The organism is Knoellia sinensis KCTC 19936, assembly GCF_000768705.1.
Classification (GTDB): Bacteria; Actinomycetota; Actinomycetes; order Actinomycetales; family Dermatophilaceae; genus Knoellia; species Knoellia sinensis.
The window spans coordinates 1-47,276 of sequence record NZ_AVPJ01000021.1 but is presented as its reverse complement, the minus strand read 5'-3'; the positions used below and the strand labels follow the sequence as shown (position 1 = coordinate 47,276).

The 47,276-nt window shown below is 68.6% G+C and carries 42 protein-coding genes and 2 tRNA genes; 26 read left to right on the top strand and 18 right to left on the bottom strand.

All coding sequences use genetic code 11. The features are described 5' to 3' along the window. Window positions 1-463: 463 nt before the first annotated feature. Window positions 464-844 carry a MarR family transcriptional regulator gene (locus N802_RS17795; RefSeq protein ID WP_035919020.1) on the bottom strand — a complete coding sequence of 127 codons (381 nt, stop codon included), beginning with the start codon at window positions 842-844 and terminating at the stop codon, window positions 464-466. 502 nt (window positions 845-1,346) lie between these two features. Between N802_RS17795 and N802_RS17790 the strand changes: the two genes are divergently transcribed. The 3 genes from N802_RS17790 to N802_RS17785 are packed head-to-tail and all read left to right on the top strand — an operon-like array spanning window position 1,347 to window position 4,065. Further along, window positions 1,347-2,768, top strand: coding sequence for a replication initiator (locus N802_RS17790; protein ID WP_342666774.1), 1,422 nt, complete (start codon window positions 1,347-1,349; stop codon window positions 2,766-2,768). A gap of 38 nt (window positions 2,769-2,806) precedes the next feature. Then, the gene (locus N802_RS20065) at window positions 2,807-2,983 is read left to right on the top strand and encodes a helix-turn-helix transcriptional regulator (protein ID WP_084072330.1); all 177 of its coding nucleotides are present in this window, start codon (window positions 2,807-2,809) and stop codon (window positions 2,981-2,983) included. Then, a complete protein-coding gene (locus N802_RS17785) occupies window positions 2,941-4,065 on the top strand; it encodes a tyrosine-type recombinase/integrase (protein WP_156971497.1) in 1,125 nt (374 codons plus the stop codon). The genes N802_RS20065 and N802_RS17785 overlap by 43 nt, the downstream gene beginning before the upstream one ends. 83 nt (window positions 4,066-4,148) lie before the next feature. On the opposite strand, the gene N802_RS17780 is transcribed toward N802_RS17785, so the two are convergent. Beyond that, a tRNA-Arg gene (locus N802_RS17780) sits at window positions 4,149-4,220 on the bottom strand. An 89-nt stretch (window positions 4,221-4,309) separates the two neighbouring features. Between N802_RS17780 and N802_RS17775 the strand changes: the two genes are divergently transcribed. From N802_RS17775 to N802_RS20365, 3 genes are all read left to right on the top strand, one after another. Continuing rightward, window positions 4,310-5,584, top strand: coding sequence for an MFS transporter (locus N802_RS17775; protein WP_052110137.1), 1,275 nt, complete (start codon window positions 4,310-4,312; stop codon window positions 5,582-5,584). 134 nt (window positions 5,585-5,718) lie between these two features. Continuing rightward, window positions 5,719-9,561, top strand: a complete 3,843-nt coding sequence (locus N802_RS17770) for an AAA domain-containing protein (protein ID WP_035919018.1) — start codon at window positions 5,719-5,721, stop codon at window positions 9,559-9,561. Further along, window positions 9,558-9,887, top strand: coding sequence for a hypothetical protein (locus N802_RS20365; RefSeq protein WP_156971496.1), 330 nt, complete (start codon window positions 9,558-9,560; stop codon window positions 9,885-9,887). The genes N802_RS17770 and N802_RS20365 overlap by 4 nt, the downstream gene beginning before the upstream one ends. 158 nt (window positions 9,888-10,045) lie before the next feature. Here the strand turns inward: N802_RS20365 and mscL are convergent, their stop codons facing one another. Together mscL and N802_RS19755 are read right to left on the bottom strand one after the other, a co-directional pair. Then, a complete protein-coding gene (gene mscL, locus N802_RS17765; protein WP_035919017.1) occupies window positions 10,046-10,414 on the bottom strand; it encodes a large conductance mechanosensitive channel protein MscL in 369 nt (122 codons plus the stop codon). Window positions 10,415-10,545: 131 nt separating this feature from the next. Beyond that, window positions 10,546-11,223, bottom strand: coding sequence for an SAF domain-containing protein (locus tag N802_RS19755; RefSeq protein WP_169743461.1), 678 nt, complete (start codon window positions 11,221-11,223; stop codon window positions 10,546-10,548). Window positions 11,224-11,369: 146 nt separating this feature from the next. Between N802_RS19755 and N802_RS17755 the strand changes: the two genes are divergently transcribed. After that, entirely contained in the window at window positions 11,370-13,160 is a 1,791-nt protein-coding gene (locus tag N802_RS17755) for a DEAD/DEAH box helicase (protein ID WP_035919014.1), read from the top strand. A gap of 110 nt (window positions 13,161-13,270) precedes the next feature. Here the strand turns inward: N802_RS17755 and N802_RS17750 are convergent, their stop codons facing one another. Together N802_RS17750 and N802_RS17745 are read right to left on the bottom strand one after the other, a co-directional pair. Then, entirely contained in the window at window positions 13,271-13,549 is a 279-nt protein-coding gene (locus tag N802_RS17750; protein WP_035919010.1) for an FmdB family zinc ribbon protein, read from the bottom strand. Window positions 13,550-13,826: 277 nt separating this feature from the next. Continuing rightward, window positions 13,827-15,386 (bottom strand): potassium/proton antiporter, encoded by a 1,560-nt coding sequence (locus N802_RS17745; RefSeq protein WP_084072328.1) that lies wholly within the window; start codon window positions 15,384-15,386, stop codon window positions 13,827-13,829. A gap of 47 nt (window positions 15,387-15,433) precedes the next feature. On the opposite strand from N802_RS17745, the gene N802_RS17740 reads away from it, so the two are divergent. Continuing rightward, window positions 15,434-18,112 (top strand): penicillin acylase family protein, encoded by a 2,679-nt coding sequence (locus N802_RS17740; RefSeq protein ID WP_035919008.1) that lies wholly within the window; start codon window positions 15,434-15,436, stop codon window positions 18,110-18,112. Between the two features lie 3 nt (window positions 18,113-18,115). Here N802_RS17740 and N802_RS17735 read toward each other — a convergent pair whose 3' ends face one another. After that, entirely contained in the window at window positions 18,116-18,676 is a 561-nt protein-coding gene (locus N802_RS17735) for a 5-formyltetrahydrofolate cyclo-ligase (protein ID WP_035919006.1), read from the bottom strand. Window positions 18,677-18,741: 65 nt separating this feature from the next. Here N802_RS17735 and N802_RS17730 point away from each other — a divergent pair, with 65 nt between their 5' ends. The 6 genes from N802_RS17730 (at window position 18,742) to N802_RS17705 (ending at window position 24,241) form a co-directional block, all read left to right on the top strand. Continuing rightward, on the top strand, window positions 18,742-20,127 hold the full coding sequence (locus tag N802_RS17730) for a UTP--glucose-1-phosphate uridylyltransferase (RefSeq protein ID WP_035919004.1): 1,386 nt from the start codon (window positions 18,742-18,744) through the stop codon (window positions 20,125-20,127). After that, window positions 20,124-21,329 carry a molybdopterin molybdotransferase MoeA gene (locus N802_RS17725; RefSeq protein WP_035919003.1) on the top strand — a complete coding sequence of 402 codons (1,206 nt, stop codon included), beginning with the start codon at window positions 20,124-20,126 and terminating at the stop codon, window positions 21,327-21,329. The genes N802_RS17730 and N802_RS17725 overlap by 4 nt, the downstream gene beginning before the upstream one ends. Before the next feature lie 287 nt (window positions 21,330-21,616). Next, window positions 21,617-22,045, top strand: coding sequence for a cyclic pyranopterin monophosphate synthase MoaC (gene moaC, locus N802_RS20360; RefSeq protein WP_156971498.1), 429 nt, complete (start codon window positions 21,617-21,619; stop codon window positions 22,043-22,045). Continuing rightward, window positions 22,042-22,536 carry a MogA/MoaB family molybdenum cofactor biosynthesis protein gene (locus N802_RS20355; protein ID WP_035919001.1) on the top strand — a complete coding sequence of 165 codons (495 nt, stop codon included), beginning with the start codon at window positions 22,042-22,044 and terminating at the stop codon, window positions 22,534-22,536. Before moaC ends, N802_RS20355 begins: the two co-directional genes overlap by 4 nt. Then, window positions 22,536-23,201 (top strand): GNAT family N-acetyltransferase, encoded by a 666-nt coding sequence (locus N802_RS17710; RefSeq protein ID WP_052110131.1) that lies wholly within the window; start codon window positions 22,536-22,538, stop codon window positions 23,199-23,201. The genes N802_RS20355 and N802_RS17710 overlap by 1 nt, the downstream gene beginning before the upstream one ends. A 26-nt stretch (window positions 23,202-23,227) precedes the next feature. Continuing rightward, on the top strand, window positions 23,228-24,241 hold the full coding sequence (locus tag N802_RS17705) for a hypothetical protein (RefSeq protein WP_156971495.1): 1,014 nt from the start codon (window positions 23,228-23,230) through the stop codon (window positions 24,239-24,241). Between the two features lie 75 nt (window positions 24,242-24,316). On the opposite strand, the gene N802_RS17700 is transcribed toward N802_RS17705, so the two are convergent. Next, window positions 24,317-25,546, bottom strand: coding sequence for an AI-2E family transporter (locus N802_RS17700; protein ID WP_245613991.1), 1,230 nt, complete (start codon window positions 25,544-25,546; stop codon window positions 24,317-24,319). Between the two features lie 72 nt (window positions 25,547-25,618). On the opposite strand from N802_RS17700, the gene N802_RS17695 reads away from it, so the two are divergent. From N802_RS17695 to N802_RS17675, 5 genes are all read left to right on the top strand, one after another. Next, a tRNA-Ala gene (locus N802_RS17695) sits at window positions 25,619-25,691 on the top strand. A 250-nt stretch (window positions 25,692-25,941) separates the two neighbouring features. Beyond that, complete coding sequence (locus tag N802_RS17690; protein ID WP_052110130.1) at window positions 25,942-26,742, top strand: hypothetical protein; 801 nt, start codon at window positions 25,942-25,944, stop codon at window positions 26,740-26,742. Between the two features lie 155 nt (window positions 26,743-26,897). Next, on the top strand, window positions 26,898-28,055 hold the full coding sequence (locus N802_RS17685; RefSeq protein WP_052110129.1) for a M20 family metallopeptidase: 1,158 nt from the start codon (window positions 26,898-26,900) through the stop codon (window positions 28,053-28,055). Continuing rightward, window positions 28,052-29,236: a trans-sulfuration enzyme family protein gene (locus tag N802_RS17680; protein WP_035918987.1), complete on the top strand. Its 1,185-nt coding sequence runs from the start codon at window positions 28,052-28,054 to the stop codon at window positions 29,234-29,236. Before N802_RS17685 ends, N802_RS17680 begins: the two co-directional genes overlap by 4 nt. 49 nt (window positions 29,237-29,285) lie before the next feature. Continuing rightward, window positions 29,286-30,302, top strand: coding sequence for a YihY/virulence factor BrkB family protein (locus N802_RS17675; RefSeq protein WP_035918985.1), 1,017 nt, complete (start codon window positions 29,286-29,288; stop codon window positions 30,300-30,302). Here the strand turns inward: N802_RS17675 and N802_RS17670 are convergent. Then, window positions 30,288-33,827 carry a TM0106 family RecB-like putative nuclease gene (locus tag N802_RS17670; RefSeq protein WP_035918981.1) on the bottom strand — a complete coding sequence of 1,180 codons (3,540 nt, stop codon included), beginning with the start codon at window positions 33,825-33,827 and terminating at the stop codon, window positions 30,288-30,290. The genes N802_RS17675 and N802_RS17670 overlap by 15 nt on opposite strands. A gap of 135 nt (window positions 33,828-33,962) precedes the next feature. Further along, window positions 33,963-35,516: a dolichyl-phosphate-mannose--protein mannosyltransferase gene (locus N802_RS17665; protein ID WP_035918978.1), complete on the bottom strand. Its 1,554-nt coding sequence runs from the start codon at window positions 35,514-35,516 to the stop codon at window positions 33,963-33,965. Window positions 35,517-35,577: 61 nt separating this feature from the next. Between N802_RS17665 and rsmI the strand changes: the two genes are divergently transcribed. Continuing rightward, the gene (rsmI, locus tag N802_RS17660) at window positions 35,578-36,438 is read left to right on the top strand and encodes a 16S rRNA (cytidine(1402)-2'-O)-methyltransferase (RefSeq protein WP_035918974.1); all 861 of its coding nucleotides are present in this window, start codon (window positions 35,578-35,580) and stop codon (window positions 36,436-36,438) included. 121 nt (window positions 36,439-36,559) lie between these two features. Here the strand turns inward: rsmI and N802_RS17655 are convergent, their stop codons facing one another. Then, window positions 36,560-36,742 carry a hypothetical protein gene (locus tag N802_RS17655; RefSeq protein ID WP_156971494.1) on the bottom strand — a complete coding sequence of 61 codons (183 nt, stop codon included), beginning with the start codon at window positions 36,740-36,742 and terminating at the stop codon, window positions 36,560-36,562. Between the two features lie 219 nt (window positions 36,743-36,961). Here N802_RS17655 and N802_RS17650 point away from each other — a divergent pair, with 219 nt between their 5' ends. Then, on the top strand, window positions 36,962-37,201 hold the full coding sequence (locus tag N802_RS17650) for a hypothetical protein (protein ID WP_156971493.1): 240 nt from the start codon (window positions 36,962-36,964) through the stop codon (window positions 37,199-37,201). A gap of 120 nt (window positions 37,202-37,321) precedes the next feature. Here N802_RS17650 and N802_RS17645 read toward each other — a convergent pair whose 3' ends face one another. Further along, a complete protein-coding gene (locus N802_RS17645) occupies window positions 37,322-37,642 on the bottom strand; it encodes a TraR/DksA family transcriptional regulator (protein WP_035919026.1) in 321 nt (106 codons plus the stop codon). Between the two features lie 216 nt (window positions 37,643-37,858). Here N802_RS17645 and N802_RS17640 point away from each other — a divergent pair, with 216 nt between their 5' ends. From N802_RS17640 to N802_RS17625, 4 genes are all read left to right on the top strand, one after another. Next, window positions 37,859-38,566 carry a succinate dehydrogenase cytochrome b subunit gene (locus tag N802_RS17640; RefSeq protein WP_035919024.1) on the top strand — a complete coding sequence of 236 codons (708 nt, stop codon included), beginning with the start codon at window positions 37,859-37,861 and terminating at the stop codon, window positions 38,564-38,566. Between the two features lie 75 nt (window positions 38,567-38,641). Beyond that, window positions 38,642-40,630 carry a fumarate reductase/succinate dehydrogenase flavoprotein subunit gene (locus N802_RS17635; RefSeq protein WP_425402494.1) on the top strand — a complete coding sequence of 663 codons (1,989 nt, stop codon included), beginning with the start codon at window positions 38,642-38,644 and terminating at the stop codon, window positions 40,628-40,630. Window positions 40,631-40,635: 5 nt separating this feature from the next. Then, window positions 40,636-41,379 (top strand): succinate dehydrogenase/fumarate reductase iron-sulfur subunit, encoded by a 744-nt coding sequence (locus N802_RS17630; RefSeq protein WP_035919022.1) that lies wholly within the window; start codon window positions 40,636-40,638, stop codon window positions 41,377-41,379. Window positions 41,380-41,591: 212 nt separating this feature from the next. Continuing rightward, a complete protein-coding gene (locus N802_RS17625; RefSeq protein ID WP_156971492.1) occupies window positions 41,592-42,551 on the top strand; it encodes a hypothetical protein in 960 nt (319 codons plus the stop codon). A 63-nt stretch (window positions 42,552-42,614) separates the two neighbouring features. Here the strand turns inward: N802_RS17625 and N802_RS17620 are convergent, their stop codons facing one another. The 6 genes from N802_RS17620 to N802_RS17595 all read right to left on the bottom strand — a co-directional run bounded on the left by N802_RS17620 (window position 42,615) and on the right by N802_RS17595 (window position 46,278). Further along, on the bottom strand, window positions 42,615-43,388 hold the full coding sequence (locus N802_RS17620) for a CPBP family intramembrane glutamic endopeptidase (protein ID WP_035918968.1): 774 nt from the start codon (window positions 43,386-43,388) through the stop codon (window positions 42,615-42,617). A 48-nt stretch (window positions 43,389-43,436) separates the two neighbouring features. Continuing rightward, the gene (locus N802_RS17615) at window positions 43,437-44,054 is read right to left on the bottom strand and encodes a DUF4126 domain-containing protein (RefSeq protein WP_035918965.1); all 618 of its coding nucleotides are present in this window, start codon (window positions 44,052-44,054) and stop codon (window positions 43,437-43,439) included. Window positions 44,055-44,617: 563 nt separating this feature from the next. Next, window positions 44,618-44,971: a YciI family protein gene (locus N802_RS17610; RefSeq protein ID WP_035918963.1), complete on the bottom strand. Its 354-nt coding sequence runs from the start codon at window positions 44,969-44,971 to the stop codon at window positions 44,618-44,620. 205 nt (window positions 44,972-45,176) lie between these two features. Continuing rightward, window positions 45,177-45,398, bottom strand: coding sequence for a hypothetical protein (locus N802_RS17605; RefSeq protein WP_035918961.1), 222 nt, complete (start codon window positions 45,396-45,398; stop codon window positions 45,177-45,179). 72 nt (window positions 45,399-45,470) lie between these two features. Next, on the bottom strand, window positions 45,471-45,896 hold the full coding sequence (locus N802_RS17600) for an SRPBCC family protein (protein WP_035918958.1): 426 nt from the start codon (window positions 45,894-45,896) through the stop codon (window positions 45,471-45,473). 1 nt (window position 45,897) lies between these two features. Further along, window positions 45,898-46,278 (bottom strand): ArsR/SmtB family transcription factor, encoded by a 381-nt coding sequence (locus N802_RS17595; RefSeq protein ID WP_035918956.1) that lies wholly within the window; start codon window positions 46,276-46,278, stop codon window positions 45,898-45,900. A gap of 144 nt (window positions 46,279-46,422) precedes the next feature. On the opposite strand from N802_RS17595, the gene N802_RS17590 reads away from it, so the two are divergent. Next, window positions 46,423-47,223: a siderophore-interacting protein gene (locus N802_RS17590; RefSeq protein ID WP_035918952.1), complete on the top strand. Its 801-nt coding sequence runs from the start codon at window positions 46,423-46,425 to the stop codon at window positions 47,221-47,223. Window positions 47,224-47,276 lie beyond the last annotated feature (53 nt).

Genomic DNA, 47,276 nt, shown 5'->3' with positions numbered 1-47,276 from the left:
CAAAGCCCACCACTCCACGGGACTCATACCAAGGATGCGACGTCGACGGCGAATTCGCTTCTGGTCATGCGAGTGGGCTCGATTTGGGCGAAGCGCGAGAAGATGGGGTAGCTCACCCAGAACACCGGCAGGACGGCGGCAAGCCCGGCGAGCGCGATAGTCGCGTCCCCGGGTTCCGCTCCGGGACGTGTCAGCACGGCCAAGACCGAGGTTGGCAATGCGAGAACCAGACATCGTCGCCAGAACTCGTCCCTTCGCACCGGAGCATGGTGCCACGGACCCGGACACGACTGAGCTCTATCACTGGGGCCACACGGAGTCCACCAAGCACTTGCCCGTCTGCAGTTCAGATTTTTGGCTCGCCGCTCAGCGGTTACCGGAATTCAGTAGGATCGCTCAGTCCTATCTGCGGCAAAGTCGGACGAGCGTAGCCGTCCTCCACGCGGCTACATGAGCGTGCTGGCTATCGCGGCCGGCGCTCAGGCGGGTAGTACTCGTCATAAGCACGCTGCCACTCTTCGCCACTAAGCGGGTAAGCCCGACCGCTCCGAGGCATGCGCTGCAGATGCGGCAACATCTCGCCCCACTCGAAGGCGCCACCGCGCCAAGTCCTTTGAATCTGCTGGCCCTCGCGGGTCAAGCGAAGACGCCCATTGACTGAGTCCACGAGCCCCGCATCAATGAGTGCGCCGATGCTGGAAGCCAGTTGGTCACGGCTCGGGATGTCGTGGTTGAACGCGTCTGCAGTGCCGATCACGTGGCTCAGCGTGGAGCCTCGCCGCGAGTCGGCAATCGAAGCCAGGATCCACGCGTCGGGGCTGGTCCAACCTCTCGTGTCATCCATGACGAGAGGCTATCCGAAGGTCGATTGGGTGAGGTTGGCTCTGTGGAGCCGAATCGTCACGCGCCCGCTCATCGGCAGTTCCGGACGTTTGCGACCACCGTTTTGACCAGCAAGGCTCATGGGTGGGGACGCCCCAAGGAGACGTGCCGGAACCGAGCTCAGGCACCGCCTGTAGAAGTTTTTCCCCGCTCCACCTTGATCGGGCGCCGTTGGCGCGGTTCGGTGGACCGTGCGGGATCAGCACCACATAACTCAGACGGGATATTCCCAGGGGGTCGGCTCCCCACCCTTGGCCGTAACGGTCGCACTCATGGACAGCCGCTACACACGCAGACTCGTTGACCCGCGCGGCGCCTCGATGGGGCGCGACCCGGCGTGCGAGCGGTCCTGAGCGTCGGCGACCCTCAGCATCCACCGACCCACAGACCGGGTGTGTCACGCGGATCCAGGACCGCAGCGATCCGCGTGGCACACCCTCTGTTGGGAGCGCGTGGTGTCGAAGATGCTCGACGTCGGACCTTCGGATGCCGTCCTCGGCGCGGCCGGAGTGGGCGACGCCGAAAGCCGTGCCCGCGGCTGCTCCCGTCCGATCAGGCTCGTCGGCTCGCGCCAGTCGGTGAACACCGCCACCGGTGAGATCACCACGGTCTACTCGTCCGACCAAGAGCTGGACGGCCGCACCTACGTGCGATGCGGCAACCGTCGGGCGAGCGTCTGCCCGTCGTGCAGCCATGAGTACAAGGGCGATGCGTGGCACCTGCTCATGTGCGGGTTGGCCGGCGGCAAGGGCGTGCCTGCGAACGTCGCGGACCACCCGTGCACCTTCGTCACCCTCACCGCACCATCCTTCGGCGCGGTCCACGGCAAACGCCGAACAGGGCTGTGTCGCCCACGGCGCGACCATCCCCTCTGTCCGCACGGGCGCCCGCTGTGGTGCTCGAAGCGTCACGAGGAGAGCGACCCGCAAGTCGGGCAGCCGCTGTGCGGGCAGTGCTACGACTACGTCGGCCATGTCCTGTGGCAGTGGCACGCTCCCGAGCTCTGGCGTCGGTTCACCATCGCGCTGCAGCGCGCACTCGCCAAGAAGGCGGAGGTCGACCTCACAACGTTCCGCGCGACGTGCCGGATCTCCTACTCGAAGGTGGTCGAGTTCCAGTCGCGCGGGCTGATCCATGTCCATGCGCCGTTCCGGCTGGACGGTCCAGACGGCCCCGACGGCGGGCCGTCATCGTTGCCGCTCACTGTGGCCGATCTTGAGGACGCCATCCGCGACGCCGCGGCGAGCGTGACTCTCACCGAACCCGGTCTCGAGGGGACGGCATACGAACTCCGGTGGGGGAGGCAGGTGGACACACGCACGATCAGTGGAGCCACGGCACGCGACGACCGTTCGCGATCCGCCGCCCATCCGGAGCAGGTGGCGGCCTACCTCGCGAAGTACCTGACGAAGAGCACCGAGGACTTCGGCCTGAGCGGCAGAGTCCGGTCTTCGGAACATGCACGTCTGCTCGGTGCCAGCCCCCACGTCGTCCGCATCATCGCGGCGGCCGAGCAGCTCGCGGGGTCTGTGGACAACCTCGCCCGGATCGCTGACCGACATGCGACATTGGGCTATCGGGGTCACCCGATCACGAAGTCACGGGCGTACTCGGTGACCTTCGGCCAGCTGCGACGACTGCGACGGCTGCACCACCGACGCCCTGCACGCCTCGACCCGGACGCGGATGTCCGACGCGTCCTCGACGAGGACGAGCCGCCGGAGGGCTTCGTCCACGTCTCCGCCTTCAGGTACGTCGGTCGCGGGTACCTCTCGACGGCAGAGGCGGCGGAGGCCGTCCGATCAGCAGCCCTCTCTCGCATCCGCTCTCTCCCAACGCAATTCGTCAGCAGAGAAGCGAAGAGCCAGCCAGCAGAAAGGAAGTGAGGGCAGTGCGAAAGACCGTGAGGGAGTTCCCCTCCCTGATGACCGTGCGGGATGTCGCCGAGGTGTGCGGAGTGCCGGTCTCGACCGTGCACCACTGGGCAGTAAGGGGCGGCGGCCCGCCGTCGTTCAAGCTCGGCAAGCATCGACGGTTCGACGCCGAGGAAGTCCTGGCGTGGATCAACGCGTCCAGGGCGGCTGGAGCTCGGTCGAGATGATCGAGCGTCGCGAGCGGCGGGACGGGACCTACTCCTACCGGGTGCGCTACCGCACGCCCGACGGCCGGTTCCGCTCCCGCTCCTTCGCCCGACGGTCGGAAGCGGCGGACTACGAGAGGCAGGTGCTCTCGCAGCGGCGCCGCGGCGACTGGGTCGATCCGCAACGGGGCAGAGCGACGCTCGGTGCCGTCTGGGCGGAGTACCAGAGCGGAGGGATCAGCCATCTCAGGGCGACCACCCAGGCCGGCTACCGCCACGCGTGGAAACACATCGAGCCCACCTTCGGCGCTTGGCCCGTCGCCAAGATCGAGCACGCCGACGTGGCGGAGTGGGTGACCGCCTTGAGCGCCCGGCTCGGGACGGACACGGTCCGCAAGGCGCATGGAGTCCTGTCGAGGGTGCTCGACTACGCGGCCGCGACCCGTCGGGTGCCGGTCAACGTCGCGCGGGGCGTCCGTCTGCCCAAACGCGCGCCCATCCGTGAACGCATTCTCACCGTGGAGGAGGTCCACGCCCTCGCTGAGGCCATGCCGCAGGACCGCGACATCGTGCTGTCTCTGGCCTATATGGGGCTGCGGTGGTCCGAGCTGGCGGCTCTCCGGGTCGAGGACGTCAACCTCACGCGCAGACGAGTCCACGTCGTGCAGCGCGCCACCGAGGTCGATGGTCGGATCGACGTCGACCAGCCCAAGAGCCGAGCAGGGCATCGCTACGTCCCGATTCCTCAACTCCTTGTCCCGGCACTGACGGTGAGGCTGGCCGGCCGGCCGCGGGATGCACTCGTCTTCGCCTCACCGGAGGGGGACTACCTGCGGGTGCGGAACTGGCGTCGCCGAGCCGGCTTCGACAGGGCCCTCGAGCAGCTCGGCATGGCCGCCACTCCGCACGACCTGCGGCGCACGTTCGGAAGCCTGGCGCGGATGGCCGGCGCCGACTTGCGCTTCATCCAGAAGGCGATGGGCCACGAGTCCATCACCACCACGGCGCGCATCTACGCCCACCTCTACGACGACGAGCTCGACACCATCGCGGCCGCGCTGGACGGCCTCTACACGGCCGGCGAAGCGGCGCGGGAGATCTGAGATGTGCCCATTTGGTGCCCATTTCGGGCCTCCAGCGGGGGGTCGGACGGACGCACTGTCGCGTTTTCGCAGGTCAGACAGGGTGCCCTCGGGCAGATTCGAACTGCCGACACCTTCTTTAGGAGAGAAGTGCTCTTCCCCTGAGCTACGAGGGCGGGAAGGACCCGAAGGCCGCAGGCCAGCCTAGAGGACAGCGCTGCGGGCGCTCGAATCGATGTCGGGGGCGGACGGCATACTCGGTCGGGTGACTGCAGCCGAAGCGCCCGAGGTGACCACGCCACGTGATCCCGTGCAGCGGCGCACAGTGGCGACCCTGTCGATGTCGCAGATCCTCGGCGGCATCTCGCTCGCGAGTGGTGTGGCGGTGGGTGCGTTGCTTGCCGAGGAGGTCTCCGGCTCGCCGACCTACGCCGGGCTCGGATCGACGTTCCAGGTCATCGGCTCCGCGCTCATCGCCGTCCCCATGGCCCGGCTGAGCGCCGCCCGCGGTCGTCGCCCGGGGCTGGCCCTGGGTTATGTCCTGTCCTTCATCGGGGCTCTGGGCCTCATCGCGTCCGGGATCGTCGGCAGCTTTGCGCTGTTGCTCGTCGCGAGCCTCCTGTTCGGCGGTTCCACCGCCTCCAACAACCAAGCGAGGTATGCCGCTGCCGACCTTGCCGATCCGTCGCACCGTGGGCGCGACCTGAGTCTCGTCGTGTGGGCGACGACGATCGGCAGTGTCCTGGGGCCCAACCTCGTCGGCCCCAGCGAGCCCGTTTCCGACCTCCTCGGGATCCCGCGTCTCACCGGTCCCTTCGTCTTCTCCCTGATCGGGCTGAGCCTGGCGATCGTGGTGCTCCTGGTGCGCCTGCGGCCGGACCCGCTCCTCGAGTCGCGGCGGCGCGCTGTCGCTGCCGGCGATGGGGGCGCACACGTCATCCACGGAAGCGTGAGGCGTGGTCTGCGGGTCATCGCCGCCCGACCCGTCGCGCTGCTCGGGGTCATCACGCTCGCGCTGGGCCACGTGACGATGGTGAGTGTCATGGTCATGACGCCGCTGCACATGCGTCACGGTCACGCGGACCTCACCGTGATCGGCTTCGTCATCAGCATGCACATCCTCGGGATGTTCGCCTTCTCGCCACTGACCGGCATGGCGGTCGACCGACTCGGTGGTCGTGTCGTGGCCATGATCGGCTCGGGCATCCTCGTCACGGCCACCCTGCTGGCGTCCACGGCACCCATGGGTCACTCCAACCGCCTGCTCATCGCGCTGTTCCTGCTCGGGCTCGGATGGTCCTGCACGCTCGTGTCCGGTTCGACTCTGCTCACCGGTGCCGTCCCACCGGCGGAGCGCCCCGGCGCGCAGGGTGCGAGCGACCTCGTCATGGGGCTCGCGGCCGGCCTCGGTGGGGCGCTCGCAGGCGTGATCGTCGACTTCGCGAGCTTCAACGTGCTGGCGCTCGGCGCGCTCGTCGTCGCCGGGTCGATCGGCGCATCCGCGGTGCTCCTGCGTGAGCGCGACAAGGTGCCTGCGTAGCCCAAGTGCATTGCTGCGACCCAGCGCAGCAGTGCACAGCGTGACAGGGCGGGGAAGGTCCGGACCGCGGGACGGGAGGACACGAACCGAGCGCGGCGGACGGCATACCGGCTCGTCGTTGTTAGCCTGCGGAGGTGAGTGAGACCGGACCGCAGTCAGAGATCGACTCGCGGACCGAGCGAGTCCGCCACGCCGTCGAGGGCTGGACCAAGCACCTCGTCGACCTGGGCGGACGCAACACGCTCCTCTGGTATCGCGACCTGCCCAGCGGAACCCTCGACCTGAGCACCGCTCATCCCGGTGGAGTGGCCATGCTCCTCGCCGGCCGCCCCACCCGACTGAGTGACCTGGTGCGTGAGCCGGCCGCCTTCGATGAGGCCCGTCGGCGCGCCCGGACCATCGCCGGCAAGTCCCGCGAACTGCGCGAGGAGCGGGGCATCGACACCGGCTTCGTCGCGGTCGGCATGGCGACGTGGAGCCTGGGCCGGGGGAGGACCGCCACCGCCGCCCGCCAGCCGGCGGCGCCGGTGCTCCTCCGGAGCTGCACCCTCCGGCCGACGACCCCGCAGCACGACGACTACGAGCTCGACCTCGGGGACGAGATCGAGTTCAACCCCGTGCTCGAGCACTACCTCGCGTCCGAGCAGGGAATCGTCCTCGACTCCGAGCAACTCGAGGGCCTGGCCCACACGTCCAACGGGTTCGACCCCTACCCGACTTATCACGCCCTCGTCGAGGCCTGCGCCTCCGTTCCCGCTTTCGAAATCGCACCGCGGATCGTCCTCGGCACGTTCTCCTACGCCAAGTTGCCGATGGTCGCCGATCTCGCCGCGCACGGCGATGCGCTCGCCGACCACGACGTCATCGCCGCCCTCGCCGGTGACCCCACAGCTCTCCGGTCCGTGCGTCACGAGCTCGAACCCCGACCGGCCGACTCGATTCCCGACCCGGCCCAAGGCCTCCTCGTGCTCGACGCCGACTCGTCACAGCAGGAGGCCATCGAGGCTGCCCGGTCCGGTGCGCACCTCGTGATCCACGGTCCCCCCGGGACGGGCAAGTCACAGACCATCGCCAATCTCGTCTCGGCGCTCGCCGCCGACGGCAAACGCGTGCTCTTCGTCGCCGAGAAGCGTGCCGCCATCGACGCCGTCGTCGGACGGCTCGATCGGATCGGTCTCGGCGACCTCGTCCTCGACCTTCACGACGGTGCGCGGGGACGTCGACGCATTGCGTCGGAGTTCGCTGACGCGCTTCCCGGCAGGACCCCGAAGCCCGCCGATCCGCCGAGCCGCGACATCGACCGGCTGCGCGCAGCGGCCGCCACGCTGCGTGAGCACCGCGACGCCATGCACGAGCCCCGCCGCCCCTGGGGTGTGTCGGTCCACGACATCCAGGAGGCCATCAGTGCCCTCGGGTCCGTCGAGCACCCGCCCCACTCGCGCGTCCGCATCCGCGGGGAAGCGCTCCAGTCGCTGCCGCGGGACCGCTACGAGGACCTCACGCGCGAGTTGACGCGAGTCGCCTCCTTGGGGGCCTGGCGCACCGACCACGGCTCCGACCCGTGGTACGGCGCGACCGTGCGCACCCCCGACGATGCCGTGCGGGCGCGCGAACTCGTGGAGCGGTGGTCCGGTTCGCGGGTCGACGAGGTCGGGTCCTCGATCGCGGACGTCTTCTCCGGGCTGCGGCTTCCACAGGCCCGAACCGTGCGGGACTGGGGACGCATCCTCGACACGGTTGGCCGAGTGCGCGACACCCTCGAGACCTTCCGTCCCGAGATCTTCGATGTCCCACTCGGTGACTTCGTCGCCGCCACCGGAACGACCGCCTATCGCTCGTCGGTGGGATCGAACCTCGGATGGTGGGAGCGGCTGAGCCTCAAGCGGCAGGTTCGGCGCCTGGTGCGCCCCGGCCGGCCACCTGCCGACCTGCACGCCGCACTGGTCGAGGCCAACGAGCAGCGCAGCGCCTGGAAGCAGATGGCCGGTGCCGGAGGGCGACCCGAGATGCCGGCCGAACTCGACCGCGCTGCGGACACGTATGCCGGGCTCGCCAGCGATCTCGAATGGCTCGACGAGCGCGTGCCGTCGTCCTCGTCCGAGCGCGTCTCTCTCCTCGACGTGCCACGGGACGAACTCAGTGCCCGGCTTCAGGATCTCGCCGACGCACCCGATCGGCTGGCGGTGGTGCCCTCGATCATCGGGCCGGTCGAGTCCATGCATGAGGCCGGACTGGGTGCCCTCATCGAGGACCTGGCGTCCCGTGGGGTCCCGGCGGAGGACGTCGCCAGCGAAGCCGACTTCGTGTGGTGGAGTTCGGTCCTCGACGACATCGCCCTGCGTGACGCTCGGGTGGGTGCCCATGACGGTGAAGACCTGCGGCGGACGGTGAGCGAGTTCGCCGCGGCCGATCGAGAAGTGCTGCGACAGAACGCATCTCGCGTGCGCGCCGCCGTCCGCGCCAACGTCGACCGGGTGCTCGGAGACTCGCCGGAGCTCGAGAGCCTGCTGCGCGCCGAGGGCGCCAAGTCGCGTCGGCACCGGCCGCTGCGGGACCTCCTGCCCGCTGCCGGGGAACTGCTCACGGCGACCCGCCCGTGCTGGGTGATGAGCCCTCTCGTCGTCGCGTCCGTGCTACCTCCCGGGGTGTGGTTCGACGTCGTCGTCTTCGACGAGGCCTCGCAGATCCCGCCCGCCGAAGCTGTGTCTGCCATCTCGCGGGCCCGTCAGGTCGTCCTGGCAGGCGACTCTCGCCAGTTGCCGCCGACGTCGTTCTTCACGACCGCCCACGACGAGGGGGATGCCTCGCCCGACGACGCCCTCACCGAGGGCGTCGAATCCATCCTCGACGTCCTTGCCGCCACGCTGCCGAGCCGGCGACTCTCGTGGCACTACCGGTCGCAGGACGAGCGCCTCATCTCGTTCGCCAACCAGCAGGTCTATGACGGGTCTCTCGTGACCTTCCCAGGGACGGGCCGGGCGTCGGTCCTGCGACACGAACTCGTCGACGGGGCAGGTGTGGTCACCGACGGCGCTGGCAGCGTGGAGACGACGCAGGCCGAGGTGGATCGAGTCATCGAACTGGTCCTCGAGCACGCGCGCGTCCGCCCAGGCGAGACCCTCGGCGTGATTGCCCTCGGGTTGGCCCACACCCAACGCCTCGACGACGCCCTGCGCCGCGCCCTCGTGAATGTCGACGCCCCGACGGCGGCCTTCTTCGCCGAGGACGTGCACGAGCGCTTCTTCATCAAGAACCTCGAGCGCGTCCAGGGCGACGAGCGGGACGCCATCATCCTCTCGGTCGGCTACGGCAAGACGGCGCACGGCCGCGTGCTCCATCGTTTCGGGCCGCTCAACATGGACGGCGGTGAGCGGCGCCTCAACGTCGCCATCACCCGGGCCAAGAAGCGGATGACGGTCGTGTCGTCGATCAGCGCGGACGAACTGGACCCACAACGACTCAAGGCGCGTGGTGCGCTCATGCTGCGCGACTACCTCGCCCACGCGGCAGCAGGCACTGCCGAGGCCCACACGGCCGGGAAGCCGACCGCCGCTGCAGCGGCGAGCGAGGCTGAGTCGAGCGCTGGGGTGCCGGGTGCTGGGGCGGCGGGGGCTGCGGCGCCTGGGCCAGCCGCCTCGGACTCCGCGGGGCACTCGGTCGTCATGGCCGAGTTCGCGCGTCGCCTGCGAGCCGGCGGCCTCGTCGTGCACGAGCGCTACGGAGCGTCTGCCGACCCCATCGACCTTGCCGTGGAGGACCCGAACCACCGTGGACGTCTCGCAGTGGCCGTCGAGTCAGACGGCCCGGAGTATGCCGCGATGCCCCACTCCCGGGACCGCGACCGCCTGCGTGCCGAGCACCTCGGCCGCCTGGGCTGGCAGCACGTGCGGGTCTGGACTCGTGACGCGTTCCGGGACCCGGCGCGCGATGTCGCCCGGATCCGAGCCCTGGCCGAGCGGGGTGGCGGCGGGTCATGACGCGACGTTCTCGTCGCGCATCGAGCGTTCCCCAGCGGGTCGGCTCGGACGAGGGCCTGACCTCCAGCCGCCCAAGTGTGAAGCGCCCCGACCCCGACCCGAGCGAGGCAGCGCCCTCCGAGGCTGACAGTGCCAAGGGGGACGCGGCCGAAGCGACGGCGCGCGCCGCGTCAGAGGCGGGCGGACGGCATACGGGAGGAAAGCCCCGGCCGAAACGCCGGGTGGATCAGACCACGGACGACACGGACGAGGGTTGGGGCGAACAACGCGACCGCGAGGCGTCGGCCCGCTGGCTGCGCGAGAATCGTCCGCCCCACTGGGACTGAGCCCGGCCCGCACTATTCGGCCAATGGGACGAATAGTGCGAGGTTCGGCGACGGCGCCCACGCGACACGATCGGCGGACACAGCACGGGGCGGGAACCAGCGTGGTGCTGGCTCCCGCCCCGTGGCAGTGGATCAGATGATCCTGGCGATCAGTCCCCTCAGAGGCCCGGGCGGGCGCGGAGGCTGTCGCGGATCTCCTTGAGGAGTTCCGTGTTGGGGTCCTCGGTGTCAGCCTCGGGCTCGTCCGGGAAGAAGCGCTCCTTGGCCGCGGTGTAGGGCTTGACGACACCGAAGTAGACGACCGCGGCGAGGATCAGGAAGGAGATGAGGACGGTGAGGAAGGCGCCGATCGAGAGCTCGGCCGGCTTCCAGTTGGAGAAGTCCGGCGTCCCGACGAGCTTGCCGACGAGCTCCATGATGATCTTGACCATCGCCTCGACGACCTTGCCGAAGGCCGTGGCGATGACGACCGCGACGGCCAGGTCGACGACGTTCCCCTTCAGCACGAAGTCCTTGAACCCGCTCATGGTTTCTGTCCTTTCTGTCGGAAAAGTTGCTGCCCGACGTGCAAATCGCCGAAGCGCGACAACAGTACAAGTTGTCCGACATGACAAAGGGGCGCAGCTCGCGGGCATTTGTCAAGTGAGATCCTCATCACTCAGCCACTGACGACGGGGAGCACTCTCGGTGCGGCGCCATCTGGCCTCTGACCTGCGAAGATGCGGGTGACGCCGGCTCTGTCGAGGGCCACGAACAGTCCGGGTGGAACCGTTTCCGCACCGGGCAACGATCCGGTCAACGATGCTGATCCGGGCGTGTCGACGGCCAGGACGAGGACATCTTGAGCCAAGGCAGGACCTCCGACGTCGGCGAAGAGATCCACCCGACTCCCGGGCTCGACGAGGTCGAGGGCTCCCACGTCGCCCACCGTGAGGTGCGCCGCGACCGTGCCCGGCGCGAGGCCGTCCGCGGGTGAGCGCGGCATCAGCCGGGTGAGGGTGATCGGTTCGCCGGGCTCGACCCGGGTCGCGAGCCGACGACCGAGGAGGGTGCCCGGCGACGCCACGGCACCGGCCGGGGCCGGGTGAGCGGCGACCCGCACGACGTGCAGGTCGGCGGCGGCGAGGTCGACGCCCGCTGGCAGGGCTCTGGCGGCCACGACGACGGGTGTGGTCGGCGCCTCGGGCGGCCGCACCAGCGCCACCAAGAGCACGATGGCAGCCGCGGCACAGGCCACGGACGCGAGGCGTCGCAGGGCCCAGCGGCGCCACCTTGCTCGGCGGGAGGTGCCGAAGAGGTGTGGACGCTGCAGTCCCGGCAGAGGTGATCGACGCATGCTGCTGACGCTAGATATGCCCGTGGCGCCGGTCATGCCCCGAAGGTGGATCTGTGGACGGATCCACGCGCCGACGGACCCCTGTGGACAAGTCCCGAGCACTGCCTTACTCGCCCCGATGGGGTGCGCGCGACTACGGTCGACCCGTGACCGATGACAGCGTGACCCACGACGAGCCCGGGCAGGCTGAGCAGGCTGCGCAGGCTGAAGCCCCGGAGCAGCCCACCTTCGCCGACCTCGGGCTCGACGACCGGGTGGTGCGAGCCCTCCGGGACATCGGCTACGAGACCCCGTCGCCCATCCAGGCCGCGACGATCCCGGCACTCCTCGAGGGTCGGCACGTCGTCGGACTGGCGCAGACCGGCACCGGCAAGACGGCGGCGTTCGCGCTGCCGATCCTCAGCAGGCTCGATCTCAAGCAGAAGACGCCGCAGGCCCTGGTCCTCGCACCGACCAGAGAGCTCGCCCTCCAGGTCTGCGAGGCCTTCGAGAAGTACGCCTCACGGATGCCCGGCGTCCACGTGCTGCCCGTCTATGGCGGACAGGGTTATGGCGTGCAGCTGAGCGCGTTGCGCCGCGGCGTCCACATCGTCGTCGGCACCCCCGGCCGAATCATGGACCACCTCGAGAAGGGGACGCTCGACCTCTCCGAGCTGCGCTTCCTCGTCCTGGACGAGGCCGACGAGATGCTCAAAATGGGCTTCGCCGAGGACGTCGAGACGATCCTCGCGGACACGCCCGAGGAGAAGCACGTCGCGCTCTTCTCCGCGACGATGCCGGCTCAGATCCGGCGCATCTCCAAGAAGTACCTCACCGACGCCCTTGAGATCACGGTCGAGCGCAAGACCACGACCTCGCCGAACATCACCCAGCGCTACCTCTTCGTGTCCTACCCGCAGAAGATCGACGCCCTCACCCGGATCCTCGAGGTCGAGAACTTCGAGGGGATGATCGTCTTCGTTCGCACCAAGAACGAGACCGAGATGCTCGCGGAGAAGCTCCGGGCCCGCGGCTTCTCGGCGGCGGCGATCAACGGCGATGTCGCCCAGGTGCAGCGCGAGCGCACCGTTGCCCAGCTCAAGTCCGGCAAGCTCGACATCCTCGTCGCGACCGATGTCGCCGCCCGAGGACTCGACGTCGAGCGCATCAGCCATGTCGTCAACTACGACATCCCGACCGACACCGAGTCCTACGTGCACCGCATCGGTCGCACGGGGCGGGCCGGTCGCACGGGCGACGCCATCTCGTTCGTGACCCCGCGGGAGCGCTACCTCCTCAAGGCGATCGAGAAGGCCACCCGCACCACCCTGACCGAGATGCCGCTGCCCTCCGTCGAGGACATCAACGCGACGCGACTGGGTCGATTCGACGACAGGATCACGACGGCCCTGTCATCGAGTGACCTGGATGCGTTCCGTGACGTCGTCGCCCACTATGTGCGCGAGCACAACGTGCCCGAGGCAGATGTGGCGGCCGCGCTGGCCGTGGTGCTGCAGGGCGACGAGCCGATGCTCATGGATCCCGATCCTGTGCGACCGCCGCGTCGTGACCGCGAGCGCGACAGGGACCAGGGCGACCGCGGTCCGCGCCGCGAGCGGGACGACCGTGGTGCCCGCGCCGACCGGGGGCCACGTCGTGGCACGTCCGGCCCCATGGCGACCTACCGGATCGAGGTGGGGCGGCGCCACCGCGTCGAGCCACGACAGATCGTGGGCGCGCTGGCCAATGAAGGTGGGCTCGGCCGGCAGGACTTCGGGCACATCGACATCCGCCCGGACCACTCACTGGTCGAACTGCCCGCCACCCTGCCCTCGGGCACCTGGGACAAGCTGCGCGCCACCCGCATCTCGGGCCAGCTCATCAAGCTCAGCGAGTCACGTGAGCGCGGCGGGCGACCGGACAAGAAGCCGCACCGCAAGGGACCACGCCGCGACTGATGGGCAGCGCCGCGCCTGATCGCCCGCGGCCCGCGGTGCGGTCAGGTGTCCCGAACCGAGGAATTCGGTGAGTTCGGGACACGGCTCAGATGAGGCGCGCGGCGGGTTGGTCAGGCGGAAGCCGCGGCGGTGGAGGTCGTGCTGCTCGACGTCGTCGACGAGCTGCTGCTCGAGTCGGATGACGGACTGGCCGGGGTCGAGCTGCTCGACGCCGAGCGGGAGTCGGTGCGATAGAAGCCGCCGCCCTTGAAGACGACACCGACGGAGTTGAAGACCTTGCGGAGGGACCCGTCGCACTCGGGGCAGATCGAGAGCGAGTCGTCGCTGAAGGACTGGACCGCCTCGAAACGGTGGTCACAGTCGCGGCACGCGTAGGCGTACGTGGGCACGGATTCCTCCTGGGTACTGCGGGATGAGCGGCTTCAAGGATACGGAACGTTCGGGGATGCTCCTGTATGCCGTCCGCCCACCGTTGCGTTCACCACACCTCCGTGCCTGGCCGGCCGCGATCGCAACGTCAGCGTCAGCGGCACCTAGAACGACCGTTCACGCTGACGTCAGCGGACGGCATATCCGCAACGTCAGCGTCAGCGGCACCTAGAACGACCGTTCACGCTGACGTTGCGGGGGAGGGGGGAAGGGGTAAGGGGGAAGGGGGTGGGGTACTCAGTCGGTGGCCCAGCCGGCCAGCCGCCCGTCGCGACTCACGGCATACAGGCGCTTCTCGACGGCGGTTCGGACGGCGGCAGGGGTGACGACGAGCAGTTGGTCGCCTCGCCGGAGTGGCGTCGTCTCCTTGGGCACGAATGACGTGCCGTCGCGCACCACGAGCGCGACGTTGGCGCCCTGAGGTAGTCGGAGTTCATAGACCTGCACCCCCGCGATGCGGGACAGGGGGCCGACGGTCACCTCGAGAAGGTGGGCGCCGATGTCGTCGAACGGCGTCGCCTCGAGGGCGAGGTCGAAGGAGTGGTGCCCACGGTCCAGCCCGAGCCGGTGGGCCACCCACGGGAGCGTGGGTGCCTGCACGATCGTGAAGATGATGACGAGGACGAAGACCAGGTCGAAGATGCCCTCGACCCCCGCCGCGCCCGCCGTCACGGGCACGGTGGCGAGGACGACGGGGACGGCGCCACGCAGGCCGGCCCAGGACAGGAACGCCTGGGTTCGCCAGTCCAGCCCGAAGGGCGCACACGACGCGAAGACGGACAACGGTCGCGCGACGAGCAGCAGGACGAGGCCCAGGACGATGGCGGGGATGATCTGCGACGGGAAGCCGGCAGGGTCGGCGAGGAGCCCCAGCAGGACGAACAGACCGATCTGCGCGAGCCAGCCCAACGCGGTCGCGAAGCCGGCCACCGCCGCGCGGTGCGGGAGGGCCATGTTGCCGAGGACGAGCGAGGCGAGGTAGCAGGCGATGAAGCCCGACGCGTGCACCACGTCAGCGGCCGCGTAGGCGAGCACCGACACCGCCACGACACCGATCGCGAACAGGGCCGACGAACCTCCGGCGACCCGAGCCATGAGCCGACCGCCGAGCCAGCCGACGGCCAGCCCGACGAGGGAGCCAACGATCAGTTCGACGATGACGGTGACGGCCAGTCCCGACCAGGAGCCGTCGCCCGTGCGTGCGGTCTGTGCGGCGAACGCCGTGACGAGGAGGACGACGGGCGCGTCGTTGAACCCCGACTCCGCCTCGAGCATGCCGCTGACCCGTCGCGGGAGCGGCACCTTGCGGAGCACCGCGAACACCGCGGCGGCATCGGTGGAGGCGAGGATCGCGCCGATGAGGAGAGCGTGGTTCCACGACATGTCGAGGACGAATCGCGCGGCCACCGCGACGACGCCGATCGAGACCAGCACGCCGACGGTCGCGAGGGCCGCCGCGGGTGCCAGCGCGCCCCTGATGGAGTCCCACTTCGTCGTCACACCGCCCTCGGTGAGGATGAGGACGAGTGCGGCGTAGCCGAGCACCTGGGTGAGTTCTTCGTCGGAGAAGTCGATCCCCAGCCCGCGGTTGCCGAGGAGGAGTCCGAACCCGAGGTAGAGCAGGAGGGAGGGCAGCCCGGAACGCGTCGACAGGCGCACCGCCGCGATCGAGATGATGAGGACCGCGGCACCGATGAGAAGCGCGATCGACAGGGCGTGGAGGTTGTCGGCCTCGGCCGACGCAAAGGTGACCCGGGCGCCGAAATCGGCATGCGGCATACCCAGGGTCGTGATCACGGTAGGTCCTCGCGTGGTGGCTCGACGGTCTCGCCTAGTCTCGCAGGGTGACTCCCCAACGTGTTGCCCGCCGCGTGGCGCTGGGCCTGCTCGGCGTCATCGTCGTGGCTGCTCTTGTCCTGTCCGTCGTCGGGATCTCGCTGGTGCGCCGCTCCTTCCCGCAGACCGAGGGTGAGGTGGCCCTCCGGGGCCTCGAGGCCAACGTGAGCGTCCTGCGCGATCAGCGTGGGGTGCCGCAGATCTATGGCGACAGCGTCACCGACATCGCCAAGGCGCAGGGGTTCGTCCACGCGCAGGATCGCTTCTTCGAGATGGACTTCCGTCGTCACGTCACCGCCGGCCGCGTGTCCGAGCTCGTCGGGGAGGCCGGACTGGAGGCCGACAGGGCCGTCCGCACCATGGGCTGGCGCAGGGTCGCCGAGGCCGAGTTGCCGACGCTCGAGCCCGCGACCCGCACCTACCTCCAGGCCTACGCGGACGGGGTCAACGCCTACCTCCGCGGGCGCTCACCGTCGCAGGCCTCGCTCGAGTACGTCATCCTCGGAGCCCGCGTCTCGGACTACACGATCGAGAAGTGGACACCCGCGGACTCGATCGCCTGGCTCAAGGCAATGGCGTGGGACCTGCGCGGTGACTACGCCGACGAGCTGGGGCGCGCGCGACTCTCCACCCGGGTCTCGGCGGCCCAGATCAACGAGCTCTACCCGCCCTACGACCACGCCAACAAGCCCATCCTCTCCGGTCAGGACTGGTCCCCGCCGGCGGTGGCGGGTCAGCAGGCGTCCGCCGTGCCGTCGACTGCGGCCATGCGGGCTTCGCTCCGATCGACCGCAACCCGAGCCTCGGCCCGCGAGGCAGCCGACGCCCTCGCAACACCCGCAGCGCAGCAGGCCTACGCCGCGGTGGGTCGTGCCCTCTCGGCCGTCCCGCAGCTCATCGGCCGGGGCGACGGGGTCGGCTCGAACTCCTGGGTCATCGGCAGCGCCAAGTCCGCGACGGGCAAGCCACTCCTGGCCAACGACCCGCACCTGGGTCTCGGCATCCCCAGCGTCTGGTACCAGGTCGGCCTGCACTGCCGTGCGGTGTCGGAGCAGTGTCCGCTCGACGTCGCTGGCTTCTCGCTGTCGGGCGTTCCCGGCGTCGTCATCGGCCACAACAACAAGGTCGCGTGGGGGATGACCAACCTCGGGCCGGACGTGAGCGACTTCTATCTCGAGAAGCTCGACGGCAACACGGTCCTTCGTGGAGCGGCCTACGAGCCGCTCACGACTCGCCAAGAGGTCATCAAGGTCGCAGGTGGCGAGGACGAGACGATCACCGTCCGCGCGACGCGGCACGGACCACTCCTGTCCGACGTGCTTGGGCCCCTGGACGATGCAGGTGAGCATTCACCCGTCCCCTCGACCGAAGGGCCCCAGCCGGTCGGTCAGGACTACGGCGTGTCCCTTGCCTGGACCGGGCTGCAGCCGAGCAAGACCGCCGACGCGATCTTCGGGATGAACACGGCGCAGAGTTTCGGCGAGTTCCGTGAGGCGGCCCGGGACTTCGCCGTGCCGTCCCAGAACCTCATCTATGCCGACGTCGACGGGCATATCGGCTACCAGGCGCCGGGACAGGTGCCGGTGCGCACCTCGGCCTTCCCGGACACTCCGCCGGGATTCTGGCCGGCGCCGGGGTGGGACGAGGCCTATGACTGGAAGGGCTACGTGCCGTTCGAGGCCATGCCGACGACCCTCGATCCTGCGGAGGGCTTCATCGTCGCGGCGAACCAGGCCGTGACGGCGAGCCCCACGCCGTTCCTCACGTCCGAGTGGGACTACGGCTACCGGTCCCAGCGCATCCGCACCCTCATCGAGCGGGCGACGGAGGGTGGCGGCAAGATCACGGCACAGCAGATGGCCGACATCCAGATGGACTCGCGCAACGAGTTCGCCCCCAAACTCGTCGAGGCGCTCCTGGCCGTCCCGCTCGAGGGGCCAGATGACTCCGAGGTCGAGGTGGCCTTCACCCGGGAGGCGCAGGACCTGCTGCGTGACTGGGACTTCACGACGCCAGCGGACGACTCGACCTCGGGTGCGGCCGCCGCCTACTACAACGCCGTGTGGGCCAACCTGCTCACCCTGCTCTTCGACGACGAAGTCCCGGAGGACCTGCGAGCAGACGGCGGGGACCGCTACATGGCGGTCGTGGGGCGTCTGCTCGACAACCCCAAGAGCGCCTGGTGGGACAACCGGCAGACGGCCGGAATCACCGAAGGCCGGGACGAGATCCTGCGCCAGGCCCAGGTCGAGGCGCGCCTCGAGCTGACCCGCACACTCGGCAAGGACCCCGACGACTGGCGCTGGGGCGCGCTGCACAGGGTGGATCTCGAGCATCGGCCACTGGGCTCGGACACCCTTCCCGGTGTCGTGCGCAGCGTGTTCAACCGCGGCGGCTTCGAGTTGCCGGGCGGGTCATCGATCGTCAACGCGAACGGCGGCGACATCAGCGTCGGATATGGCGTCACCTGGGGACCGTCGATGCGGATGGTCGTCGACCTGGGCAACCTGGACCGCTCGACTTGGATCAACCTGACCGGCGCGAGTGGTCACGCCTTCAATGGTCACTACGACGACCAGACGGAGGATTGGGTCGAGGGGCGTCAGGACCCGTGGCCGTTCACCGAGAAGGCCGTGCGCGAGGCGACCGAGGACGAACTCACCCTCGTGCCCGAGGGCGCGGGCTGACGCTCAGAGCCACGTGATCCCGTCGGCGGTGAGGACACCGTCAACGGGTTCGTCGTGGTCGTCGGCGGGCAACGCGGTCGGGTGGATCTCGCCCGGGTGCAGGACGACAAGCACTGGCGCGTCAGGCCGACGCCGGGGGAGCGCCCGGTCATAGCTGCCGCCGCCCCGCCCCAGTCGTGTGCCCGACGAGTCGACGGCCAAGCCCGGCGCCAGAACGAGTACCGCAGCCGAGATCGCGGCCGGACCGAGCGGCATACGTCGATCGTCCTTTGCGTCGCACCAGTCAAGATCGTTGTCCGGCAACGTGATTGGAACAAGCACGCGTATGCCGTGACGCACCAGCGCTTCGATGGTCGCAATCGTGGGTGGCTCGCTGCGCATGGCCTCGAAGGCCGCGATCGTGTCGCCTTCGCCGAGACCTCGCGTGCGCACGACGTCGAGGACATGATCGGCGAGGGCCCTGTCGTCAGCGAGTCGGTCGCGGCCGGCGACGATCTCGCGTCGGGCCGCCAGCAGGTCCGAACGCAGAGAGGTCTTCGTGCTGCGGGCAGCCGTCTCGTCCATGTGACCAGTGTCGCCTGCCGCGGTTCGACCCTGCGCATCCGAGCGGCTCACCTAGGGTTGCGGTCATGGGTGTGGACGGACTGCGGCAGGCCACTGAGCTGATGCGCGCGCGGGGGGTCGACGAGCGGGCGGTCGGGGCGTTCACCCGCTTCTACGGCATGCTCGAGGCGGAGGCGACCGGCCACATCCTCGAGGACACCATCGAACCCCTGGGGCGGGTGCACTCGCTCGCCGATCTCGAGGTCGACGAGGCGGAGTTGCAGGCTGCCGCGGCCGTGTCGGTCGTGCTCAAGCTGAACGGCGGGCTCGGCACGTCGATGGGCATCAGTGGACCCAAGACCGCACTCCCGGTGCGCGACGGGCTGACCTTCCTCGACATCATCGCCCGGCAGATCCTCGTGCTGCGCCGGCGATATGACGCTGCGCTGCCCATCGTCTTCATGGACTCGTTCCGCACCCAGGTCGAGACCCTGCAGCACCTCACGAAGCATGCTGGTCTCGAGGTCGACGGGCTGCCGCTCTCCTTCCTCCAGAGTGCCGAACCCAAGCTGAGAGCCGATGACCTCACTCCCGTCTCATGGCCGGAGGACCCTGAGCTGGAGTGGTGTCCGCCGGGCCATGGCGACGTCTACATCGCGCTCCAGTCCAGTGGGCTGCTGGACACCCTGCGCGACAAGGGTTTCCGCTACCTCTTCCTCTCCAACGGAGACAACCTCGGCGCGACGTTCGACCCGCGGATCCCGGCATGGATGGCTCGCGACGGCGTTCCCTACGTCGCCGAGGTGTGCGAGCGGACCCGCAACGACCGCAAGGGTGGGCACCTGGCCCGTCGCCGCGAGGACGGTCGGCTCATCCTCCGTGACTCCGCGCAGGTCGCTCCGGGGGAGGAGGAGTTCTTCGCCGACAACGAACTCCACGAGTACTTCCACGTCAACAACCTGTGGATCGACCTCGACGTGCTCGCCGAGCGGCTCGCCCAGCGGGCCGGAGTGCTGGAGCTGCCGATCATCGTCAATCGCAAGACCGTCGACCCGACCCGCAAGGACTCGACGCCGGTGATCCAGATCGAGTCCTCCATGGGGACGGCGATCGAGGTCTTCGAGGGCTCGCAGGCACTCTTCGTCCCGCGTGATCGGTTCCGCCCGGTCAAGACCACCAACGAACTGTTGCTCGTGCGCTCGGACCTCTACGAGCTCGACGCGGCCAGTCGCGTCGTGTCGCGAATCGACCACGAGGAGCCCTACGTCGACCTGTCGAGCGAGTTCAGGTTCGTGGATGATTTCGACGCGCGCTTCCCACGGGGTGTCCCGTCGATCCGTGAGGCACGGTCACTCGTCGTCGAGGGTGACGTGACGTTCGGGGGCGACGTCACGTGCGTCGGTGACGTGACGGTGCGCGCCGAGTCTCCCCGGGTGATCGCCGACGGCACCCGCCTCGAGGGCGACGCGTGAGGACCGTCGAGGAACACCGCGCCGCAGTTCTCTCGCTCGTCTCAGCCCTTCCTCCAGTCACGGTCCCGTTGTCCGAATCGTTGGGGCGCGTCCTGGCTGCCGATGTGGTTGCGGCCGTGGACCTTCCGGGCTTCGAGAACAGCGCCATGGACGGGTATGCCGTCCGCGCGGCTGACGTTGCCGGCGCCGCTCCGGGGTCGCCGGTCTTCCTCGATGTCCACGGTGACATCCGGGCGGGGGACACGCGGCCCCACGAGCTGAGGGCGGGTGCAGCGATGCGGATCATGACTGGCGCACCGATGCCGGCCGGGGCGGACGCCGTGGTGCCTGTCGAGGACAGTGACGGGGGTGTGCAGCGTGCTGCGCTGACACTCGCACCGGACGTGGGTCGTCATGTGCGCCGCCAGGGAGAGGACGTCCGCGTGGGCGACGTTGTGCTGCGAGCAGGGGCCACGGTGACTCCCGGCCGGCTCGCCCTCGTCGCGGCGGCCAACGTGCCCGACGTGGCAGTGGCACCTCGGCCCCGCGTCGTGGTGTTCTCCACCGGCGATGAGCTCGTCCCGGTCGGCCTGGACCTGGAGCATGGACAGATCGTCGACTCGAACGGTTCGATGCTGGCGGCACTGATCCGGGCTGCCGGGGCGGACCTGGTCGGCGTGGGGCACCTGGCGGACGACGTGGCCGCCTGGACGACACTCCTGGAACGCATGCCCGGGCAGCCCGACCTGATCCTCACGACCGGCGGCGTCTCGATGGGCGCCTATGACACCGTCAAGGAGGTCCTGACGGAGACCGGCACCGTGGACTTCGTCAAGGTGGCGATGAGGCCCGGAATGCCGCAGGGCGCCGGAGTCGTGGGGGAGTCCCGGACGCCGATCATCACGCTGCCCGGCAACCCGGTGAGTTCGTTCGTGTCCTTCCACGTGTTCGTCCTGCCTGTGCTGCGGGCACTCGCAGGGCTCGACCCGCAGGTCCCGCTCGTCGAGGGTGTCGCAGCGCAGTCGTGGTCGTCCGTGGCGGGCAAGGTCGAGTTCGCGCGCGTCGTCTCGGATGACGCTGGGGTCCGCCTGTCCGGTGGCCAGGGTTCGCACATGCTGGGCGCCCTTGCGGAAGCAACGCATCTCGCGGTCATCGGTGAGGACACGACCGAGATCCGCCCGGGGGACCCCGTCCACCTCCTCCCACTCGTGGGGCAGGATTGACCTGTCCCGAACTCACCCAATTGGACGGTTCGGGACGTGCCATCCTGCAAACTTCAACGTTCCGAACTCACCCAATAGGACAGTTGGGGACGAGCAATCGGCAATCTTCAACGTTCCGAACTCACCCAATTGGACGGTTCGGGACGTGCAACCTTCAACGTCCCCAAGCGTCCAATTGGGTGACTTTGGGACGACTTTGGTGAGTGAGGAACGACGTGACGGGCGATCAGGGTGACGGCCAGAAGGCGAGCGGGCTGACGCACGTGCGCGCCGACGGCACGGCGCACATGGTTGACGTCTCGGCCAAGGCGATCACGGCTCGCGAGGCCAGTGCCCGGGGCCGCGTCCTCCTGTCGGGCGAGGCGGTCTCCGCCCTTCGGGACGGGACGGTCCCCAAGGGTGACGCGCTCGCGGTCGCGCGACTGGCCGGCATACAGGCGGTGAAAAGGACTCCGGAACTGATTCCGCTCGCGCACCCGGTCGCGGTGCACGCCGCCTCGGTGGACCTCGAGGTCACGGACGACGGCGTCGACATCGCCGCCACCGTGCGCACGGCGGACCGGACGGGCATCGAGATGGAGGCCCTCACCGCCGTGAGCGTCGCCGCGCTGGCGCTCATCGACATGGTCAAGGCCGTCGACAAGCACGCCCGCATCACCGACGTCCGGGTCACCGCCAAGTCCGGCGGACGATCCGGCGACTGGGTCGAACCGTGAGCGGCGAGCGGCCCCTCGAGGGACGGCGCGCAGTCGTCGTGACCGCCTCGACGCGCGCGTCGCAGGGGGTCTATCCGGACAAGGGCGGGGCCCTCATCGTCGAGGCGCTGCGCGCCTGGGGCGCCGAGGTGGCCGATGCGAGTGTCGTTGCGGACGCGGACGTGGCGTCAGCCCTGGCGGCCGCGGTGGCGACAGCGCCTGACCTCGTGCTCACGACCGGGGGCACGGGAATCAGCCCCACGGACGCGACGCCCGAGGCCACCGCGCCGCTGCTCGAACGTGAGATTCCCGGTGTGGCAGAGGCGATTCGGGCCGCCGGAGTCGCTGCCGGGGTGCCCACGGCGATGCTGTCGCGCGGCCTCGCGGGAGTCGCCGGACGGACGCTGGTCGTCAACCTGCCGGGGTCGGCAGGTGGCGTGCGCGACGCGCTTGCAGTCCTCGAACCGGTGCTGGGTCACGCCCTGAGTCAGCTCGCCGGTGGTGATCACTGATGCGATGGGGGCGGCAGCGGGAGCACTGGTCTCTCGTGCTCACCGCGACCACCCCTCAAGGTGTGCCCATTCTCCTGCGACCGCTACGCCCCGAGGACGGTGACGAATACTCCTCCCTCCGCGCCCTCAACCGCCACTGGCTGGGTCGTTGGGACGCCACCTCGCCGGTACCCGCCACTGCTCCGCGAACCATCGAGGACCTCGTCGACTTCTATCAGTCAGAGGCCTTGGCTGGACGCATGCTGCCCTTCGTCATCGAGACCAGCGGGCGGCTCGTGGGGCAGCTCAACGTGAGCAACATCGTCCTCGGATCCTTCCGCTCGTGCACCGTGGGCTACTGGGTCGCGCAGGCCAACGCAGGCAAGGGCATCGTGCCCACGGCGCTCGCCCTCGTCGCCGACCATGCGTTCACCGAGCTGGGTCTGCACCGGATCGAAGTCAACATCCGACCCGAGAACACTGCCAGTTTGGCGGTGGTGCGCAAGCTCGGCTTCCGTGACGAGGGCCTACGCCCCCGGATGCTCCACATCGACGGGGACTGGCGCGACCACCGCTCGTTCGCGCTCACGACGGAGGACCTCGAGGGCGCCACGTTCATGGATCGTCTGACCCACTCGTCACAACAGTCACTTGGGCGACACACCGCTGAGGGTCCGACTGCCTGACGCTCCGCACGCCTAACGTCGTGTTCGTGCAGCCGAGCAGCCTCATCTTCCTGGTGATCATCGGGATCTGGGCTGCCTACTTCGTTCAGTACTGGGTCCGTCGCCGCGAGCACCTCGCCACGATCCGGTCGGTCGACGCCTTCTCCGAGACCATGAGGGTCCTCGAACGACGAGCCCCCTTGCCGTCGGTCGAAGGCTCCGGGCAGTCCCCTCGGACCTACGCGGTGAGCCCCGCGCGCGCCGTGCGCCCCCAGGTCACCGTCAAGCGCGCCGAGGCCCACGTCGCGGCCTCGGTGAATCCGTCATCTCGCGATGACATCGCCGACGATGTCGTCGAGCCGGAGGTCGCCACGATGCATCCCAGCCGTGCCACCCGCGGGACCGTGGTCCTCGTCGGGCTCGTCGGCACCCTCGTCTTCGCCGTGCTCGCCGCCTTCGGCGTCCTGCTCTGGTGGTCCTTCGCCGTCCCGCTCGCGATGGCCGTCGGCGGCCTGGTGTGGCTGCGCGCCGGAGTCCAGGCGGAGATCTCGGCTCGGCGGGCCGTCCGACGTCCCGTGCGCCGCGTCCCCGTCGCTGAGCCTGTCCGCGAGACGGCTGCCGGGGACGACGAGGTCGCCGAGCGGATCGACCACGCAGCCCCTGCGCCCGCACCGGCCTCAAGGGTCTCGGCCCGTGAGTTCGAACTCGCCCAGGAGGTCCTGGCAGCCTCGGTTCCCGAGGACGCACCCTTCGATGTGTCCGCGCCCGCTGTCCCGGCGACCGCCGCGGTCGAGGCTCGCGAAGCAGCGTCAGCGGAGCACGGCACCGCCGCTGCCCACGTCGAGGCCCCGGTCGAAGCCGTTCAGCAGTTCGCCCTTCCCGAGGTGGACGAGGACGACATCCCACTCACCTGGGATCCTCGTCCGGTGCCGCGTCCCACCTACACGATGAAGGCCAAGGCCGCGGATCGTCCGGCGCCGACCGCCCAGCCGGAGCCGGCGGCCGAAGCCGAGTGGCCGGCATACGACGAAGTTCCGGAACGCCGCATCGTCGGTGGCTGAGGCACGAGCCTCGCCCCCCGCTCACACGACCGAACGCCCCGCGAATCCTCGCGGGGCGTTCGGTCATCCGGGTGGCTAGTCGTCGGCCTGTTCGGCCTCGACGAGTTCCTCCTCGAGGTCCTCCGGGACTTCCTTGCCGTCGAGCAGGTGGTGGCCGACAGCGTTGAGGACCGCGACGAGGGGGACCGCGATCAGGGCGCCGAGGATGCCGGCCACGACGACGCCACCGGCGATACCGAGGATGACTGCGAGCGGGTGCACACGCACGGCCCGGCCGAGGAGCAACGGCTGGAGCACATGCGACTCGAGCTGCTGCACGGCGATGACACCACCGAGCATGAGGAGCGCCTGGAACGGGCCGAGGGCCACAAGCGCCAGCAGCACCGCGACCGAGCCCGAGATGGTGGCGCCGATGATCGGCACGAAGGCACCGAAGAAGACGAGCACCGCGATCCCGGAGGCGAAGGGGACGCCGAGCAGGCCTGCCACGAGCCCGATGCCGAGGGCATCCGCAGCCGCGACGAGGATCGTCGCGCGAGTGAAGGCCGACAGCTGACCCCACGCGATGACGCCGGACGAGTGGACCCGGTCGCGCGAGTTCCGGGGGAAGAGCCGGACGGCCCAGGCCCAGATCTGCTCGCCCTGGTAGAGGAAGAAGAACAGAGCGAACAGGGCGATGAAGAACCCGGCGACGAGGTGCGTGACCGTGAGCCCGGCCTGGGCGGCGGTCGCGCCGAGCGTGCCCCCGCTGGAGCCCACAGCCTCACGAGCACGGTCGACCCACTCCTCCACCTGGGTGTCGGTGATGCCGAACGTGTCGCGGAACCACACGCGAATCTCGTCGATGCCCTGACCGACCTGATCGCTGATGTCGCTGAACTGCGAGGTGAACTGCGACCCGACGAAGCTCAGGGCGCCAACGATGAAGGCCAGCGTGCCGAGCACGGTGATGCCGGCGGCGGCGCCCCGCGGGAGGGCGCGGCAGAGGGAGCGCGTCACCGGGTTGAGCAGGGCGGCGAGCAGGAGTGCCACGATGAGCGGGACGGTCACCGCGGAGAGGTAGGCGAAGACCCACAGCGCCCCGAGGATCGCCGCCGCGATGATGATGAGCCGCCACGCCCACTCGCTCGCGGTGCGCACGCCCATGGGGACCTGCCACGCGGCCGGCTGGTGCGACGGATCCGTGTCGATCGGGGGGTGCGTGGGGGCGGGCGCGGACTCGGAACGGGGGGCTGCGGCGCCAAGGCGGGGGAGGGCTGCGGGGTCGGCGCGCGCGAGGCGGGCGGACGGCATACGGAGGCGCATGAAAACGAGCGTATGCCGGGTGGTCCGGTTTCGTGGGCAGCCTCACCCGGTGTTATCGTGATCCCCGCTCAAGGGGCTGTGGCGCAGTTGGTAGCGCGTCTCGTTCGCAATGAGAAGGCCAGGGGTTCGAATCCCCTCAGCTCCACTTGACGGTGACCCCGTCCGACCAGCACTGATGTGCTCAGTCGGGCGGGGTTTCGTCGTTGTCACTCGGATCCGTGTTGAGAACGGTCAACGCCTGCCCGGTCGGCAGGGGTGCCGAGGCCGATCGCGACTGGCCGGAACCTTCGCGGGGCGAGGTGCGTCGCATGTACATGACAGAACGCCTAGTGGTCTTGGTCGCGTGCGGACTCCTCCTCGCGGGTTGCGGTACGCAACGTTCGACCACCGACCCTATGAGCGAAGGTGCGTTCCATGACCGGGCGACGGAGGTGGCAGCGGCGTGGCAGGAGCGCGGGATCGCCGCGGCCTGGACCAACGGCTTCGTCCCCCTGCAAGAGCTCGTCGTGGAGCCGGACTGGCGCCCCAATGGGTTCCTCGAGGCCTCCTTTGGAAACGGCTGGATCCGCACCTCGGCTGCCCTGCCCGATGTGGGCGGGCGCGGGGTCATACGGTTCGGGGACGGCTCGTCCCTCTCGGTTCCGCTCGTCGGGGCGAAGGCGGCCTACGGCCAACTGCCCCAGCGGTCTGGTGAGTGCTCCGCGGATGGTCAGCCGCCCGGTTGCCCGTGGCTGACCATCACTCAGGCACGGCTGTCCACCGTCCAGATCGAGACGTCAAGAGGCCCAGCCGAGGTGCCCGCGTGGTCCTTCACGGTCGACGGACTGCCACAGCCTCTGCTTCGGGTCGCTGTTGCCCCGTCAGCGACAACGTCCCTGCCGGTCGAGCCGTCAAGCTTCGCCGGTCCCGGTGGGGTCGTGTCCAGGAAGCAGCTCGCATCAAGCCACGGAAACTCCATAGCCTTCGACATCGAAATGGGCGCATGCAATGGCGCGCAGGGGCTTGTCAGCGAGTTCCCAGACGTGATCGTGGTCGGTGTCTCCGTGTCACCACAAGAGGTGGATGCCTGCATCGCTGCGCTCTTGCCCCGGCGAGTCGAGGTACGCACGACTCGGCCGGTCGGCACCCGACCGATCGTGGACGAGAGCGGCCGCCCCGTACTGACCCGGCCGGTCACCCCCACCCTCACACCGTGAGACGGATAGCGCACTCGCCGTCGCAGTGGAGGCTCACGTAGCGGTGAGCATCAGGAGCGGCAAAGGGCGCGCTGGCCGGCTCAGGCATGCTCAGGCCACGCGGGACGTGCGTCGTTTGCCGCCTCCTGTGCCCGCACCGGAGGCATGATCGATGCATGACGGGTCGCCAGGACGCGGTGGAGCTGCTGGCGGAACTGGTGTCGATCGACAGTGTGAATCCGGGGCTCGTTCGGGGCGCTGCGGGTGAACGCGCCATCCTGGAGCGGCTGTCATCGCGGCTTTCGGCGGCAGGCTTCACCGTCACCTCCGTGCCCCTCTCGGCCAGCCCGGGGCGTGCGAGTCTGGTGGCGGTTCCGCCCGCTGTCGGTGACGGCGACGTCCCGACGATCATCCTGAACGGGCACCTCGACACGGTCGGCGTGGCGGGGATGGCTGACCCGTTCACCCCTCGCGTGGACGGCGACAGGCTCCATGGCCGGGGTGCTGCAGACATGAAGGGTGGCGTCGCGGCGCTTGTCGTGGCCGCTGAACGCGTAGTCGCAGCGGGGGCGCCCATCCGACCGGTGCTGGCGCTGGTCGCCGACGAGGAGGACCTGAACGCGGGCAGCGAGTCGGTGATCGCCACGCTTCCGGACCTGGGTGTGCACCCGGACCTCTGCCTCATCGCCGAGCCGACGGATCTTGCCCTGGCTCGATCACTGCGCGGCTTCGCCGTCATCCGGGTGACGTTCCGCGGACGCGCGGCACACAGTTCTCAGGCCGAACTCGGCATCAACGCGATCACCCACCTGGGGCAGTTCTTGTATGCCGTCGACCGACATGCGCCGAACGTCCGGGCACGGGGTGGTGACCTCATGGTGACGGTCGCGAGTGGGGGGTCCTCGCCGTTCGTCGTACCCGATGAGGCCGAGTGCCTCGTCGAGATGCGGACGACACCTGAACAGGCCTGCGGTGAGGCGCTTGCCGAGGTCCGTTCCTTGTTGGAGCCGGAATGGCAGGCTGAGGCCACTCTTGTGGCGGGGCGCGATGGGTGGCGCATGGACGAATCTGGCCCGGCTGTCGACTACGCGGCAGCGCTGGGCGGTCGGTTGGGTACGGCCCCGACGTTCGATGCGCCCTACTGGATGGAGGCTCCCCTCTGGCAGCAGGTGTGCCCCACGGTGATCTGCGGTCCATCCGGGGGAGGGTTGCATGCCGCGGACGAGTGGGTTTCCCTCGGTCAGGTGAGTGCGTTCACCGACGCCTTGATCCACGTGCTGAACGACTGGCGACCAACCAGACCCCACACCGAAACGGCTCAGGAGTCCCGATGACAGCAGAGAATCCCTATCGCCCCGGGCGCGATCACACGTCCCGGACCTTTCCGGTCATTCCACCGATCTACCAGTCGACGACGTTCGAACTCGACGACACCTCCTACGCCGACGTCCAGGGGACCGGTGGCCTGCACGAGACGTGGTACTCGCGGTTCAACAACCCGACCGTCGATGCGGCCGGAGCCGAGGTTGCCCGGCTCCACGGCGCTGCCCGCACCCAGATGACCTCCAGCGGTATGGCCGCCATCGCGACGACGCTGGTCACCCTGCTCCGCAGTGGCGACACGATCGTGGCCTCGAAGCAGGTCTACGGCGACACCGATGACCTGCTGCAACGAGACCTCCCGGGCCTGGGGATCAATGTCGTCCGCGTCGACGCGTTCGACACGGCTGCGTGGGAACGCGCAACGGCCGAGCACCGTCCGGCCGTCCTCTTTGGCGAAACCCTGTCGAACCCGCAGCTGAGGCTGCTGAACATCCCCGCTGTCGCGGCGATCGCCCACGGCGCCGGCGCTCGGCTCGTCGTGGACAACACCTTCGCGACCCCGTTCTGCACCAGGCCGCTCGAACTCGGCGCCGACGTCGTCGTCGAGTCGGCCACGAAGTTCCTCGCCGGACACTCGGACGTCGTCGCGGGAGCCGTGACGATGAATGACCTGTCGCTCGCCGATGAGGCCCAACGGCGCATGATCACTTTCGGTGGGTGTCTGGATCCACACGCTGCGTTCCTCGTGTGGCGTGGCCTGCGAACGTTCGGGGTTCGACTGGCCGAGGCCTGTCGGTCGGCGGACGTGATCGCGACCAAGTTGGCCGACGAACCGGAGGTTGAGCACGTCCGCTATCCGGGGCGGCTCGACCACCCGGATGCGGGCGACGTCGTCGACCGCGTCATGCCCGGTCCGAAGGGGGCGATGGTCAGCCTCGTGCTGGCGGGCGGGGACGAACGAGTGCTTCAGGTGCTCAGGAGGCTCCAGGTGGCGGTCGAGGCCACCAGCCTGGGTGGGGTGGAGAGCTTGGCCAGCGTCCCGTTCAACTCGTCCCACTTCAACATGACGCCGCAAGAGAGACTCGACGCAGGAATCCCGCCGGGGCTCCTCCGGCTGTCCGTCGGACTCGAGGGTGCCGACGTCCTCGTCGACGACCTCCGACAGGCGATCGCGGCGACCGCGTCTCCCTGAACCCGGCGGACCGCACTCCGCACACCGAGCTGTGTGGTGAGATTCGTGCGTGGCCGTCGTCGACTGGCTGGACCGATTCCAGCGCAAGCACCCCGTGCTGGGGTACCCGCTCGCGGTCGTCTACAAGTTCTACGACGACCAGGCGGGCTACCTGGTCGGGCTCATCGCCTACTACTCGTTCCTCTCGTTCCTCCCGTTGCTCCTGATCTTCACGACGGCCCTCAGCCTCGTGCTGCAGAACTATCCGGACCTCCAGGAACGGATGATCGACTCGGCCCTGTCGGAGATCCCCGTGATCGGAGCGCAGTTGGGGGAGCCGGCGACACTGCGCGGGAGCATCACCGGTGTCATCGTCAGCGGCGTCATTGCTCTCTACGGTGGGCTCGGCATCGGGCAGGCCTTCCAGTACGCGATGAACACCGTGTGGGGGGTGCCGCGGAACTCACGCCCCAACCCGTTCCGATCCCGCGGACGCAGTTTCCTGTTGCTCCTCACCATCCTGCTCTTCGTCATCATCACGACGACGATCTCGATCGTGAGCGCGCGGGCGATTGGCAGTTTTCCGGTGACCACTCGTGTCGCTGTCGTCGTGGCGACGTTCCTCGGTACGGCCCTGGTCTTCGCCCTCGGGATGCGCCGGGCCGTTGCGCTGAACCTGAGGCTCCGGGATGTCCTCATCGGGGCGTTCGGCGCTGCTCTCACGTGGCAGGGTCTGCAGTACTTCGGCGTCGGGTTCGTCGAGCGAGCGGTCAACGCGACGTCCGCGATCAACAGCGTCTTCGGCCTCGTCATCGGACTCTTCGTGTTCTTCCACCTCGCGGCCTTTGGGACGGTGTTCTTCGCCGAAGCCGATGTCGTGCGTGCGAACCACCTTTACCCTCGGGCGCTCCTCACGCTGTTCACCGACAATGTGGATCTCACCGATGGGGATCGCCGGGCCTACGCCCAGCAGGCTCGGATCGGTCGGTTCAAGCAGTACCAACAGATCGACGTCGACTTCGAGCGTCCGCCTCCGGCGAGTCAGCCGCCGACGGGCAGCAACGGAACGGGATCAGGCCAGCGGTGACTGGTCGGCACGCGTCGTAGACACGGCGCGCTCACACAGGCCGAGGAATGCGCCGAGCGCGATGAGCTCGTCCGCGTTGCCCGGCGGGAAGTCGGTCAGAGTGGTGGAGTGCACGATGTATGCCGCGTGCTTGCCGCGCGACACGGCGACGTTGAGTCGGTGCCGGTCCAGCAGGAATCCCATGCCGCGCGACACGTCGCCGTGCGAAGAGGCGGCCAAGGACAGGATGGCGATCGGCGCCTCCTGCCCCTGGAACTTGTCGACCGTGCCGACGGCCACCGACTCGAGACGGGCCTCGCGCAACTGGGCCTTGATCGCGCCGACCTGGCTGTTGTAGGGGGTGATCACACAGAAGTCGGCCTCGCGGAGCTCACGGCCCAAGGGGGTGTCCTCATCGGCCGCGACCCAGTCACGGCCGAGCAGTGCGCGGACGAGCCCGACGACGGCCGCGGCTTCCTCGGGGGAGTAGGTGCGGTTGTCTCGGTGCTCAACCTGCACGACATGGACCCCCGGCTCCACGCCCGCGAGCGAACGTGCAGCGGTGATCTCCTCCTCGGAGGCGAGCTGACCGGCATACGAGAGGTGTGACACCGCCTCGGTGAGTCGCGGATGCATGCGCCACGTCGTCTCGAGGAAGTAGCCGAGCTCTGGCGGGACGAGTGAGGCCCCGTCCGCGAGCCAGCCGAGGGCCGACTCGTCGACGGGGTCCGGGTGCACTCCTTGGGAGACCTGGGGGAGTTGCGCGGGGTCTCCCAGCAACAGCAGTCGCGAGCCCGCCGCCGAGACGGCGAGAGTCTTGGCGAGGGAGAACTGGCCCGCCTCGTCGATGACGACGAGGTCGAGTCCAAGACGCTCGACGCGCTTGGTGTTGGTGAGGTCCCAAGCGGTGCCACCGACGACGCACCCCTTGCCCTCATGGGCGAGGTCGGCGATGAAGCCCGCCAGGTCGTCGGACTTGCCCAGCGGAGTCCACGAGGGCGTTTCGGTGTGCTTGGGAACCTTGCCAACCTGATCGGAGGGGAGCCCAGCGGCGACCACTGCGGACAGGACGTTCTCGATGGCCGCGTGGCCCTGCGAACAGACACCGACCTTCCAGCCGTGATCCCGGACGAGCCGAGCGATGACCCGTGCGCCGACGTAGGTCTTGCCCGTGCCGGGCGGGCCCTGGACCGCGACGTAGGAGTCGTCCATGCCGAGCAGGGCATCTGTGATGGCATCGACGAAGCGACTGTGACCGACACCAACGGAGGGAAGCGCCCCACCACCGCGGAGGCGCGGAGCCCTCCGCAGCAGCACGTCGATGCCGCTTCGCTGCGGAAGTGCGGGGTGCGACTCCTTGACTTCCTGCGCAATCTCGGCGATTGCGGCGTCGATCGACTTGGTGCCGATCGTGCCCGTCGGCACGAGAGCCAGCGGGAAAGTGTGGACCTCGGTCTTGTTGGGGGCGTTCTCGACGATCGTGAGCCGCTGGCGGACCTGGCCGTTGTCCGCGATGACCTCCTCGGCCTCGATGACCTCAGCAACGCTGGGGCTCTTGGCGTGGGCATTGGTGTCCTGGTGGTCCTTCGCCGGCGGGAAGGCAGGCGGAGCGGCATACAGGGCAGTGACGTTTCCCAACTCCAACAGCGTTCCCCCGACCGGGTTGACGACCACGGTGAAGCGGCGCTTGGAGCCACTACGCGGCGTCGGCTTGTGCCACCCCTCGATGAGTTCGGCCGGACCTTCGACCACGGCGACACCACTGGCGCGCTGCCAGTTGTCGACGGGCTGCGCGATCCGGTCGTAGTGCTCCCACCAGAACGGTTTGTCCTCTCGTGCATGGAACAGGACGGCCGAGGCCACGAGGGCGACTGCGTGGTTCTCGGGAGTGCGGTCCGCCGGTGTGATCTCATCCACCAACGACCGGAGGTCGGACTCGAGAGACAGCGCGGCTTGCCGCTCTGCTTTGACCTCACGCGGCTCGATCATCTCGCCCGGCGCGCCGACGACACCGTCGTCGAGCTGCCGGATGAGCCAGTCGCGCAGCAACCATGTCGAGACGCAGTCCTCCTCGTTGTAGGCCGCGATGCCGCGGATGATCTCGTCGGCGTCGCTGTCGCGCTCCAAGATCCTGGCCATGATGAAGCGGTGGTACTCGACGATCGAATCGTCACCCTTTTGCAGGTCTGCGGTGCGTGCCTCCATGTAGAGCGGCTCGAGCTTCTTGATCGAGTAGGAGCGCTGCCCCACACGGATCGCGGCGCGGACGGTGGCGTAGAGGTCGACGAACACACCGTCCCTCAGGAGCTGATCGACGGCGTCCTCACAGACGGAGTGCCGCGCGGCCAGTCGCTTCAGGGCTGCCGTCTCGTAGGGGGCGTAGTGGTAGATGTGCAGGTCGGGCCAGTTCGCGCGCCGCTTCTCGACGTAGTCGACGAAGTCGATCAACGCCTGCTTCTCCTGGGCGCGGTCATGGGCCCAGAACGCCCGAAAGACTGGCGTCTCGGTGTCGACCTCGACGAGTCCGAAGAGGTACTCAAGCCCCCAAACGCTCGACCCCGCTTCGGTCCAGAGTGGATCGCCCTCGAAGTCGAAGAAGATGTCGCCGGCGCTGGGTCGGGGGAGTCGTCGGATCGACTGTTCGTCGATGACCTCATGGGGCACCGACCCTTCGGCCTCGGCACGCAACTGCAGCCGGGCCTGTGAGCGCAGCCTGTCGAGGCGGTTCGTCTGGATGTCGGTGATGGGGCCCTCGGCGACGGCGAGCTCGTCGATGGTCCGCACATCCGAGTCCAGGAGGCGACGACGAGTCGTCGTACGCATGCCCGCCACGAGCAGCAGGTCGCGGTGGGCGGCCACCTCGGCGTCGCAGACTTCGCATCGGCCGCAGGCCATCCACCGGTCGTCACCCCACGAGCCCGGTCCCGTGTCGGCCCTGTGGTCCTCTACCAGACGATTCAGCCGAGACCAGCGCCTGTGGAAGACGGGAACGATCTCCCCGAGCGGGTAGTCCTGGCGCAGTCCCGAGCCAAGGACGAGTCGGGCCACCGGAGCGGTGGGAACGTCGTGGGCCTGAAGCACCGCCGCGTACGCCGCGATCTGTAGGAGAGCCGGCACGTTGGCAGAACGGGCCAACTTGGTATCGCTGACGAGCCATCCCTGGGGTGTGCGCTCGATGAAGTCGGCGTATCCGAAGAGCTGCCCGTCGAAGATCACGGGCTGGGACAGGACCTCGGCATCGGACGCGAGCGCCGCGAGCGTCTCGTCCATCGCCGCGCCGTAGCCCGCGCGCGTGTGTTCGGCCGGTCGGTTCAGCCCTCGAACCTGACCCGGGTGGTCCGCGTTGAGGCGGCGGAGTTCCAAGCTCTCGTGGGCGAGTCCGAGGTCGATGATGCGCTGTTGCATCGGGCTGTCCTCGACCTCGGGCCGGGGAGCGCGCCCCAGCAGCACGTCGAGCTCGCGGACGAAACGGAATTCGCACTCCGCTGCCGTGCGCAGGTCGTGTGGGCTGAGGACGATCGCGTCGTCACCGGGGAAGAAGAACACAGCATCACCGTAGGCGTGGGTACCGACAGCGCCGGGAGGATCGCGGGTTCGCGCGAGAAGTTCTCGCTACGCGTGACCGCGGCGACCGGGCGAGGTGAGAGAAACCCACTTCCGGCGGGAAGGTTGAGCCGCGGCTCAGATCCAGGACGGGAACCACATGAGGCGCAGCCAGTTCTCATAGGGCACGACCTCGCCGGCATACAGCGGGTAGAACCACGCGAACAGCCCGATCGTCAGCAACAGATAGGCGCCGACCCCGATCGCGGCGAGCCTCCGTCGCTCCGGCGACGCCGACGGCCCACCGAGCACCAGCCCGATGCAGAACACGATGGCGAGCACCACCCACGGCTCGAACGCCACGGTGTAGAAGGCGTAGATCGTGCGGTGCTGATACATGAACCACGGCAGATAGCCGGCCACGATCCCGGCGAGCACCGCACCGGCGCGCCAGTCCCGTCGCACCGCCCAATAGAAGGCGCACACGAGCAACGCGACGATCCCGGCCCACCACACCGAGACTGTGCCGACCGTGTGGACGGCCTGCGCGCACGACTCGACGGTGCAGGACCCCTCGCCGTCCTTCGTCCCCTGATAGAAGAACGATGTCGGCCGGGCCTGGATCATCCAGCCCCACGGGTTCGACTGGTACGAGTGCGGCGTCGACAGCGTGGTGTTGAACTGCCACATGTCCTGGTGGTACTTCACCCAGTTGCGCAGCACCGCCGGCAACCACTGGATGCCCTCGCCGGGGTGGAAGGTGTTCCACTGCCGGTGGTAGCCGTTGCTCGACGCGAACCAGCCGGACCACGAGACCACGTAGGTGACTGCAGCGGTCCCGACAAGCTGCAGTGCGGCATACGGGCCGTCCTTGAAGAGTCCGTCGCGGAGCCAGGAAGGCGACCCCACCGCGCGGCGTGCCCCCATGTCCCAGAAGACCGTCATGAGTCCGAAGACCGCGAGGAAGAACAGGCCCGACCACTTCGTCGAGACGCAGAGCCCGAGCATGAGCCCCGCGACCCAGCGCCAGGGCCGGACTCCCAGCCACGGCGTCGTTTTCAGAGGTATGCCGGGTGCTCGCCTCGCGACGCGCCTCGCCAAAGTTGCCCGACTTGTGTCGCGGTCGGCCACGAGGGCGGCAAACCCGGCGAGCGCGAAGAACGACACGATGATGTCGAGGATGCCGGTGCGGGACATCACGAAGTGCGTGCCCTCGACGGCGAGGAGGAGGGCGGCGATGCAGCCGAGCATGGTGGAGCCGAAAATCCGGCGCGCCACCCGACCGAGGATGAGGATCGACAGGGTTCCGAGAGCCGCAACGGCGAAGCGCCACCCGAACGAGCTCGTCGGCCCGAACAGCCATTCGCCGGCACCGATGAGCCACTTGCCCACGGGCGGGTGCACGACCATGTCGCCCTGGTTGGAGAAGACGTCGACGTTGCCGGCGTTCCAGAGCTTGTCGGCGTCCTCGTTCTTGCCCTCGACGCGCATCTCGACGCCGTGCTCGATGAGCGACCAGCCCTGCTTGACGTAGTACGTCTCGTCGAAGACGAGGGAGTCCGGTCGGCCGAGCTGCCAGAAGCGAAGGAAGCCACCGACAGCGGCGATGAAGAGGGGGCCGAGCCAGCCCCAGAGGGTGTCGGTGGGTCGGGTCCCGAGGAGGCGCGCGTGCAGCTCGTCGGTCCGGGTCACCGGCACATCGTAGGCAACGCGGCCTGAGTCGGCGCTGTGACGTGCGTGGGAGGATCGCGGCATGGCTGAGGCGTCGGTGTCGAGTTCGGGCGAAGGAGTGCTCGTCCTGGCGGCGACGCCGATCGGTGACCCACGCGACGCGGCACCGCGCTTGGCCGACGAACTGGCTGGTGCCGACGTCATCGCGGCCGAGGACACCCGGCGGCTTCGACGGCTGTGCCAGGCGCTCGACGTGAACCCTGTGGGGTCGGTGGTCAGCTACCACGAGCACAACGAGGCGTCCCGAACCGCCGATCTCGTCGAGAGACTTCGCGAAGGCGCTCGCGTTCTCGTCGTCACTGATGCCGGTATGCCGTCCGTCTCCGACCCCGGGTATCGCCTGGTCAGTGCCGCGATCGGGATCGACGTGCGGGTGACGTGTGTGCCCGGGCCTTCGGCCGTGTTGATGGCGTTGGCCGTGTCGGGGCTGCCGGTGGACCGGTTCTGCTTCGAGGGGTTCCTGCCACGCAAGGGCGGTGAGCGGTTGCGGGCGCTGAAGGCGCTCGAGGCGGAGAAGCGGACGATGGTCTTCTTCGAGGCGCCGCACCGGATCGCCCAGTCCTTGGCTGCGATGGAGTCGGTGTTCGGGGGCGAGCGGCGGGCAGCGGTGTGCCGGGAACTGACGAAGACCTACGAAGAGGTGCGGCGCGGGTCGTTGGTGGAGCTCGTGGCGTGGGCCGACGATGGGGTGAAGGGCGAGATCACCGTGGTGGTGGCCGGGGCGGCTGCTGTCGCCGGGGATGTCGAGAGCAACCTCACGGGCATTCTGGATCGGGTCGCGGCGGGGGAGCGACTCAAGGACGTGTGCGCCGACGTGTCCGCTGCAACGGGCCTCTCCAAGAAGGCGCTCTACGACGCCGCCCTCGCTGCCCAGAAACCCTGAGCCCGAGCGTCGGAACCAGGTGGGGATTCACGGGTCGGGGGTTGTGCGATGAGTCGGGGTGCCTGCGACCCCCGACTGATCGCGTAGGCCCCGACAGGCGGTGACTGACCCGAGCTTGCGACTACTTCGGCGCTCGTCCTTGACGGGCTTCGCGAAATCCGAGCACGAGGGCGACGACGCACACGAGCGCGATGACGACACCGGTCACGGTTCGCGACAGAAGCCCCAACACCACGGGGATGGCGAGCACTGCAGTGGCAAGCACCAACAGGAGAACCGAGCTCGTGTCGCGCACCTTCGCCATGTGGTCATCCGACCACAGCATCAGCTCTCTCGGCGCAGTTCGGGGTGGGTCAGGCGACTGAGATGACGCAGGTGCCTGCAGTGGGCGGGGCCTCGAGGCGGGCCGGGGGATGGGCGCGGGGATGGGCGCGCCGCATCGTCTGGGCGAGTGCCTCACGCCCCAACGCCGAGTCGGTGCGAGGCAGCCGTCGCTGCCCAACGCTGATGCTTGGATGAGCCCATGAGTCTTGTCTCCCGGCTGGCAGGTGGAACGCTCCTTGGTGTTGTGATCGGTGCCGTGGTGGGCTTGGTGTCCTCCACGTGGCTCGGTAGCCCGAGCAGCATGGGATCGGGCGCTTTCTCGGGCGCAGGGATCGGCTTCGTCCTGACCTTGATGAACGAGTGGTGGGGTCCGCCGCCCGGAGCCGGCGTGCCGAAGAAGCGCGACGCGTCGAGACATGACGCGAGCGACCCGACATAGGTCGAGGTAGTACGAAACGCCGCCCTCGCGGCACAGAAGCGCTGACTCCCATACCCGACTTTGTGCCCGATTGGGACATGAGGAGCGCAGCGACGAGTGTCCCAACCGGGCACAAAGTCGTCAGCAGGTGACGCAGGTTCTTGCGGTGGGTCTGGCCTCGAGGCGGGCAGCCGGGATGGGCGCGCCGCACCGCTCGCAGATCCCATAGGTGCCGGTCGCCAGGCGCTCGAGGGCCGCATCGATCTCGACGAGCTGGGTTCGGGCCTGCTGGATCAGGGCATCGACCTGGGAGCGCTCGAAGGCGATCGTCGCGCCCTCGGGGTCGTGCTCGTCGTCGGCGTTGCTGTCCCTCGACGCGTCGACGAACCGGTCGAAGTCGTCCGTGAGATTGGCCAGCCGCTCAAGGGTCGCCAGCCGCTCTCGCTTGAGCACGCCGCTCATGTCGTCCACGAATGCATCGTGTCACCGGGCACCGACAAGGCCAGCGTCCGCACGTCTGGTCGCGATGGCGACCACACTTGCGGACGCAGGCTGAGCGGACGGCGAGCGGACGGCATACGGGATCGTTGAACTACGGACGAGTATTGGGCATATGTCACACAGCACTTAGGCCAGCCTCAGCACATGTGGCGGCTCGACGCGCGGTACCTTTCGCTCATGCCCACGACGACGCTCTCCCCGCGCACGAACACGGCGCGGAGCACGACGATCGCGCTGAAGCTGCTCATGGCAGTGACCGGCCTGGTCTTCGTCGGATACCTGATCCTCCACGCCTACGGAAACCTCAAGGCGCTCGCGGGAGAGGAGGCGTTCAACACCTACGCACACCACCTGCGCACGTTCGGTGAGCCGATGCTCCCCTACGGCGGGCTCCTGTGGGCGGTCCGGATCATCCTGATCCTCTCGCTCATCGGTCACGTGTATGCCGCGTTCCGCCTCTGGAGCCGCGCCGGCAGTGCTCGCCGCACCAAGTACGCCGCCGTGAAGACCGCTGCCACGTCGCAGTGGATGCGCTGGGGCGGGGTCTTCATCCTCGTCTTCGTCGTGTGGCACCTGCTCCACTTCACGATCGTGAAGATCTCGCCCAACGCCGACAAGCAGGGCGCCGAGATCACCGCCAACCCCTACCAGCTCGTCGTGGCGAGCTTCGAGGTCTGGTGGATGGTGATCATCTACGTCCTCGCGATGGTCGCGCTCTTCATGCACCTCAAGCACGGCTTCTACAGCGCCCAGCAGACGCTCGGCCTGACCGGGTCGCCCAAGGCCAACGCGCGGGCCAAGACCCTCGGCCTGGGTGTCGCGGCGCTCATCGTCGTCGCGTTCCTCATCCCGCCGCTGTCCATCGCCTTCGGCCTGATCAACTGAAAGTGCCGCTGACTCATGACTGACAAGACCACCGACTCCGGCTCCGGTTCCACCGCCGCCAGCATGTTCAACGGGATGTACACCGAGGGTGCGCGCATCCACGACCAGAAGGCGCCGGACGGCCCCATCGAGAAGAAGTGGACCCGCCGCAAGTTCGAGGCGGCCCTGGTCAACCCGGCGAACCGACGCAAGATGTCGGTCATCATCGTCGGCACCGGCCTCGCGGGTGGCGCTGCCGCCGCGACGCTCGGTGAGGCCGGCTACCACGTGAAGTCCTTCTGCTTCCAGGACTCCCCGCGTCGTGCGCACTCCATCGCCGCGCAGGGTGGCATCAACGCCGCCAAGAACTACAAGGAGGACGGCGACTCGATCCAGCGCCTCTTCTACGACACGGTCAAGGGTGGCGACTACCGCTCGCGCGAGGACAACGTCTATCGCCTCGCCGAGGTGAGCGCCAACATCATCGACCAGTGCGTCGCGCAGGGTGTCCCGTTCGCGCGTGAGTACGGCGGCCTTCTCGACAACCGCTCCTTCGGTGGCGTTCAGGTGTCGCGCACGTTCTATGCGCGTGGCCAGACGGGCCAGCAGCTGCTCATCGGCGCCTACCAGGCGCTCGAGCGGCAGGTCGGGGCCGGCACGGTCGAGCAGTTCACCCGCCACGAGATGCTCGAGGTCATCGTCGACGGTGAGGGCGAGGACCGTCGCGCCCGCGGCATCATCGCCCGCGACCTCGTCACCGGTGAGATCCAGACCCACCTCGCCGACGCCGTCGTCCTGGCCTCCGGTGGCTACGGCAACGTCTTCTTCCTCTCGACGAACGCGATGGGGTCCAACGTCACCGCGTCGTGGCGTGCACACCGCAAGGGCGCCTACATGGCCAACCCCTGCTACACGCAGATCCACCCGACCTGCATCCCCGTCTCCGGTGAGCACCAGTCGAAGCTGACGCTCATGTCGGAGTCGCTGCGCAACGACGGCCGCATCTGGGTGCCCAAGAACCGCGAGGACTGCGACAAGGACCCGCGCCAGATCAAGGAAGAGGACCGCGACTACTACCTGGAGCGGATTTACCCGGCGTTCGGCAACCTCGTGCCACGCGACATCGCGTCGCGCCAGGCCAAGAACGTCTGCGACGAGGGCCGTGGTGTCGGCCCGGTCGTCGGCGACTTCCGCCGCGGCGTCTACCTCGACTTCGCCGACGCCATCAAGCGTCTCGGTCGCGCGGCCGTCGAGGAGAAGTACGGCAACCTCTTCGACATGTACGCGCGGATCACGGGTGAGAACCCGTACGAGACGCCCATGCGCATCTACCCGGCCGTGCACTACGTCATGGGCGGCCTCTGGGTCGACTACGACCTGTCGTCCTCGATCCCCGGCCTCTTCGTCGCCGGTGAGGCGAACTTCTCCGATCACGGAGCCAACCGCCTCGGCGCCTCGGCCCTCATGCAGGGTCTGGCCGACGGCTACTTCGTCCTCCCCAACACGATCCGCGACTACCTGGCGAAGGTCCCGACGAGCGACCTCACCGAGGACAGCCCCGCGGTCGTCGAGGCCCGTCAGGCCGTCGCCGAGCGGACGGAGCGCTTCCTCGCCATCAATGGCGACCGCAGCGTCGACAGCTTCCACCGCGAGCTCGGCAACATCATGTGGGAGTACTGCGGCATGGAGCGGTCCGAGGAGGGACTGCTCAAGGCCATCGACCTCATCCGCGGCCTGCGCGACGAGTTCTGGCGCAACGTGCGCGTCCTCGGTGCCGCCGACACCCTCAACCAGTCCCTCGAGAAGGCCGGCCGCGTCGCCGACTTCCTCGAGCTGGGCGAGCTCATGTGCATCGACGCCCTGCACCGCCGGGAGTCCTGCGGTGGTCACTTCCGGGCCGAGAGCCAGACCGAGGACGGTGAGGCGCTGCGTCACGACGACGAGTTCGCCTACGTCGCGGCCTGGGAGTTCACGCCGCCCAGCGGCGAGCAGGAAGGCGTGGGTGCCGGCATGGGAGCCCCCGTCCTCCACAAGGAAGACCTCGTGTACGAGTTCATCGAGCTGAAGCAGCGGAGCTACAAGTGAGCAACATGAATCTGACCCTGAAGATCTGGCGTCAGGCCGGACCCCAGGACAAGGGCCAGCTGGTCACCTACCGGGTGACGGACATCAGCCCCGACATGTCCTTCCTCGAGATGCTCGACGTCCTCAACGAGGAGCTCAACGCCAAGGGCGAGGAGCCGATCGCCTTCGACAGCGACTGTCGCGAGGGCATCTGCGGCATGTGTGGCCTGATGATCTCCGGCCACGCCCACGGTCCCGAGAAGACGACGACGTGCCAGCTGCACATGCGCTCGTTCAAGGACGGCGAGACGATCACCGTCGAGCCGTGGCGTGCCGAGGCGTTCCCGATCGTGCGCGACCTCGTCGTCGACCGTGGCGCGTTCGACCGCATCATCCAGTCCGGTGGCTTCATCTCCGCCAACACCGGTGCGGCCCCCGACGCCCACGCCGCGCCCGTCCCCAAGGACAAGGCCGACCGCGCGTTCATGGCTGCCGAGTGCATCGGCTGTGGGGCGTGCGTCGCGGCCTGCCCCAACGCCAGCGGCATGCTGTTCATGGGTGCCAAGATCACCCACCTCGGTGAGCTGCCCCAGGGCCAGCCGGAGCGCGACGCCCGCGTCGTGTCGATGGTCAACCAGCACGACCACGAGGGCTTCGGTGGCTGCACCAACATTGGTGAGTGCTCGACGGCATGCCCCAAGGGCATCCCGCAGGACGTCATCAGCCAGCTCAACAAGGACCTGCGCACGGCCATGAAGAACGGTCGCTGACCCAGCACCTCTGCTTCCGGGCGGCATACCGACTTTTCGGTATGCCGCCCGCTCGCGTTCCCGGGTAGCCCGCCCCCTCGGTCGGGGCTTCTGTGGTCAGTCGGGGTCTCTACAAGGCCCGACCCACCACACGACCCCCGACCGACGGTGGCCGCCAGTGGCCCTGTGGATATCCCCGCGGCGACATCGGCAGTTCCTGCCACTCTCGGGTGATGCTCGGACCTCCCCGCCACCCACCGTTCGACCCGGCCGTGCTCCACCGCACCCGCGACCTTGTCAGACAAGGGACGACCCCGGGACGCGATGGCTGGCATCAGGTGCGCACCGGAGTGTGGGTCCCGACGAGCGCACATACCGAACTGCTGCCCGTGGATCGCCACGCCGCGCTGGTGCACGCCACCGCGCTGACGCACCGGCGGGGTGAGCACTTGGTGTTCGTGGCCGACTCGGCTGCGGCGGTGCTCGGCCTGCCCCGCATCACCGCGTGGCCGTCCGTGGTGCGGCACCTGGTGAACCGGCGCGGTGTGAGCGGGTCGGCAGTGTTGCGACCGCTCCTCGGCCGCCCGACTGAATACCTGGTCGTCAATGGCGTGCGCGTCTCTACTCCCGCGCGGACCGTCGTCGACCTCGCGCGGCACGGCACGTTGGAGGACGCGGTCACGGCCGCGGACTACTGCCTGCGGCACGTGCTCTGCACCCCGGTCGAGCTGAACGCCGAGCTCGCACTCGTTCCCGCTGGTGCGCCTGGACGTGCCCGCGCCCGCACGGTCGTGGAGTTGGCGGACGGGTTGAGCATGTCACCGGGGGAGAGCTTCTCGCGCGTGCTGATGTTTCGCCATCGCATCCCGAAGCCACGGCTCCAGATGACGTTCACCGACGACGCCGGCCACGTGGGCGATGCCGACTTCTGGTGGGAGGGCGTGGTGGGGGAGTTCGACGGGCAGACCAAATACCGCATCCCGCCCGGCGCCAGCCATGAGGAGGCCGGGAAGGTGTTGTGGGCGGAGAAGAAGCGTGAGGACCGGCTGCGCCGGCTCGCCGAGGTGGCCCGTTGGGTGTGGGCTGATCTCAAGCGTCCCGAGCGGTTGCTCGCGATCCTTGCCGACAAGGGGATCGTGCCGGAGCGGAACTCAACTTGGATCGACCTGGGCCGTCGGTCGGGGCCAGTGTGATGGGTCGGGGCTCTGACGACCCCCGACTCACCGCACGACCCCCGACCGACCGTCCCGCAGTGGTCAGAGCCAGGTGAGGCGGTCCTTGAGGAGCGCGTAGCCGACGAACGCCACGACATCGAGCACCGTGTGAGCCACGACGAGCGGCCCGACGCGCTTGGTCTTCGTGTAGAGCCAACCGAACAACAACCCCATGATGACGTTGCCGACGAAGCCGCCAAACCCCTGATACAGGTGATACGAACCCCGGATCAGTGCTGAGGACACGATGATTCGCGTCGTCGACCACCCTGCCTTCGACCAGCGCGTGAAGAGGTAGCCCACCATCACGACTTCTTCGAGCACCGCGTTCTGCGTCGCAGCCAGCACGAGCACGGGCACCGCCCACCAGGTTTCACCAAGGTTCGCCGCGGCGATGGTGGTGTTGAGATCGAGAGCCCGCGCGACGGCATACAGGCCCAGACCGGGGATGCCGACGAGAGCCGCGAGACCGAGGCCGCGCACGAGGTCTCGCGCCGGCTGCGTCCAGTCCCAGCCGATCGCGAAGCGAGCGCGAGCATCCCCGCGTGACAACAGGTGGAGCGCCAGAACGACTGGCACGAGGGCCAATCCGATGCCGACGAGCTGATAGGTCAGGTCGAGCCACGGCCGGTCCGGCGTCACCGACGAGTTCATCGCCGTGGTCTGGGATCCCAGCGGCTGCCCGGCGGTGAGCTTGCGGACGAGCGACAGCGCGCTCCAGATCGCCGAGGCACCGAGCGAGACGCCGAGGACCAGAGCCGTCTCCCACAGCAGGTCGCGACGGGTCAGGGCGCGCTGCTCGACGGGTGCCTCCATGCGGGGGAGCCTATGCAGCGAACGTGGACGTGCGCTGGGAGCGGGTGTTCAGACGCGCGGGTATGCCGTGTCGGGACCGATGCGCGCTTCTCGCCGTTTGCGCCACTTGCGGACCTTGAGCCACATCCAGACGAGCAGCCACGCCAGCGCGATCAGGGCGACGATGACGAGGATGGGGATGAAGATCGCGACGAGCGACAGACCCACGGAGGCGCCGTCCTCGGCGGTCGACACGACCGGTGCGCCGGCGCCGAGCGTGCCGGCATTGATCGCCGGGCGGGCGGCCATCTTGCCGGAGTGGACCAGGCCGGAGACGACGATGCCGAGCACGACACCGATCCACGGGTTCTCGGCCATCCACGTCGACTTGTCGAGGTCCTCGGCGGCGGTCGTCGCCGCGAAGATCAGGCCCCCCATGCTCGGCCGGATGAACGTCTGGATCGCGTCGTTGACCGTGTCGACCGCGGGGATCTTGTCGAGGACGACCTCGGTGAGCAGCAGGATCGCGCCGACGCCGATCGCCCACGGCGACTCGATCCACGAGAACGTCTCGGGCAGCGTGATGATGTCGGTGAACCGTGCGATGAGCGCAACGATCATGAACGGGATGTAGGCATTGAGGCCCGCGGCGGCGGACAGCCCCATACCGGTGAGTGCGGCGATCACGAGTCGACCTCCTGGTCCGGCGGCGCACCCATCGCGCCGTCTCAGGACATGTCTACTCGAAACAGGGCTCAGACATTCCCTTCGGCGCGTGCCCTGGCCGAAATGCCCGTATGCCGTGTGGCCCCGGAATGGGGTCCGCGCCGTATACCGACCCTGGAAGCCGCCGCAAACCTCGGCGAGGCCGCCCTCGTCCTCGAACAGCACCCGGCAGTACTTCCGTTGCGCGTGTTGGAACGTTGCTCGAGCTGGGGGCCGAGAAGAACTCGACGATCGCCTTCCCCATCCCCATGGAGTTCCTGCGCCTGCTCGACACGACCGGGAAATCCGAGCAACAAGAGCATTGAGTGCGTCGGCGGAGTCAGCCTGGTGACGGCGGCCCAGTCGGCCTTGGTGTCGATGCCCTTGGGGGCTGGGCCTTCGCCAAGCGCCACCGTCGCATGTTGACGCTCTGCACCGTCCGGCCCAGGTGGATTGCGGCGATGGGCGGTTCCAATGTCCAGTTGGACGCGGGCTAGAGCGCGCGTTCAACTGGACATGGTGCGACCGCGTGGTCGACCTGCGGCCTAGGTCTGCGGCACCGCTCCGATGCGGCGGAGTTCCTGGGGCCAGCCGCACCCTTCGGCCACCCTGCCGGCCCAGTACTTCGCGGTCTCGATGTCAGGCACGTCGATCACGGTGAAGCCACCCAGGACCTCGGTCGTCTCGGCGAAGGGTCCGTCGGTGATGGTGATCGTGCCGCTCGTCGCGTCAGCCGCATGCACGGGCCCGTGCTCCTCGAGCCCACCGGCAAAGACGTAGACCCCGGCCTCCTTCATCTCCTCAATGACGGCCATCGATGGTTCGACCCGCGACACGAACCACTCCTCGGGGTGGTCACCCACCCACTGCTGGTTGAAGTAGATGAGGTACTGCGCCATGGCTGCTCCTGTCGTCGCGACGGACCGTGCGCCCGCCCCTCACCTCAGTGACGAACGACCGCAGGTGGAATCGACACCATCATGGCGAGAAGCATCGTGCCGATGGCGGAAGCGAGGCGCGTATGCCGTGTGGTCCCGGATGCGGGACCACACGGCATACGCGTCGGTCTTGGAGGTGCGGTTGTGTCACACGCCGCGCCGCGTGTCAGCGCGTGAGGTCCCAGCGGCGGTGAGCCCGAGCGGCGCTGCCCGGGATGATCCGGAAGAGCAGCTTCGGCACCGGCCCGAGGAAGCCATAGGTGCGGCCGTCGCGGGTGAGGGTGTGGGTTGGCTTGTGCTCCGGCGCGCTGTCGACGGCGCCGACACTGATGGCGAAGGCGCACTTGCCGTCGAACTCGGTGGGGGTGGATGTGCTGGTGGTGGTCATGGCTGTGTCTTTCTCGGTAGTCGCGGCGTGTGCCGCTGTGGATGTGACTGGTCTGGTCGTGGCGGGGGAGGGTCAGGCCGTGGAGTAGGTCGCGGCCAGCGTGGACATGCAGCCGATCCACCCCTCGGCGTGCCGATCGGCCTCGGCCTGGCTGACGAGCTTGGTGTGGGTGATCGCGACCCTCGTCCGTCCGCCGTCTTCACTCAGCCGCACGTCGACGAGGGTGTCGTGGTCGCTGCCGTCCCAGCGCCAGGTGAAGGACAGCCGGTGTGGGCGGTCGAGCTCGACATAGGTGCCCGAGGTCGCGTGCAGCTCGCCGGCTGGGTCGAGCATCTCCATGCGGTAGCTGCCGCCCGGACGCAGGTCGACGGTCGCGTAGGTCGGTCCGAACGCCGCTGACGGGCGGTGCCATGCGCCGAGGTGCTCGGCCTCGGTCCAGAGCGTCCACATCGTGTCGATGTCGATGTCGAACGTTCGGTCAACCTCTGCGGTGAACACGTCAGGACTCCTTGTCTTCGGCGCGGCGGCCGAGCGTTGCGATGTAGTCGGACAGTGAGTCCAACTGGTTGTTCCAGTACGCACTCATGTCCGCGATCCAGTCGCCCGCCGCTGCGAGCACCTCGGGCTGGGCGACTGCATGGGTCACTCGCCCTTCTCGGCTGCGCTCGATGAGCCCAGCGCGCTCGAGCGACACCAGGTGCTTCTGCAGCGCCTGCGGCGACATCCCTGTTGCTTCGGCAAGCTGGTTCATGGCCAGACTGCCGCGGTCGCCGTCGGCGATGTGCCGTAATGCCGCTCGGCGACCTTGGTGCGCCAGCGCGGCGAAGACGGCGTCGAGCTCGTCCTCGTCGAGGCGTCGCTGCACGAGAGAATAAACCATGTGGTTTATCGTAGGGCGCGAGTGCGGACCGTGCAAGTCGCCAATGTGGTGGGCTCACCCGGAACCACTGCCGACCCCAAGGGAATAGCGGATCCCACGTGAGGCGTTGCGGCGGCAGAGAATCCCACCCCGAGGAGCCCCACGTTGTCGACGCACCTGACCGTCACCCGAACCGAGCAGTTGACCCCGAGCCTCCAGCGCGTGTGGTTCCACAGTGACGACCTGACGGCCTTCGAGGGCAGCGACCAGACCGACCGCTACGTCAAGCTGGTCTTCCCCAAGCCGGGTGTCGACTACCCGCAGCCCCTCGACATGCGAGCCCTGCGCGGAACGATCCCGCCCGAGGACATGCCCGTCGTGCGTACCTACACAGCGCTCTTCCCGGACGTCGCGGCCGGAACGGTCGCCATCGACTTCGTCATTCACGGCGACGAGGGCGTGGCCGGTCCCTGGGCCGCGGCCGCCCAGCCCGGTGACACGCTGATCGCCAACGGTCCCGGCGGCGGCTACGCGCCGGACCTCACCGCCGACTGGCACCTCCTCGTCGGTGACGAGTCGGCGGTGCCGGCGATCACCGCAGCCCTCGCCCACCTCACCAGCCAGGAGCCGGATGCCATCGTCAAGGTCGTCGTCCTCATCGACGGACCCGGCCATGAGCCCGAGCTCCCGCTGCCGACGGGGGCACAGCTGATCGCCGTTCACCGCAACGCCGGTGGCGACCTCGTCGAGGCCGTGCGCTCACTCGAATGGCCGGCGGGCAGGGTCCACGCCTTCGTCCACGGTGAGGGTGGCGCGGTGATGAAGGGCATCCGTCCCCACCTGCTTCGTGAGCGAGGCCTGGCCAAGGAGCAGGTCTCGATCTCGGGCTACTGGCGCCAGGGCCGCACCGAGGAGGGCTTCCGTGACTGGAAGGCCGAGCTCGCCGCAGCCGAGAGCGCGAGCTGAGCGGACGGCACACGGGCGGGTCTGTGCCCAACCGAGGAATTCGGGCTCTCCTG

What these genes read in the sequence shown, in the direction of transcription:
- moaC (WP_156971498.1), top strand. Translation starts at nt 21,617, where the DNA reads ATGGTTGACGTCTCGGCCAAGGCGATCACGGCTCGCGAGGCCAGTGCC.
- N802_RS17655 (WP_156971494.1), bottom strand. Translation starts at nt 36,742, where the DNA reads ATGGCGAAGGTGCGCGACACGAGCTCGGTTCTCCTGTTGGTGCTTGCC.
- N802_RS17680 (WP_035918987.1), top strand. Translation starts at nt 28,052, where the DNA reads ATGACAGCAGAGAATCCCTATCGCCCCGGGCGCGATCACACGTCCCGG.
- N802_RS19755 (WP_169743461.1), bottom strand. Translation starts at nt 11,223, where the DNA reads ATGCGTCGATCACCTCTGCCGGGACTGCAGCGTCCACACCTCTTCGGC.
- N802_RS17620 (WP_035918968.1), bottom strand. Translation starts at nt 43,388, where the DNA reads ATGGAGGCACCCGTCGAGCAGCGCGCCCTGACCCGTCGCGACCTGCTG.
- mscL (WP_035919017.1), bottom strand. Translation starts at nt 10,414, where the DNA reads ATGAGCGGGTTCAAGGACTTCGTGCTGAAGGGGAACGTCGTCGACCTG.
- N802_RS17650 (WP_156971493.1), top strand. Translation starts at nt 36,962, where the DNA reads ATGAGTCTTGTCTCCCGGCTGGCAGGTGGAACGCTCCTTGGTGTTGTG.
- rsmI (WP_035918974.1), top strand. Translation starts at nt 35,578, where the DNA reads ATGGCTGAGGCGTCGGTGTCGAGTTCGGGCGAAGGAGTGCTCGTCCTG.
- N802_RS17795 (WP_035919020.1), bottom strand. Translation starts at nt 844, where the DNA reads ATGGATGACACGAGAGGTTGGACCAGCCCCGACGCGTGGATCCTGGCT.
- N802_RS17595 (WP_035918956.1), bottom strand. Translation starts at nt 46,278, where the DNA reads ATGGTTTATTCTCTCGTGCAGCGACGCCTCGACGAGGACGAGCTCGAC.
- N802_RS20365 (WP_156971496.1), top strand. Translation starts at nt 9,558, where the DNA reads ATGACGCGACGTTCTCGTCGCGCATCGAGCGTTCCCCAGCGGGTCGGC.
- N802_RS17635 (WP_425402494.1), top strand. Translation starts at nt 38,642, where the DNA reads ATGTACACCGAGGGTGCGCGCATCCACGACCAGAAGGCGCCGGACGGC.
- N802_RS17645 (WP_035919026.1), bottom strand. Translation starts at nt 37,642, where the DNA reads ATGAGCGGCGTGCTCAAGCGAGAGCGGCTGGCGACCCTTGAGCGGCTG.
- N802_RS17685 (WP_052110129.1), top strand. Translation starts at nt 26,898, where the DNA reads ATGACGGGTCGCCAGGACGCGGTGGAGCTGCTGGCGGAACTGGTGTCG.
- N802_RS17610 (WP_035918963.1), bottom strand. Translation starts at nt 44,971, where the DNA reads ATGGCGCAGTACCTCATCTACTTCAACCAGCAGTGGGTGGGTGACCAC.
- N802_RS17790 (WP_342666774.1), top strand. Translation starts at nt 1,347, where the DNA reads ATGCTCGACGTCGGACCTTCGGATGCCGTCCTCGGCGCGGCCGGAGTG.
- N802_RS17640 (WP_035919024.1), top strand. Translation starts at nt 37,859, where the DNA reads ATGCCCACGACGACGCTCTCCCCGCGCACGAACACGGCGCGGAGCACG.
- N802_RS17690 (WP_052110130.1), top strand. Translation starts at nt 25,942, where the DNA reads ATGAGCGAAGGTGCGTTCCATGACCGGGCGACGGAGGTGGCAGCGGCG.
- N802_RS17605 (WP_035918961.1), bottom strand. Translation starts at nt 45,398, where the DNA reads ATGACCACCACCAGCACATCCACCCCCACCGAGTTCGACGGCAAGTGC.
- N802_RS17625 (WP_156971492.1), top strand. Translation starts at nt 41,592, where the DNA reads ATGCTCGGACCTCCCCGCCACCCACCGTTCGACCCGGCCGTGCTCCAC.
- N802_RS17710 (WP_052110131.1), top strand. Translation starts at nt 22,536, where the DNA reads ATGCGATGGGGGCGGCAGCGGGAGCACTGGTCTCTCGTGCTCACCGCG.
- N802_RS17630 (WP_035919022.1), top strand. Translation starts at nt 40,636, where the DNA reads ATGAATCTGACCCTGAAGATCTGGCGTCAGGCCGGACCCCAGGACAAG.
- N802_RS17700 (WP_245613991.1), bottom strand. Translation starts at nt 25,546, where the DNA reads ATGCGCCTCCGTATGCCGTCCGCCCGCCTCGCGCGCGCCGACCCCGCA.
- N802_RS17735 (WP_035919006.1), bottom strand. Translation starts at nt 18,676, where the DNA reads ATGGACGAGACGGCTGCCCGCAGCACGAAGACCTCTCTGCGTTCGGAC.
- N802_RS20065 (WP_084072330.1), top strand. Translation starts at nt 2,807, where the DNA reads ATGACCGTGCGGGATGTCGCCGAGGTGTGCGGAGTGCCGGTCTCGACC.
- N802_RS17730 (WP_035919004.1), top strand. Translation starts at nt 18,742, where the DNA reads ATGGGTGTGGACGGACTGCGGCAGGCCACTGAGCTGATGCGCGCGCGG.